The 57671-nt window shown below is 45.1% G+C and carries 54 protein-coding genes, 1 pseudogene and 1 riboswitch (2 of these 56 cut by a window edge); of the genes and pseudogenes, 35 read left to right on the top strand and 20 right to left on the bottom strand.

The annotated features are described in order from the left end of the window. The 3 genes in view from LRR81_RS15700 to LRR81_RS15690 are tightly spaced (at most 21 nt apart) and all read left to right on the top strand, a layout consistent with a single transcriptional unit that may run on beyond the window. Nucleotides 1-1657, top strand: the 3' portion of a protein-coding gene (locus LRR81_RS15700) for a fructose-specific PTS transporter subunit EIIC (RefSeq protein WP_231790335.1). Its footprint begins 311 nt before the window's first position; only the last 1657 of its 1968 coding nucleotides appear in the window; the start codon falls outside the window, past its left edge; it ends in the stop codon at nt 1655-1657. Between the two features lie 21 nt (nt 1658-1678). Then, nucleotides 1679-4351 (top strand): glycoside hydrolase family 38 N-terminal domain-containing protein, encoded by a 2673-nt coding sequence (locus LRR81_RS15695; RefSeq protein WP_231790334.1) that lies wholly within the window; start codon nt 1679-1681, stop codon nt 4349-4351. Next, nucleotides 4348-6036, top strand: coding sequence for a sugar phosphorylase (locus tag LRR81_RS15690; RefSeq protein WP_231790333.1), 1689 nt, complete (start codon nt 4348-4350; stop codon nt 6034-6036). The genes LRR81_RS15695 and LRR81_RS15690 overlap by 4 nt, the downstream gene beginning before the upstream one ends. A 40-nt stretch (nt 6037-6076) precedes the next feature. Here the strand turns inward: LRR81_RS15690 and LRR81_RS15685 are convergent, their stop codons facing one another. Continuing rightward, a complete protein-coding gene (locus LRR81_RS15685) occupies nt 6077-6457 on the bottom strand; it encodes a ribosomal maturation YjgA family protein (RefSeq protein ID WP_231790332.1) in 381 nt (126 codons plus the stop codon). Nucleotides 6458-6531: 74 nt separating this feature from the next. Between LRR81_RS15685 and LRR81_RS15680 the strand changes: the two genes are divergently transcribed. Beyond that, nucleotides 6532-7113 carry a GrpB family protein gene (locus tag LRR81_RS15680; protein WP_231790331.1) on the top strand — a complete coding sequence of 194 codons (582 nt, stop codon included), beginning with the start codon at nt 6532-6534 and terminating at the stop codon, nt 7111-7113. After that, complete coding sequence (locus LRR81_RS15675; RefSeq protein WP_231790330.1) at nt 7095-7505, top strand: SRPBCC domain-containing protein; 411 nt, start codon at nt 7095-7097, stop codon at nt 7503-7505. Before LRR81_RS15680 ends, LRR81_RS15675 begins: the two co-directional genes overlap by 19 nt. A 115-nt stretch (nt 7506-7620) precedes the next feature. Here the strand turns inward: LRR81_RS15675 and LRR81_RS15670 are convergent, their stop codons facing one another. The 3 genes from LRR81_RS15670 to modA form a co-directional block, all read right to left on the bottom strand. Further along, nucleotides 7621-7743 (bottom strand): DUF4023 domain-containing protein, encoded by a 123-nt coding sequence (locus LRR81_RS15670; RefSeq protein ID WP_231790329.1) that lies wholly within the window; start codon nt 7741-7743, stop codon nt 7621-7623. A gap of 75 nt (nt 7744-7818) precedes the next feature. Then, nucleotides 7819-8475, bottom strand: coding sequence for a molybdate ABC transporter permease subunit (gene modB / locus LRR81_RS15665; protein ID WP_231790328.1), 657 nt, complete (start codon nt 8473-8475; stop codon nt 7819-7821). A 1-nt stretch (nt 8476) separates the two neighbouring features. Beyond that, nucleotides 8477-9226, bottom strand: a complete 750-nt coding sequence (modA, locus tag LRR81_RS15660; protein WP_231790327.1) for a molybdate ABC transporter substrate-binding protein — start codon at nt 9224-9226, stop codon at nt 8477-8479. 138 nt (nt 9227-9364) lie between these two features. Between modA and LRR81_RS15655 the strand changes: the two genes are divergently transcribed. From LRR81_RS15655 to LRR81_RS15625, 7 genes are all read left to right on the top strand, one after another. Continuing rightward, complete coding sequence (locus LRR81_RS15655) at nt 9365-10285, top strand: helix-turn-helix transcriptional regulator (protein WP_231790326.1); 921 nt, start codon at nt 9365-9367, stop codon at nt 10283-10285. 157 nt (nt 10286-10442) lie between these two features. Beyond that, nucleotides 10443-10829 carry a GntR family transcriptional regulator gene (locus LRR81_RS15650; RefSeq protein WP_231790325.1) on the top strand — a complete coding sequence of 129 codons (387 nt, stop codon included), beginning with the start codon at nt 10443-10445 and terminating at the stop codon, nt 10827-10829. Then, nucleotides 10826-11515: an ABC transporter ATP-binding protein gene (locus LRR81_RS15645; RefSeq protein ID WP_231790324.1), complete on the top strand. Its 690-nt coding sequence runs from the start codon at nt 10826-10828 to the stop codon at nt 11513-11515. Before LRR81_RS15650 ends, LRR81_RS15645 begins: the two co-directional genes overlap by 4 nt. Then, the gene (locus LRR81_RS15640; RefSeq protein ID WP_231790323.1) at nt 11512-12342 is read left to right on the top strand and encodes a hypothetical protein; all 831 of its coding nucleotides are present in this window, start codon (nt 11512-11514) and stop codon (nt 12340-12342) included. Before LRR81_RS15645 ends, LRR81_RS15640 begins: the two co-directional genes overlap by 4 nt. An 11-nt stretch (nt 12343-12353) precedes the next feature. Further along, a complete protein-coding gene (locus LRR81_RS15635) occupies nt 12354-13529 on the top strand; it encodes a hypothetical protein (RefSeq protein ID WP_231790322.1) in 1176 nt (391 codons plus the stop codon). Between the two features lie 167 nt (nt 13530-13696). Continuing rightward, entirely contained in the window at nt 13697-13957 is a 261-nt protein-coding gene (locus tag LRR81_RS15630) for a metal-sensitive transcriptional regulator (protein WP_231790376.1), read from the top strand. A gap of 137 nt (nt 13958-14094) precedes the next feature. Then, complete coding sequence (locus LRR81_RS15625) at nt 14095-14871, top strand: sulfite exporter TauE/SafE family protein (protein WP_231790321.1); 777 nt, start codon at nt 14095-14097, stop codon at nt 14869-14871. A 33-nt stretch (nt 14872-14904) separates the two neighbouring features. Here the strand turns inward: LRR81_RS15625 and LRR81_RS15620 are convergent, their stop codons facing one another. The 4 genes from LRR81_RS15620 to LRR81_RS15605 form a co-directional block, all read right to left on the bottom strand. After that, the gene (locus LRR81_RS15620; RefSeq protein WP_231790320.1) at nt 14905-15075 is read right to left on the bottom strand and encodes a hypothetical protein; all 171 of its coding nucleotides are present in this window, start codon (nt 15073-15075) and stop codon (nt 14905-14907) included. Between the two features lie 137 nt (nt 15076-15212). Continuing rightward, the gene (locus LRR81_RS15615; RefSeq protein ID WP_231790319.1) at nt 15213-16571 is read right to left on the bottom strand and encodes a HAMP domain-containing sensor histidine kinase; all 1359 of its coding nucleotides are present in this window, start codon (nt 16569-16571) and stop codon (nt 15213-15215) included. Further along, nucleotides 16568-17266: a response regulator transcription factor gene (locus LRR81_RS15610; RefSeq protein ID WP_231790318.1), complete on the bottom strand. Its 699-nt coding sequence runs from the start codon at nt 17264-17266 to the stop codon at nt 16568-16570. Before LRR81_RS15610 ends, LRR81_RS15615 begins: the two co-directional genes overlap by 4 nt. A 31-nt stretch (nt 17267-17297) precedes the next feature. After that, entirely contained in the window at nt 17298-18581 is a 1284-nt protein-coding gene (locus tag LRR81_RS15605; protein WP_231790317.1) for a DedA family protein, read from the bottom strand. 199 nt (nt 18582-18780) lie between these two features. Here LRR81_RS15605 and kynU point away from each other — a divergent pair, with 199 nt between their 5' ends. From kynU to kynA, 3 genes are read left to right on the top strand one after another with little or no spacing between them, the layout of a single operon-like run. Then, nucleotides 18781-20052 carry a kynureninase gene (kynU, locus tag LRR81_RS15600; protein WP_231790316.1) on the top strand — a complete coding sequence of 424 codons (1272 nt, stop codon included), beginning with the start codon at nt 18781-18783 and terminating at the stop codon, nt 20050-20052. Beyond that, complete coding sequence (gene kynB, locus LRR81_RS15595) at nt 20049-20696, top strand: arylformamidase (RefSeq protein WP_231790315.1); 648 nt, start codon at nt 20049-20051, stop codon at nt 20694-20696. The genes kynU and kynB overlap by 4 nt, the downstream gene beginning before the upstream one ends. Then, nucleotides 20690-21529, top strand: a complete 840-nt coding sequence (gene kynA / locus LRR81_RS15590; RefSeq protein WP_231790314.1) for a tryptophan 2,3-dioxygenase — start codon at nt 20690-20692, stop codon at nt 21527-21529. Before kynB ends, kynA begins: the two co-directional genes overlap by 7 nt. A gap of 32 nt (nt 21530-21561) precedes the next feature. Here the strand turns inward: kynA and LRR81_RS15585 are convergent, their stop codons facing one another. Then, entirely contained in the window at nt 21562-22794 is a 1233-nt protein-coding gene (locus tag LRR81_RS15585) for a DHH family phosphoesterase (RefSeq protein WP_231790313.1), read from the bottom strand. Nucleotides 22795-22940: 146 nt separating this feature from the next. On the opposite strand from LRR81_RS15585, the gene LRR81_RS15580 reads away from it, so the two are divergent. From LRR81_RS15580 to LRR81_RS15570, 3 genes are all read left to right on the top strand, one after another. After that, entirely contained in the window at nt 22941-23123 is a 183-nt protein-coding gene (locus LRR81_RS15580; RefSeq protein ID WP_231790312.1) for a YozQ family protein, read from the top strand. 94 nt (nt 23124-23217) lie between these two features. Beyond that, on the top strand, nt 23218-23832 hold the full coding sequence (locus tag LRR81_RS15575; protein ID WP_231790311.1) for a PH domain-containing protein: 615 nt from the start codon (nt 23218-23220) through the stop codon (nt 23830-23832). A gap of 77 nt (nt 23833-23909) precedes the next feature. Next, a complete protein-coding gene (locus LRR81_RS15570) occupies nt 23910-24518 on the top strand; it encodes a sterol desaturase family protein (RefSeq protein WP_231790310.1) in 609 nt (202 codons plus the stop codon). 43 nt (nt 24519-24561) lie between these two features. Here LRR81_RS15570 and LRR81_RS15565 read toward each other — a convergent pair whose 3' ends face one another. Both LRR81_RS15565 and ppc read right to left on the bottom strand, forming a co-directional pair. Beyond that, nucleotides 24562-26364 (bottom strand): DNA/RNA non-specific endonuclease, encoded by a 1803-nt coding sequence (locus LRR81_RS15565; protein ID WP_231790309.1) that lies wholly within the window; start codon nt 26362-26364, stop codon nt 24562-24564. Between the two features lie 474 nt (nt 26365-26838). Beyond that, complete coding sequence (ppc, locus tag LRR81_RS15560) at nt 26839-29604, bottom strand: phosphoenolpyruvate carboxylase (protein WP_231790308.1); 2766 nt, start codon at nt 29602-29604, stop codon at nt 26839-26841. Nucleotides 29605-29781: 177 nt separating this feature from the next. On the opposite strand from ppc, the pseudogene LRR81_RS15555 reads away from it, so the two are divergent. The 14 genes and pseudogenes from LRR81_RS15555 to mgrA all read left to right on the top strand — a co-directional run bounded on the left by LRR81_RS15555 (nt 29782) and on the right by mgrA (nt 46810). Next, nucleotides 29782-30450, top strand: a pseudogene (locus LRR81_RS15555) (SDR family NAD(P)-dependent oxidoreductase). Beyond that, complete coding sequence (locus tag LRR81_RS21440) at nt 30431-30502, top strand: hypothetical protein (protein ID WP_408631616.1); 72 nt, start codon at nt 30431-30433, stop codon at nt 30500-30502. Before LRR81_RS15555 ends, LRR81_RS21440 begins: the two are co-directional and overlap by 20 nt. 535 nt (nt 30503-31037) lie before the next feature. Next, nucleotides 31038-31499 (top strand): MarR family winged helix-turn-helix transcriptional regulator, encoded by a 462-nt coding sequence (locus tag LRR81_RS15545; RefSeq protein ID WP_231790306.1) that lies wholly within the window; start codon nt 31038-31040, stop codon nt 31497-31499. Nucleotides 31500-31511: 12 nt separating this feature from the next. Next, nucleotides 31512-33137, top strand: a complete 1626-nt coding sequence (locus LRR81_RS15540) for an MDR family MFS transporter (RefSeq protein WP_231790305.1) — start codon at nt 31512-31514, stop codon at nt 33135-33137. A gap of 109 nt (nt 33138-33246) precedes the next feature. After that, nucleotides 33247-33348: riboswitch (purine riboswitch) on the top strand. A 123-nt stretch (nt 33349-33471) separates the two neighbouring features. After that, nucleotides 33472-34665 (top strand): nucleoside transporter C-terminal domain-containing protein, encoded by a 1194-nt coding sequence (locus LRR81_RS15535; protein ID WP_231790304.1) that lies wholly within the window; start codon nt 33472-33474, stop codon nt 34663-34665. A gap of 120 nt (nt 34666-34785) precedes the next feature. Beyond that, nucleotides 34786-36165 carry an acyclic terpene utilization AtuA family protein gene (locus LRR81_RS15530; RefSeq protein ID WP_231790303.1) on the top strand — a complete coding sequence of 460 codons (1380 nt, stop codon included), beginning with the start codon at nt 34786-34788 and terminating at the stop codon, nt 36163-36165. Continuing rightward, entirely contained in the window at nt 36149-36463 is a 315-nt protein-coding gene (locus tag LRR81_RS15525; RefSeq protein ID WP_231790302.1) for a DUF4387 domain-containing protein, read from the top strand. The genes LRR81_RS15530 and LRR81_RS15525 overlap by 17 nt, the downstream gene beginning before the upstream one ends. Before the next feature lie 13 nt (nt 36464-36476). Further along, nucleotides 36477-37634: an ADP-ribosylglycohydrolase family protein gene (locus LRR81_RS15520; protein WP_231790301.1), complete on the top strand. Its 1158-nt coding sequence runs from the start codon at nt 36477-36479 to the stop codon at nt 37632-37634. Nucleotides 37635-37649: 15 nt separating this feature from the next. Next, on the top strand, nt 37650-39749 hold the full coding sequence (locus tag LRR81_RS15515; protein ID WP_231790300.1) for an ADP-ribosylglycohydrolase family protein: 2100 nt from the start codon (nt 37650-37652) through the stop codon (nt 39747-39749). A 147-nt stretch (nt 39750-39896) separates the two neighbouring features. Beyond that, a complete protein-coding gene (locus tag LRR81_RS15510; RefSeq protein ID WP_231790299.1) occupies nt 39897-41144 on the top strand; it encodes an alpha/beta fold hydrolase in 1248 nt (415 codons plus the stop codon). A 101-nt stretch (nt 41145-41245) separates the two neighbouring features. Then, nucleotides 41246-42817 (top strand): histidine kinase N-terminal 7TM domain-containing diguanylate cyclase, encoded by a 1572-nt coding sequence (locus LRR81_RS15505; RefSeq protein ID WP_231790298.1) that lies wholly within the window; start codon nt 41246-41248, stop codon nt 42815-42817. Nucleotides 42818-42960: 143 nt separating this feature from the next. Beyond that, nucleotides 42961-44346, top strand: a complete 1386-nt coding sequence (locus LRR81_RS15500; protein ID WP_231790297.1) for a glycoside hydrolase family 1 protein — start codon at nt 42961-42963, stop codon at nt 44344-44346. A 15-nt stretch (nt 44347-44361) separates the two neighbouring features. Continuing rightward, nucleotides 44362-45801: a glycoside hydrolase family 1 protein gene (locus LRR81_RS15495; RefSeq protein WP_231790296.1), complete on the top strand. Its 1440-nt coding sequence runs from the start codon at nt 44362-44364 to the stop codon at nt 45799-45801. A 16-nt stretch (nt 45802-45817) separates the two neighbouring features. Then, nucleotides 45818-46810, top strand: coding sequence for an L-glyceraldehyde 3-phosphate reductase (gene mgrA, locus LRR81_RS15490; protein ID WP_231790295.1), 993 nt, complete (start codon nt 45818-45820; stop codon nt 46808-46810). Between the two features lie 489 nt (nt 46811-47299). Here the strand turns inward: mgrA and LRR81_RS15485 are convergent, their stop codons facing one another. Next, a complete protein-coding gene (locus LRR81_RS15485; protein WP_231790294.1) occupies nt 47300-47734 on the bottom strand; it encodes a MarR family winged helix-turn-helix transcriptional regulator in 435 nt (144 codons plus the stop codon). A 160-nt stretch (nt 47735-47894) separates the two neighbouring features. Here LRR81_RS15485 and LRR81_RS15480 point away from each other — a divergent pair, with 160 nt between their 5' ends. Together LRR81_RS15480 and LRR81_RS15475 are read left to right on the top strand one after the other, a co-directional pair. After that, nucleotides 47895-48317, top strand: a complete 423-nt coding sequence (locus LRR81_RS15480) for an organic hydroperoxide resistance protein (RefSeq protein WP_231790293.1) — start codon at nt 47895-47897, stop codon at nt 48315-48317. Between the two features lie 71 nt (nt 48318-48388). Further along, nucleotides 48389-49225 carry an alpha/beta fold hydrolase gene (locus LRR81_RS15475; RefSeq protein ID WP_231790292.1) on the top strand — a complete coding sequence of 279 codons (837 nt, stop codon included), beginning with the start codon at nt 48389-48391 and terminating at the stop codon, nt 49223-49225. A gap of 49 nt (nt 49226-49274) precedes the next feature. On the opposite strand, the gene LRR81_RS15470 is transcribed toward LRR81_RS15475, so the two are convergent. From LRR81_RS15470 to LRR81_RS15450, 5 genes are all read right to left on the bottom strand, one after another. Next, a complete protein-coding gene (locus LRR81_RS15470; RefSeq protein ID WP_231790291.1) occupies nt 49275-49961 on the bottom strand; it encodes a hypothetical protein in 687 nt (228 codons plus the stop codon). Further along, a complete protein-coding gene (locus LRR81_RS15465; protein ID WP_231790375.1) occupies nt 49958-50860 on the bottom strand; it encodes an ABC transporter ATP-binding protein in 903 nt (300 codons plus the stop codon). The genes LRR81_RS15470 and LRR81_RS15465 overlap by 4 nt, the downstream gene beginning before the upstream one ends. Further along, the gene (locus LRR81_RS15460; RefSeq protein ID WP_231790290.1) at nt 50860-51246 is read right to left on the bottom strand and encodes a GntR family transcriptional regulator; all 387 of its coding nucleotides are present in this window, start codon (nt 51244-51246) and stop codon (nt 50860-50862) included. The genes LRR81_RS15465 and LRR81_RS15460 overlap by 1 nt, the downstream gene beginning before the upstream one ends. A gap of 119 nt (nt 51247-51365) precedes the next feature. Next, nucleotides 51366-52115, bottom strand: coding sequence for an SDR family NAD(P)-dependent oxidoreductase (locus LRR81_RS15455; protein WP_231790289.1), 750 nt, complete (start codon nt 52113-52115; stop codon nt 51366-51368). Nucleotides 52116-52204: 89 nt separating this feature from the next. Continuing rightward, complete coding sequence (locus LRR81_RS15450) at nt 52205-52885, bottom strand: phosphatase PAP2 family protein (protein ID WP_231790288.1); 681 nt, start codon at nt 52883-52885, stop codon at nt 52205-52207. 417 nt (nt 52886-53302) lie between these two features. Here LRR81_RS15450 and LRR81_RS15445 point away from each other — a divergent pair, with 417 nt between their 5' ends. Beyond that, nucleotides 53303-53692, top strand: coding sequence for a tautomerase family protein (locus tag LRR81_RS15445; RefSeq protein WP_231790287.1), 390 nt, complete (start codon nt 53303-53305; stop codon nt 53690-53692). A gap of 74 nt (nt 53693-53766) precedes the next feature. On the opposite strand, the gene LRR81_RS15440 is transcribed toward LRR81_RS15445, so the two are convergent. The 3 genes from LRR81_RS15440 to LRR81_RS15430 all read right to left on the bottom strand — a co-directional run. Further along, nucleotides 53767-54483: a 3-ketoacyl-ACP reductase gene (locus LRR81_RS15440; RefSeq protein WP_231790286.1), complete on the bottom strand. Its 717-nt coding sequence runs from the start codon at nt 54481-54483 to the stop codon at nt 53767-53769. Nucleotides 54484-54658: 175 nt separating this feature from the next. Further along, a complete protein-coding gene (locus LRR81_RS15435) occupies nt 54659-56758 on the bottom strand; it encodes a HelD family protein (RefSeq protein WP_231790285.1) in 2100 nt (699 codons plus the stop codon). A 137-nt stretch (nt 56759-56895) separates the two neighbouring features. Beyond that, nucleotides 56896-57671, bottom strand: the 3' portion of a protein-coding gene (locus LRR81_RS15430) for an MDR family MFS transporter (RefSeq protein WP_231790284.1). 631 nt of this gene lie beyond the right edge of the window; only the last 776 of its 1407 coding nucleotides appear in the window; the start codon falls outside the window, past its right edge; its stop codon occupies nt 56896-56898.

Genomic DNA, 57671 nt, shown 5'->3' with positions numbered 1-57671 from the left:
GCTGGCTATACCTGAAGGAGAAGCGGGATCGACCCATCTTGCCCTTCTGTCTGAGCTCAGCATGAGACTCATGGATGACGAATACAGAAAAAGCCTATTCGGAGCACGGAACTCAGAAGAATTTTTGAAAGCGTTAGACAAAACAGAGAAGAAGGAACCGCAGGAAAGCTTTGCTGGCAGTAAAAAGGTCCTTGCCATTACAGCGTGTGCGGCAGGAATTGCTCATACGTATATGGCAGCAGAAGCTCTGGAAAAAGCTGGCCGAAAGCTCGGCATTGAAGTCATTGTGGAAAAACAGGGGGCGAACGGCCTCGAGGATGAGCATACAAGAAAGCTGATCAAAGAAGCAGATGCCGTTATTTTTGCAACAGATATTTCCCCTAAAGGAATGGAACGCTTTAATGGGCTGCCTTTTGTCAAAACAAAAGTAGCAGAGCCTTTGAGACATGCTGAGGAAATGATCGATAGAGCTTTAAATAACCCTGACGGAACTGTTCAGGAAGGGTCTGGAGAAAGCAGCGCAACGGAAAACGGTGAAAAGAAAGGCTTTTTCAGCGAAATGTCTCAGGCGATCTTAACAGGAATCTCTTATATGATCCCTGTTATCGTATCTGCAGGACTTATGATCGGAATTGCGAAGCTCGGTTCCATGCCGTTTGGTCTTGTGAACGAAATTTCGGACCCGAAATATGCGGCAAATCCAAACCAGCTTTTTGTCATCCTCCATTATTTAGACGCGTTTGGAACCATGATTTTTAAATTTATGTATCCGATCTTTGCTGCCTTTACGGCCTATGCGATCGCCAACAGGCCGGGACTTGTCTCAGGCTTTATCGGAGGAGCGTTCGCAGCAGGGCTTCACTATACGTTCTGGGGTGTTGAAAACGGCATTCCATCAGGCTTTTTAGGTGCTTTATTCTTAGGGCTTGCAGCTGGATATGTATCAAAATTAGCCAATGACAAAATCAAGCTTCATAAAAATCTGCAGGCAATGAAGCCGATGCTGATCATTCCTGCCATAAGCGTGCTTACTGTTTTCTTCCTGAATTTTTACTTTGTTGATCCGGTATTCGGCGCCCTGAACCAGTGGCTGACCGAAGTCATCAAAGGAGCTTCCGGCTCAGGAAATGTTGTTCTTTCAACGATTATCGCAGCAGCAACAGCATTTGACCTTGGTGGTCCTGTCAATAAAGCAGCGGGTGCGATTGCGATTGGCCTTTCAGCTGACCACATTTTCCCGCTGACAGCAAGGGTGCTTGCAATTGTCATTCCGCCAATCGGACTTGGCCTTGCGACTGTAATTGACCGCTTTGTGGTGGGAAGAAGAGTTTTTGATCCTGATTTAAGAGTTGTCGGCAATACGTCACTATTGCTTGGTTTCATTGCCATCAGCGAAGGTGCTATTCCATTTATGCTGCGCAATCCGCTCCTGACCATTCCAATCAATATTATCGGAGCGATTTTAGGCGGCGTTACAGCTGTTCTTCTTGGAGCTGTTCAATGGTATCCCCTCCCGGCAGTATGGGGCTGGCCGCTCGTTGAGAACTTCTGGTCTTACCTGATTGGCCTGGCGGTCGGCGTCTTATTCATCGCCTTCGCCAACATCTTGATCAGATATGCCTTGATCCGCAGAAAAGAAAAACAAACAGCCAATTAACAGCCTGGGGAGGAAAGCATGATGAGTGAAAGAAAAAAAGTATACGTCGTCCCGCATTCTCACTGGGACCGGGAATGGTACTTTACCATTGAAGATTCAAACCTTTTATTAACCGAAAACATGGACTACCTGATCCAGCTTTTAGAAATTGATGAAAGCTTTCATGCTTATATGTTTGATGGGCAAATGTCCATTGTCGATGATTATTTGAAAATCCGCCCTGAAAATAGGGAACGTCTGAAAAAGCTCATCCAGGCCAAAAAGCTATTTGTTGGCCCCTGGTACACGCAGGCAGACTCCTTGCTCGTCAACAAGGAGTCCCTCATTCGAAACCTATTATACGGAACAAGAATGGCCAGCAGCTTCGGGCACAGCATGAGCATCGGCTATCTGCCTGATATTTTTGGGCAAAATGCCTATCTGCCATCCATTTTTAAAGATTTCGGTATAGAATACAGCATTTTGCAGCGCGGCATTTATCAGGATGAACTTGGGGATGACCTCAATTTTCAATGGCAATCACCTGATGGCACAAGGATCAAATCCAACTATATCTATCTCGGCTACGGCCCCGGAAAGTTTCTGTCTTCAGATGACGAATATGTCACGGAAAGACTGAAGCCTATGCTTGAAAAGCTTGGGAAGCTCAATAAAAGCACAGGGCACTTGCTTTTGCCGGCAGGCGGCGATCAGGTTCTGGCGAGAAGCCATTTTCCAGAAACCATTAAAGCATTAAATGAGATGGATGCAGACCATGAATATATTTTGTCAGATTATGAGACATACATGGAGGAAGCCTGGAAAGAGGAGTTTCCTGCAGTTCTTGAAGGAGAGCTGCTGGCGCCGCAAAAATCCAGGATTCACAATACCATCCGGTCTCAGCGGTATGACATCAAATATTTGAATAACGAGGCAGAGTCTAAAATACTTCATATATTGGAGCCGCTGGCAGCCATCGGATACAGCCTTGGCCTGAATTACCCGCAATCATGGCTTGATCATATGTGGAAGCAGCTGTTTGATGTGCATGCTCATGACAGCATCGGGGGCTGCAACTCTGATCAGACGAACAGCGATATTATCAGCAGGCTGCACAAAGTCATCAGGCTTGCGGACGGGCAGGCTAACCTCATTAAAAAGCAAATCACCCATGCGGTCAGCAGCAAGCTAGGGGAAAAGAACATTTTCGTTCTTTTCAATCTGCTGCCTAAGCAGAAGGAGCAAATGGGACAGGCTGTCCTGTTTACTAAAAAACCGGCGTTTACAATCACTAAAGCAGGCGAATCAGAAACGGCCTTTGAAATTCTTGAGCAGGAATACATCAGCGGCGGCAAGCAGGTCGTTGTTACAGCAGATGGCGACAAGGAGATCGAGCTTGAAGGCTACTATCGTTCAACTGTTTCGCTTCAAGCGGGCTCTCTTCCATCAATGGGCTATCAGACATTTATTGTTTCAGAAAAGGATGGGGAGTCTGAAGATAGACAAGAGACAAGCTCTCTCAGCTGCATAGAAAACAGTGCACTGAAGCTGTGCTTTGAAAATGGAAATGTCACACTCTTCAACAAGCTGACAAAGCAAACGGCAGAACAGCTCATCTCTTTTGAAAATACGGCAGATGACGGGGATTCCTATGATTACTCCCCGCTTGAAGGCGATCAGCCGATGTATCTTTCAAATGCGAAGCTTCTTTATGCAAAACCGGGCAAGTTTGTTCAGGAGCTTGCTGTAGAGCATGAAAGAGCTCTCCCGGCAAACCTTGATGAGAGAAAGAAGAAACAGGCAACCGGAAGCATGAAGATTGTGACTGTGTTTGAATTGCACCAGGGCGAAGACTTTTTGCGGGTAAAGCATGAGATTGAGAATACTTTGGAGGATCAGCGGACAAGGGTGCTGCTAAAGGCGCCTATGAAGGATCTCAGCAAATCCTATGCAGATCAGGGCTTTACACTGCTTGAAAGGTCTTCTGAAAACCCAAGGATGGAAAATTGGCGCGAAGAAGGCTATGCAGAAGCACCAGTTCCGATTTATCCGCTGGAAACAGCTGCAGCTTTAAAAGAAGGGCAAAACGTTTTTGCCGTTTCGTGCAAAGGAATGAAAGAATACGAAGTGCTGACTGAAACAAAAGAGCTGGCGCTGACTCTTTTTAGAAGTGTGGGCTTGCTCGGGAAAGATAATCTTGCCTGGAGGCCTGGGCGCGCATCAGGGATTAACAATAAAATAGTTGAAACACCGGATGCCCAAATGAAGCAGAAGATGGTGTTCGAATATGCTGTTCAGCTAAAGCAGACAGAGCAATTGGAAGATGCCATTTTTGCTTTTTCCGAAAGCTTTCAAAACCATCAAACAGCTTATCAGCTGCAGTCTCTCAATACTTTTGAGGAAAGGTTGGACAGGTTTGAAATTCCTTATCCAGTAAAGGAAGCACCTCAAGTCTATTCTTTGTTCAGCATAGATGATGGAGTTTATTTCAGCATGTGCAAGCTTGCCTGGGAGCAGGATGGACTTATCCTAAGGGTTTGCAATCCTTCTGAAGAGGAAGCGGAAACTGTCATTTCCTCTGACCGAAATCTTTCTTTCAAAGAAGCCAATTTGTATGAAAAAGAGGGCGGAGAAATATCCGGCAGGACAGCTGTTACTTCAAGAGGATATAAAACAATCAAAATCAGCATGAAGAAGGGGGATGACATTCTATGACAAAAGAAAAGCTCCTTCAGGATCTCAAAGGAAAATTGCAGGTTATCTACGGTGAAGACTATGAGGAAGATTGCCATCAGGCTTTTGAAGCCCTTGTGGACAAATGGGCGGAGAAAGACTGGCGTCCTGCGAATCGGATTACAGAAAAGAACACGTACTTGATTGCATACGGTGACAGCATTTATGAGGATGGAAAGCCAGCGCTTTCCGTTCTTCACCGCTTTTTAAAAGAGCAGGCAGGAGGCGCCATTACTGATGTTCATCTGCTTCCTATGTTTCCATACACCTCAGATGACGGTTTTTCGGTAACAGATTACAGGCAAATAGACCCGGCGCTTGGCGGCTGGCAGGAAATCGAAGCCTTTTCCAAGGATTACAGACTGATGTTTGACTTTGTCGCGAATCACATATCAAAGTCCAGCAGCTGGTTTCAGCAATACTTAAACGATGAAGGAGAGTACCAGAACTTTTTTATTCCAAAAGAGAACGATTTTGATGATTCCCAGGTGGTCAGACCAAGGACATCTCTTCTTTTTCATGAATATGAAGGGAAAAACGGAAAGAAAACAGCCTGGACAACCTTCAGTGAAGACCAGGTGGATGTAAATGTGAAGCACTGGCCTGTGCTGATTGAGCTGACCGATATCCTTTTAACCTACGCGCATAAAGGCGGAACGAGCATCAGGCTTGATGCCATCGGCTTTCTTTGGAAAGAGTCCGGAACAAGCTGCATCCATTTGCCGCGAACCCATGAGATTATCAAGCTATGGAGAAGTATGCTGGACTATTTTAGGCCGAACGCCCAGCTTATTACCGAAACGAATGTCCCGCATAAAGAGAACATCAGCTATTTGGGAAGCGGCACAGATGAAGCCAATATGGTATACCAATTCTCACTGCCGCCGCTAGTTCTTTACGCGTTATCAAAGCACGACGGAAGTAAGCTGTCCCAATGGGCTTCAGGCATTCAGAAAATCTCTGAAAATGCTACCTTCTTTAACTTTCTGGCAAGCCATGACGGCATCGGCATGAGGCCGACAGAAGGCATCCTGACGGAAGAAGAAAGGCAGCTTTTAGTAGAGAAAACAGAAAGCAATGGCGGCCGAGTCTCCTACAAAGCCAATCCTGATGGATCAAAGACGGTTTACGAGCTGAACATTAACTATTCAGAGGCGTTGGTGAACAAAGAAGAAGATGTCTCTCTAGAGCTTCAGATTCAAAAAACACTAGCTGCCCACAGTATTCTGTTATCTGTTGTCGGTGTACCGGCCATTTATTATCATTCCCTGCTCGGATCGAAAAACGACCTGGAGGGACTGGCGGAAACAGGCATCAACCGCCGAATCAACCGCGAAAAACTGGCCTATTCACTCATCACAGAAGAGCTTGAGGAAAACAGCAGGCGGAAGAACATTTTTGGATCTCTAAAAGAAATGATCGCTCTGCGCCAAACCCAGCCTGCCTTTTCGCCTTATGGGGAACAAGAGGTTTTGCAGCTTGGAAAAAGTGTGTTCGCGCTCAAACGCGGCGGATCAGAAAAGCCGGTTTACTTTGCTGTAAACCTTGATGTTAATGAAACACAGGTGGATTTTGGCATAGAAGGATACGACCTTATTCAAAAGAAATCAATCAGCGGACCAGTTACACTTGGGCCTTACCAATTTATCTGGGCAGTTGAAGAGTAAAACAACAAGGCAGGAAAACGATAGGTTTTCCTGCCTTTTCCTATTCTTTAAGGAGCATGTAGCGGTCAATTAACCCAGCCATCACAATGCCGGCTGTATAGCGAAAGAGGTCTGCTATAAGAAAGCCTCTTCCAAATACAAGGCCGCCAATCACTGTGCTGCGGAGATTATTGGCCCAGTCCGTCTGGTATAACTGGCTGAATTCAATTCCAAAGCTGAAAAGCAGGCTGGCCCAGAGGCAAAAGGAAATTTTCTTTTTCACCAGCAGAAACCGGAAGATGAAGTACACCATCATGGCCCAGAAAACATCACCAGCATTTTCAGCCAGAAAGCCTGGAAGCGCAGAACTGAATTTTCTTGAGGAGAGGCCGAGGAGTATGGTTAGAAAAATGGCGGCAGCATAATGGATTCGTTTGTTCATGCTTTTTATTTTCCTTTATAGTTAAGGTATGGCTTACATCTAATATATCATTTTATTCAATAGAGGAGGCTGTGATGAGAAAAGTAACCGTTGTTCCCTATGAAGAGAGCTGGAAACAAAGATACGAAGAGGAAGCAGATCAATTAAAGAAAATTTTCGGGTCAGAACTCGCAGGTTTACACCATATTGGCAGTACATCTGTGAAAGGGTTAAAGGCAAAGCCAGTCATCGACATTATGCTGGAGGCTAAAAATATAAGAAATATAGACCGCTATAATGGTGAAATGGCAAAACTGGGCTATGAGCCGATGGGCGAATTCGGCATACCTGGGAGAAGGTACTTTCGAAAAGGCGGTGATGAACGCACTCGTCATGTGCACGTCTTTGAAGAGAAAAGCAGCCATGCTACACGGCACTTAGCATTTCGGAACTATTTAAGAGCTCATCCAGATGCAATGGAGCAATATGGCGCACTGAAGGAAAAGCTTGCTGCCCAGTTTCCTGATAATATGGATGCCTATATAGAAGGCAAGGCGAAATGGGTGCTGGATACAGAAGCGAAAGCAGTAGAATGGTTTAAAAACAGAAAGGAATTTCTTAAATCATCCCGTAATCTAATAGAAAAAGGAGGGATGGTATGGACACGCAAAACATAACAGGCAAAACAAAGACTGCGGGTTTTCAAATCGGTGTCAGAAGAACCTTTCCTATTTCCCAGCAAGAAGCTTGGGGTCTCGTCACTTCAAAGGAATGCCTAAGTCTGTGGCTTGGCAATCATGAGGAGCTGAGGCTGCAGCAGGGGGAAGGATATTCAGCTGAAACAGGTTCAGGTGAAATACGGGTAGTGAAAATGCAGGAGCAGCTTCGCCTGACATGGAAAAAAGACGGTTGGGAAAAAGCCTCTACTGTACAATTTCGCATCCTGCCTAAAGAAAACGGAAAAACGGTGATCAGCTTTCATCAGGAAAACTTGGCGGATGAAAGGGCTAGGGAAGAGATGAAAGAATTATGGGAGAGTGTGGCAGAGTGGATTGGATCACAAGGATAGCAGAGACTGAAGCCTGCGAAAGCAGGTTTTTTTATGCATCTGAAGGTTTACAGGCTGAAATAAATCATCCTCTCTGCATCTTGTCGAGTTCTCGCAGAGAGGATTTGTTTTACCGTTATTTGTGCGTCTTATTCGGAAGCTTTTTTCCAGGATTGCCATTTCCTTGATGCTCTTTATTTTTCTCATCTTTCTTTTGGTTGTCCTTCAATTTTTCTACAAATTCATTCGTATGATCCACAAAGCACACCTCCATTAATAACAATCTTTTTTACTGTTGCCATTTTGCTATGTAAATATTACACCGATTCAACTTCTAATCCCTTACCCAGCCAATAACCAGAAGCATCAAAAACGAAATCCCCACCATACACCCGACCCAGGCCCAGGCAAGCTGCATATTGCCTGAATCAATGGCGAGATAAATGGCGGTAGGGGCAGTTTGCGTTTTTCCCGGAATGTTGCCGGCAAACATTAAGGTAGCGCCGAATTCGCCAAGTGCCCTCGCAAAACTTAAAATCGCCCCGGAAATAATGGCTTTCTGGGCAAGCGGGATTGAGATAAACCAGAGCAGTTTGGCGTTTCCTGCTCCGTCTACAAGAGCTGCGCCCTCGATGTCTGTGTCAATTCCCTCAAAACCGGTTTTTGCTGATTGATACATAAGTGGAAAGGCAACAACAGCAGAGGCGATCACGGCTGCCCACCAGGTGAACATCACCGGCTGCCTGAAAATCCATTCAATCCACTGGCCGGCTGGGCTGTTTCTTCCAAAAACAACAATCAGCAAAAAACCAACAACAGTAGGAGGAAGGACGAGCGGCAAAAGCAGAATGGTCTCAATGATGACCTTTCCTTTAAATCTAGTTCTCGACATGAGACGGCCGATCAATATTCCTAAAGAGATGACAAAAATGCTCGATACAGCAGCTATTTCAAGTGACAGGCTGACGGGTGACCAAAAATCAGGCGGCATCTCAGCTCGCTAAGTCCTTAAAACCGTATTTTTTAAAGATTTTCATGGCCTGCTCCTTTTGAAGGTAGCTATAAAAAAGCTCTGCTTCTTCTTTATGCTTGGTGTTTTTTAGAACGCCTGCCGGGTAAATGATCGGGCTGTGCGTTTTTTCATCTGCCGCGGCAATGATTTTTATCTTGTCTGAGGACAGGGCATCTGTGCGGTAGACAAGACCTGCGTCTGCATTACCAGTTTCAATATAAGAGAGCACCTGTCTGACATCTTTTCCGAACACAGTCTTCCCTTCTAGCGGCTTCCAAAGCTTCATCTTTTCCAAGGATTCCTTGGCGTATTTTCCAGCCGGGACAGATTCCGGCGTGCCAAGAGCAATCCTTTTTGCTTTTGTTATTTCCGGAAAAGAGGAGATCCCTTCTGCAGCATTTTTAGGAACAGCCAGGACAAGGTCATTGCCGAGAAGCTCTGTCCCTTTTTGAATGAGCCCTTTTTTTGCAAGAACGTCATATTTATCCTGTGCGGCGGAAAAAAAAAGGTCAGCAGGTGCGCCTTGTGAAATCTGCTGCTGAAGGGTTCCGGAGCCGCCAAAGTTATAGTTTACCTTTATATCTGGATGCTCTTTTTCAAAAGCTGGTTTGATTTCATTCAAAGCATCCTGAAGGCTTGCTGCGGCGGAAATGGTCAGTTCAGTCTGTTTAGTGGCAGCTGAATTCTTGCTGCCTGCAGAACATCCAGCAAGTACAAATAGCATAGCCATTATAATTAGTCCTATTTTCCTCAAAAGCTCTCATCCTCTCATACGGATTATAACTAGATATAACTAATTATAACGAAAAAGGATTAAGTTGTCGGTAATTTGCGAATTGGGATAAAATAAGAGAAGGAGGGGTGCAGAATGCCAGAAGAGCTTTCATATACCATTGAAGAGGTCGCGAAACTGCTGAAAGTGTCAAAATTAACGATCTATGACCTTGTGAAAAAGGGAGATCTTCCTGTTTTTCGCGTAGGGAGGCAGATGCGTGTTCATGCTGACGATTTGAATCAATACATTAACTCTACTAGAGAAGCACCTTCTGCGCCAAAGCCTGAGCCTCCAAGACTTCTTAAGAAAGATTCAAACATCGTCATCAGCGGACAGGATCTTGTTTTGGATATTCTCGGAAAGCATATCGAGAAGCAATCCAGCTATAAGCCGCTCCGTTCCTATACCGGAAGCTTGAACAGCCTAGTGGCCATGTATAATGGTGATTGCGATATTGTGAGCCTGCATTTATTTGACGGGGAAACAGGGGAATACAACCTGCCTTATCTGAAAAAAATATTGGCTGGCTATCCATACATTCTTTTGAATGTAGTGACGAGAAAAGCGGGTATGTATGTTCAAAATGGGAATCCCCATCAGCTTTCCTCTTGGCCTGATTTAGAAAAGCACGATATTAGGATAATCAATAGAGAAAAAGGCTCCGGGGCAAGAATCCTCCTGGATGAACAGCTTTCCATTCATGGAATCTCTTCAGAAGCCTTGAAGGGCTATCAAAACGAAGAGACAAGCCATTTAAGCGTAGCGTCAGCTGTGTTTGCTGGAAAAGCTGATGCCGGCATCGGGATCGAGAAGGCAGCGAAGATTGTCGGGGTTGATTTTATTCCGCTGATAACAGAGCAGTATGATATTGTGATTTTAAAAACCACTGAAAACAGGGAATTGATTGATTTGGTGAAAGGAATATTATCATCAAAGACTTTTCAATCAGAGATTGATTCGTTTGGTGGTTATGATACATCCAGTATGGGAGAAACAATATATGAAACGTTTTAAAAGGGAAGAATCAGCTAAGGCTGGTCTTCCCTTTTATTTTGCATCGTTCCCATAATTGTAAAAAAATAGTTGACCCACTTCGTGTACTGCGTGTATAGTACAGATAGAAAGTGTATGAACTAAATAGTACACACACTTTTCAGCAGGAGGTGCTCTAGTGAAAGCGTTATTTAATAACCGCGATCCTGTTTATTTGCAGGTTGTGCGCCATTTCAAAGAACAAATTGCAACAGGGATTCTTGCCGCAGGGCAGGAGGTGCCATCCAGAAGAGAAATCGCAGGGATGCTGAATATTAATCCTAATACAGCCCAGAAGGCTTATAAGGAAATGGAGGATCAGGGTTTGATTCATACAGAAAAGAACGTTCCAAGCCGAATTACGGGCAATCAGAAAATATTGGACGGCGTGCGCAGCGAGCTCATTCTGGAAGCGGTCGGAGTTTTTATTGAAGCTGTCAGGCCGATCCAGGTGCCTGTCGACGAACTGGTTGACATTATTAAGGAGCAGTACACACCAGAGGGCAAGGGAGAAGGAACGGCATGATTGAGGTAAAAAATATTTCAAAGAAGTATGGGAGACGAAAGATTCTGGACGGTGCCACGTTCACAGCAAATAAAGGGGAAATTACGTGTCTCATCGGCATCAATGGGGTCGGGAAAACAACCACGCTGAAGGCCATTATGGGGCTGACACCGATCAGCAGCGGGGAGATTTTGATAGATGGCAATAAGATCAGCAAAGCCTTTTATGAAAAAGTATCCTACATACCGGATCAGCCGATCATGCAATCATGGATGAAAATTCAGGATGCGATGGAATTTATGAAAGACTTTTATCCAAACTGGAACAGCGGAAGAGCAGAGGAGCTGCTGAAATTTTTCCGGCTCGACCCAACAAGCAAAATCTCCTCACTTTCAAAAGGAAACACTGCCAAAACCAATCTGCTGCTTGGCCTCTCCCTTGATACAGATTACCTTTTGATGGATGAACCTTTCTCAGGCATTGATATTTTCAGCAGAGAACAAATTGCCGAAGTTTTTACAAGCCATCTGATCGAAAACAGAGGCGTGATCATCACAACCCATGAAATCAATGATATTGAGCACTTAATCGATAAGGCTGTCCTGCTTGATAACGGCAAAGTCCTGAAAAGCTTTGCGACAGAAGATATGAGAATGGAAGAAGGCAAATCAGTCATCGATGTGATGAGGGAGGTGTACCACGGGTGAGTTTTTTAAAATTAGTAAACTTTGAGATTCGGAGATTTGCAAAGATTTATGGTGTGCTTGTGCTGCTGGCCGTGGGGCTGCAGTTGATTGGGACTGTTGTGGTGTCGAAGATGTATGCAGCTGGTGCGTTTGCCGAAATGAGAGTATTAAATCAGTCAATTGAAGAATTTTCTAAAGGCATGAAATTTAAGATGGACTTTACATATATTTTAAGCTCAATGTGGACTCTTGCACCAATCGCCCTATGTATTTGTGCATTGCTGTTTTATATCTTTTTCATTTGGTACAGGGACTGGTTTGCAGCCAATGCTTTTATCTACCGGCTGCTTATGCTGCCGTCTGCACGGATGAACCTGTTCTTGTCCAAGGCAGCGGCCATCTTTTTAATGACTGTTACCCTGGTTGGAATTGAAGCACTTTTATTGCCAGTGGAAAATTCCCTTTTTCAATCCATCGTCCCTTACCAAATTAGAAACAATTTCCCGCTGAGTGATAGTATAGATCGAAGCATGATTTTTACAATACTTTTACCAAAATCACTAACCGAATTTATTGTGTACTATGGTGTTGGATTGGCAGCTGTACTAGTCATTTTTACGGCAATTCTTTTTGAGAGAAGCTTTAAAATGCAAGGCATAATATTGGGAATTATTTATTGCTGTCTGATCCTCGCCTTTTTATTGATTCCAGTTATATTACTGAGTGATTTGATCGGCTATCTTTATCCCAGTGAAATCATATTAGTGGAACTTGGGTTAATTGTCGTGTCAGCGGCAGTTTCTGTTTTGACCAGCAGATATCTCATTAATAAAAAAATCACAGTATAAAGGTGGTAGCCATGATCAAGAAAATTGCCATTTCTATTAGTCTAGCAATTATAGCTTTAGCTGGTCTCAGTACGTATTATATTCAATCTGCCGTTACAGTCAGCCAATTTCCAGACTATTATTTAAAGAAGGAATCTGGGGACGAAAATGCTGTTAAAAATTTGGTGTTAAACGGAACTTATTACGGCAGGCATTCCGCTGAAGAGGTCAAAATCAATTCAGAAGGAGCGACTTATAAAAGAAGGCTAAACCCTTTACAGCAGTTAGATACACAAATGGGAAGACCGCGTCTTGAAGAGCTGACAAACAAATACAGAAATTTCATGAGGGGAAAAGATATTAATGCCGATATTTTTGAAGATAATAAGTGGATTGTTATCGCTCAAGTAGAACCCTTTCGAGATGTACTAACTCAGAAGCCGATCACGATGACAATTTCCGTATACAGCAAAAATGATAATAGCTCCATGTCTTTCAAAACAGATATTCCAACAGATAATAAAGATCCTTACTTAAATATCTACATTCAGGACGTTCAAAGGTTTCAGAACGAGATTAAAGTACGTACACAAAATGTCAGAGACACATCAGAAAGCTATCATTTATACAGCTTTTCAATTGCAGATAAAAAGCTCGTTAAAGATGTAAGGTTAGCCAGCAGAGAGAAAGCCAATATTTCCTACTCTTTCTCAAGAGAAACCAATCCGTTTGGACTTGGCAGGTACACCGTTTTGTCTGCTGAAGTAAAAGATAAAGGACCAGGAAAAAATGAAGAAAAGGCGCCAAAAGTTGTGTCCAGAGAATTTTATGCAGTTGATTTGTACTCAGGAACGTCAAGAAAAATATCTCTGCCAAAAGACATGAACATGGATGATGTGAGTCTTTTCTCTGAAGATTCTCTCCTTTATCTTTGCCAACCAAAAGGAAAAACTATGAGAATTCTAGTTTTCAATTTGGAAGATAACACTGTGCTGGCAGATCATATATTCCCTCATTTGAATCTTTTAACGATTAATAAAAATAAACTGTATATTGCCAACGATGGGTTGGAAGATCACAAACCAATTCAGCTGTCTGTATACGACCTATTTACAGGGGGAAATATTTATAAAGGAACCTATACTCCAAAACACCATCCAGTCCAACAAGGGAAATACCTCTATGCTTCTGATTTAACCGTGCTATAAGCGAAGAGCAAGGTCCACTGAAGGGACCATGTTCTTTTTTCTTAGCCCTCACAAACTCACCCTCCCGCTTCACAATTGATTCCGGAGAACAAGGAAGTTGTCTTTATACTGGAGCGGGTATATTATGATGTCATAGCTTGGACAGAAATGGAGGTGCCTTTTACATGATTGAATATGATAAAAAGGTCATTAACCGCCTGAAGCGGATCGAAGGGCAGATTAAAGGTGTGATCGGCATGATGGAGCAGGGAAAGGATTGCCGGGAGGTCATTACACAATTATCCGCTTCAAGAAACGCCATTGACCGGACAATGGGTGTGATTGTGAGTTCAAACCTGGAACAATGCGTGAGAGAAAACATTGAAAAAGGCGAAGGCACAGAACACCTTGTGAAAGAAGCGGTTGAGTTATTAATAAAAAGCAGATAAGCAGAAGAGCATGAAAAAGAAGGTTCCTTTCATGCTCTTTTATTTTGTTTTGGATTAGCTATTTAAATTCTGGACCAAAAAGGCTTAAAATAGATGGGGAGCTTTTTATGGTTCCTTTCCTTAAGGAGGCAGTCCAGATGAGCATGGCACTCATGATTACTTTATTTCTAATCGGCCTGGCCGGGTCCTTTATTTCAGGTATGCTCGGCATTGGCGGAGCAATCATCAACTATCCAATGCTTCTTTATATTCCTGCGCTTCTTGGGCTTGCAAGCTTTACCCCTCATGATGTGTCAGGCATCAGTACAGTTCAGGCGCTGTTCGCTTCAATCAGCGGAGTGCTCATTTACCGAAAAGGCGGATATTTAAATAAAAGGCTGATTCTGTATATGGGAGTCAGTGTACTTGCTGGAAGCTTCCTCGGAGGCTTTGGATCAAGGCTGATGAGTGAGGCAGGAGTCAATATTGTGTACGGCATTCTGGCGCTGCTTGCCGTCGTGATGATGCTGATACCGAAAAAAGGGCTTGATGAACAGGATCTCACAGCAGTGGTGTTTAATAAATGGCTAGCATCAGCTTTAGCATTCGCCGTGGGAATTGCTGCAGGAATCGTTGGAGCGGGCGGTGCTTTTTTAATGGTTCCGATCATGCTGCTGATTTTGAAAATCCCTACCCGGATGACGATTGCATCCTCACTGGCTATTACGTTTCTCTCTTCTATTGGCTCAACAGCCGGCAAGCTTGCAACAGGCCAGGTTCTTTTTCTTCCTGCACTTGTTGTCGTTATAGCAAGCCTGATTGCTTCGCCGCTCGGCGCGATGACAGGGAGACGGGCCAATACGAAAGTGCTTCAGGTCATTTTATCAGTGCTGATTTTCATTACAGCTGTGAAAATCTGGCTGGATATCTTATAAAGGCAAATTCCCCTAATCGGAAATTTGCCTTTTTTATTTTTCGATTTCGATAAACGATTCAAGGGCAGGGTGATACACCTTTTCATAATGGTTTTCAGGGCACACCTTTACAACCATTGAATAGCTTTGCTTATTTGTGTCGAGCACCAGCTTTTGCTGGCATTTTGGGCACTTTTCAGTAAAAAGCCGGCTAAACAGACTCATGGTGCAGCCCTCCAGTTTTCAAATCCCTATAGGTATAGTATGAATTATACACGCGAGAAGAGTTTCGTCAAGCAATATATGCTAAAAATTCAGAATGTTTAAGGATAAAAAAACAGCTGATATAAAAACCAGCTGTTTTACCGAAGCGGCAGGGAGATTCTAACCTCAGTCCCTTTACCCGCTTCACTGTTTATTTCAATTTTTCCGCTGTGGAGGGAGACGATGTTCTTGGCGATAGAAAGTCCGAGGCCAGTACCTCCTGTCTCCCTGCTTCTTGCTTTATCAACACGGTAAAAGCGTTCAAATACTTTCCGCGCTTCTTCCTTTGGAATGCCAATGCCATAATCCTGAATCCTGATAATAACTTTATTGCCATTACTTTCAATAAAGACATCAATCTTCTCCTTGCTGTATTTCATCGCATTATCAAGGACAATAATCAGCACTTGTTCAAGCTTGAGTTTATCTGCGGGAAGAAGGATGCTTTCGGCACTGCTGTGAAGAATCAGCCTTCGTTTATAGGCTTGGCGCAGGTGCTTCAGCAAGCTTTCACACAGCAGGACAAGATCGGTTTCTTCAATGTTTAAGGTGTTTTCTTTTTCTGCGTCAGCTAAATCAAGCAAGTATTCAGCCATTTTTTGAATGCGGGAGGCTTCTGCATAAATCGTATTCGCAGCATCTAGCGTCATTTCTTTGTCTTCCGTTCCCCGTCTTCTCAATAGGTCTGAATAGCTTTTAATCACAGTAAGGGGGGTTTTTAGTTCATGGGAAGCATCTGACACAAATTGCTTTTGCCGCTCGCTGTTTTCTTGCAGTCGTAGAATCATGCGGTTGAATGTGGCCGCCATCTTTTCGAGCTCATCGTTAGCTGAGCCGGTCCTAACGATCGGTTTAAGCACACCGCTTTTTTCAATATCCTCCATCGTGCCGATCATTCTTGAAACCGGCTTGATAATCAGGCCTGCCAGCCATTTCCCTCCAAGAAGGGATAAGGCGGCAGCAATGAGGGTGCAAGCAATCAGAATAGCCTTCAGCCAGTCCTTCCTTGTCTCAAAACCGGCCATCCGTTCGCCGATTTCAAGGGTTCCGATAATCCGGCCATCCTTTTTGATGGGGGTTCGAGTGATCAGCCCTTCTTCTTCTCTGTTGTTTTCAAACGTTTTAATTCTAAAGGCTTCATCTTTTCGGGTAAATTCAGGCTCTCTTTTAGAAAGCTCAGGGTCATTGGACAGCTGTTTTCGGATCGTATTATCGGGGTTGATCAGACGGATAAAAGAATGGTCAACAAGATAAGCTGACAGGATCATATTCTCATTGCCCTTACTGTCCTCTTCTGAAAGCTTCTTAAGAATCATCTCAGCTTTTTTGGAGACCGCTTCTTTCTCCAGACTGACCGTCATTTCCAAAAACGAAACGTAAACGACAATATTGATGATTGACAGAATGATTAAAAGCCAGGCAGTTGTCAGCAGATTGATTTTTGTCGTGATTTTCATTTTTTATCCTTTATCATATATCCGACACCCCTGACCGTTGTAATTAGAGGCTCCTCGCCTTCCTGGTCAATTTTTTTGCGCAAATAGCGGATATACACATCGATGATATTGGTTTCGCCTTCATATTCATAGCCCCATACGTTTGTGAGAATGCCTTCCCGTGTCACAATTTTGTTTTTGTTAATGAGCAAGTAAACCAGCAGTTCAAATTCGGTTGGGGTCAGGGTAAGAGTGCGCTCTCCTCTAATAACCTCCCTTGTTTCCGTGTTGACTGATAGATCCGAGGCTCCCAGAATAGTACGCGCATCCTGTGCTTTTGTTCCGGCAGCTCCGATTTGTCTCATCGCTGCCCTGATTCTTGCCAGCAGCTCTTCAATTTCGAATGGCTTTGTTATATAGTCGTTCGCCCCGTGATCAAGACCATGCACCTTATCTAAAGTGGAAGTTCTTGCTGTCAGCAGGATAACCGGGGTTACTGCATCTTCCTGCCTTAATTTCTTCAGCACGTCAATTCCGCTCATTTCAGGGAGCATCACATCTAAAAGAATACAGTCAGGCTGAAGGCTAAAAGCCGACTGCAGACCAGACTTCCCGTTGTAAGCAGTAAAAACTTCATAGCCTTCAAAACTGAGCTCAATTTTTAAAACTTTTGCGATTTTTTCTTCATCTTCTATAATTAAAATCCGTTTCTTCAACGTATATCACACTTCCCAATTTTCTATCATCTTATCTTACGCCTACCCTGATCAGTTCAAAAAGCAGAAAGTTGAAAACGATCCAAACTGTGCCAAACACATATCCGCCTGCAAGATCACCGGGCAGAATCGAATATTTGGCAATCTCAGCCGCAGCAAGTGAGAGCAGGAGAAAGACACATAAGACCGGCGCAAATAGCTGGACTCGCTTGCTGTATGAATGCCTTAGCAGAACAAATAAGCAAGTGCCGTAAACAATGATGGCAGTCATGCTGTATTCATATGGAAATGAGGGAGACAGTGGCAGATTTGCTGTAACGAGAGAATGAACAAGTCCAAGCGCTTTTTTCACAAGGTAAAAATAGAGAGGCCCGCCGCCTAGAATGACCGCTGTCATAACCGTTTCAAGCCTTCGCTCTGGCTCTCTCTTCCAAATGATCAGCATGGAACAGAAAACGGCTGCTCCCAATACATAAGTCGATTGGAAAAATAGAATAACATTCTCAGTGCCCTGAATTCCCGGCAGAGCAAACAGTCTATGGCCTATGATTCCCGCAACCTCATTAAACCTTGTGAATTCATTATTCAAATAGTCCTGAGCAATGCCAATCATCAAAGCCATCATGCCGATAAAAGCGGCAAAAAGGAAGATCAGAAAAATCCCCGTTGCCCTGATGGTATGAAAATGAGTCAGGAGCTTGGCGAAATACTGGCTGAAAAAATGTCTTATAGGCTTTCTGTACAGCCTGTAAGCGGTGAGAACAGCCAAAAACAAGCCGACAATCACAACCAGGACAAGAAGATATCTTCCGGCAAATTGATGGAAAGTCTCCCATTTAGGGCCAAGCAGAACCCCAAGTGAGATAAAGCAGAATGCCCACAAGCTTGCCCCAATATAAGAAAGAAGCATATATGTCCGAAATGGCATTTTTGAGATGCCGGCAAAGTAGCCTGTCAAATGCCGCACTCCTGGGAGAAAGTAAGCAAAGAGCAGCAACCCCTTACCAGACTTATCAAACCAGGCTGCTGTTTTTTCGTACTGCTTCGGCCCGAAGTGAAAATAACGGCCATACCTTTCCACTAATCTGTACCCTCCAAGCCGGCCAATCCAGTAGGTAATGGTAACTGCCAGTCCAGCAGCAGCAAATGCAGCTAAAACAGTTAATATATAATTCATTTTTCCCTGAAACACAAAATAGCCCGCATAGCTCATGAAAAATTCGCTTGATACAGGCAAAGCAATCAGCTCAAGAGCTGTAACGGCAAACAAAATAAGATAGCTGTGATGCTCAAATAATGAAAAAAAGTGGCTCATCGTCTGCCCTCCATAGATCATCCCTTAACAGCTTTTCACCTAAGTGAAGGGATTTAAAACAATATAGCATGTAATTTTTAAATAACGATTATTCTCATCGTATTTTAATGAAAAATAATAAAAACTTTCCTTTGTCAGCCTTTATCTGCAGTATAATTTTAGTGCAGGCCGCAAATGGGAAAGGGATGAGTATATGCAAATGAGAAAAAACACACCGGAATATGCCGGCATGCTCGACGAGAAGGATGAGCTGAAGCATTTTCGCAAGGAATTTTACATAAAGGAAGGCAGCATTTATTTAGATGGCAATTCCCTCGGCCTGCTTTCGAAGCGGTCGGAGCAAGCTGTGCTGGAACTGCTGCAATCATGGAAATCATATGGCATAGACGGCTGGACAGAAGGAAAGCATCCGTGGTATTACCTGGCTGAATCATTGGGAGAAGCCTTGGCGCCGATCATTGGAGCTAAAAGCAATGAAACAATTGTAACCGGTTCCACGACTTCTAATCTTCACCAGCTCGCAGCCACCTTTTATCAGCCGGAAGGAAAACGCACAAAAATTGTGACGGACGAAATCTCCTTTCCAACTGATATATACGCGCTGCAAAGCCAGCTGAAACTGAAAGGATATGACCCGGAAGAGCACTTAGTCAAAGTAAAGAGCAAAGACGGGCATCTTCTTGCAGAAGAAGATCTGCTTGCTGCCATGACAGAGGAAACGGCGCTTGTTGTCCTATCAGGTGTGCAATATCGAAGCGGACAAATCCTTGATATGAAAAAGCTGACAGAAGCAGCACATGAAAAAGGCATTTTGATTGGATTTGATTTGTGCCATTCGATCGGTTCTGTCCCGCACTCCTTATCAGAATGGGGAACAGACTTTGCTTTTTGGTGCACCTACAAGCATTTAAACGGCGGCCCTGGCGCTGTGGCAGGGCTTTATGTCAACAGCCGCCATTTCGGCAAAACGCCGGGTCTTGCTGGATGGTTCAGCTCTGATAAAGAAAAGCAGTTTGACATGGAACATGAGCTGACGCCTGCCGGTCATGCCGGCGCCTATCAAATGGGCACCCCGCATGTGCTGAGCATGGCGCCGCTGATCGGCTCACTCGCCATGTTCAAAGAAGCGGGAATAGGCTCCATTAGAGAAAAATCCCTCAGGCTTACCGAGTACATGATGGAGCTCATTGAAGAGGAGCTTTCAGAATTCGGGTTTCTCATTCGCAATCCGAAAGACGAGACAAGGGGCGGGCATGTATTTCTGGAGCATCCGGAAGCAGCGAGAATTTGCCGGGCATTAAAGGAAAAGAGTATCATCCCTGATTTCCGCTCGCCAAACGGCATCCGTCTTGCACCTGTTGCTTTATACAACTCTTTTGAGGATGTTCGGCTTTCTATAGAAGCTCTAAAAACGATTATGAAGGAAGAGTCCTACAAAGCTTTTGAAAACAAGCGCGGGGTGATTGCATGACAGGAAAATGGATCGATATCTCGCAGCCGCTTTCAAAGGAGATTGCCCACTGGGCAGGGGATACACCGTTTTCTTATGAAACAGCATTTACGAAAGAAAAAACAGGATCGGTGAACATTGGTAAGATCACCACAAGTCTGCACACCGGAACTCATGTGGATGCCCCGTTTCATTTTTTAAATGAAGCCCTGACAATTGACGAACTTGATATCAGCCTGTTTATCGGACGGGCAAGGGTGATTGATGTTTCAGGTTTTCCGGAAATCAGCCGAAAAACACTTGAAGAATTTCAGCTCCAAGGAGCAGAGCGTCTGCTTTTAAAAACAGCCGTTCCGAATAAACCTGAAACTTTCCCTGACAGTCTTGTTCCCATCCAGGAGGATTGCGCCGCTTATTTAGAACAGCAGGGGATATTTCTGATCGGTGTTGATGTTCCTTCCGTCGACAATCCAGACAGCAAAGATATGACGGCGCACCACGCGCTGCATGCGCATGGTGTTCATATTCTGGAAAACATTATGCTGGATCATGTGGAAGAAGGGGACTATGAATTGATTGCTCTGCCGCTTCGCATTAAAGGGGCAGACGGCAGCCCAGTGCGCGCGGTGCTTAGAAAAATACAAGGAGGAGAGAGAGAATGGTGAAAAAGCAGCCGGCAGATACAGAAAAATCCATACACACAGATTTTCGGGAAAATATGACCTATGGGGAATACCTGCAGCTGGATCAAATTTTATCCAGCCAAAACAGGCTTTCTGACCACCATGATGAAATGCTGTTTATTATCATCCACCAGGTGAGCGAGCTCTGGATGAAGCTGATCCTTCATGAACTCCATTCAGCTATTGATGCGCTAAAAAAAGAAGAGCTGCAAACAGCCTTTAAACAGCTGGCAAGGGTATCTAAAACCCAGTCACAGATTATCCAGGCATGGGATGTCCTTTCAACCCTTACACCGTCCGAGTACATGGAATTCCGTGATAAGCTCGGCCAGGCATCAGGTTTTCAATCCTTTCAGTACCGGATGATTGAATTTGCCCTTGGCTATAAAACCCCGCACGTATTGAAAATCTATGAAAAAGATCCTGAGCTTCAGGCAGAGCTGAAGAAGGCTTATACATCTGAAGGATTGTATGACGTCGCAATTCAGGCTCTCGTTAAGGCCGGTTTTGTGATTGACGAAGAAATAGTAAATCGGGACTGGACAAAGCCTTATGTGAAAAATGAATCCGTCAAGGCAGCATGGCTCGCTGTTTACCGTGATAACCGCCGCTACTGGGATTTGTACCAGCTTGCAGAAAAGCTCGTCGATATTGAAGACTGGCTCCAGCAATGGCGTTTCCGCCATATGAAAACCGTTGAGCGGATTATCGGCTTTAAACAGGGAACAGGCGGCTCATCAGGCGTTCATTATTTAAGAAAAGTGCTCGATCAGCAATTCTTCCCCGAACTGTGGGATTTGCGCACTGAAATATAAAAATGCTGGCCCTGTGGGGGCCAGCATTCTGTTTATCCATTAAAGGCCTGTTTTACAGCCTTTTCATAATTTGCTTTTACTTCCTCAGCCGGGATCCGCAGGGCTGTGGAGAGATGAAGAACGCATGCGTCATCAAACCTGAGCCATGAACCATAGTGACGTTTAATATGCCTCTCGGCTTCTTCATAAGAAGAAAAACTGCCGGCATTTTCGCCGTTTTGCAGCACTTCAAAGCATTGGTCAGACACAGGCATGATAAAAGAAATGTCTCCTAGCCTGTTTTCATAATAAGTCCCGTAAGGAGCATTCTTCACATTAAGTTCATTCCGCTCAGGATCAGGCTTCAGCGGCTGGAGAGGGAAAGCCTTCAGAACAAAGTGATCAAACGCCTCTTCTGTCAGCTCGCAGCCTGAAGCCTTCGGATGGCCGCCACCGCCGAAACGCGAAGCGAACTCAGACACATTCACATCCTCATGAATGGTGCGGAAGCCGGCTTTTTTGCCGCCGACATTCAGCAGCACAATCATATCAAGATGCGGATTGAGCTTATTCAGCGCGTTTCCAAGCTCTGATAAATACTGCTCTGCATGCACAAGCCCAACGCAAAATTCATCCACAAAGGTTTGAATGATCTGCCTGTTTTTCGCATTTATGTAGCGGCTGATTTTGTTTTCCTCAATATCCATCAGCATGGTTTCCGTTTCTGTCAGGTCAAACGCATCCTTGTTTTCCCGAAGCCTTCTTAAAATATCCTCTTCAAACTTGCCTCTTTCAAACAAATAAAACAAGTCATTGAGCCGTTTCGCTTTGACATTTTCATTCTTTTCCCATTCCCACGTATCATACTGGCGGACAAGATCAGTAAATTCATCCAAAGCGCCCGTTTGCTCAAGCAGCCCATGCTCCATTAAATACTCATAATACAGAGAAGTCGCACATGACTTCCGGCCGTCCTCATACTCCGGCTTAACAAAACCCCACTTCCTGTCATTTAAACGCATCGCTGTTACATGATGATCAATCAGCTGGACAAACTGTCCCTTTTTAAAACGTTCCTCAAGCCTTGCTTCAATTTCTTCATTCACAGACAAATCCGTAATCGTCATGTCGATTTTGCTATTATCAGGCTGATCAAGAAAATATTCCACCCGCTGATTCAAATTCCGCGGCGAGCAATAATAAACATCCGCTTTATCTCCATAGGCAAGCTTCGCCAAGGCGCTGCATCCCAAACCATCTAAATCGCTATCTGTAAAAAGCTTCATTTTTTTAACCCCACCATTTCTCGCATTTCCTGAAATTTATTTTTCAGCTGGATCCAAAATGTTATGCATATCAGGCTCCAATAGATTCTCATAAATGAATCTTCTATAGACCATAATACAGGTAGAAGGCAAAGGAGGACAAATAAATGAAAAAACAAAATGACCAGCTGGCAGGAAGAATATTCGAAAATCAGGATTACGAGAAAAAGGACGAGCTATCCTCAGGTCTCGCGGTGACACATGAGCAGGTAAGCGACAGCATGGCAGAGGGAACGATTGACGGAGTGATTGAACGGGAAGACGGGACAGCGGATCACCTGGGAAAATAAAAGATCGTGTGCTGCTATCAGAAATAAATCTACTCATCCTTTATTGTTATTGTTAAAATAAGGGAGGGAAGTTTACTCTGAAAGGAATGGTAGCATGTTCAAAAAACTAGCTTCTGACGCACTCGGCCTCTCTGATATCGGAACGATTATTTCACCTGCTGACTTTGATAAAACAGATGCAGACGATTATGTGATGCACGAAGACAATGAGAAAATTTATTTTTTAATCAAAACAAAAGCGGATGAATACTGCTTTACGAACCTGGCCATCATTCATGTTGATGGGGAAAGTGCTGTTTCCTCCAAAAGGACGCTGAAACGCTATACTTATTCCCGCCATAAAATTTCAGACGTTCTGCTGGAAACAGCGGGCAAGGTCGACATGGACGTGGAAATCAAGTTCACCCTTGGAAAAGAAAAATTCAGCATTGATGTACGCAAAGACCAGATCGACCAGCTGAAGGATTTATACAAATCCCTGCTCAAAATCGAAGAAATCACCCACGAAAACCGCATCCATATGGACATGGCTAACCAAAGCCTGGAAAAAGCGGTCACGATCATGCAGAATACAAGAAACGAAGATAATAAAATGCCGATTACATACAGAGAGCTGACTGATTTCGGTTTTACATGGCTGACATCTGTCAGGGAGCAGTACCATGAGAAGGATTTTGGGGCTGTGTACGAAAAATATATCAACAATTAAGTAAGGAAGACCTGCCTTGAGGCAGGTCTTTTTTGCGGAAAAATGGAATATAAAGGATAAAAAAGGGAGGGGAGTACATGAAGCACTTTTATCGAAATTTTATCCTGCATACAGACTTTCTCATTATGGCTGTACTTGCACTATTCCTGGCCGTCTATCTATTTCTGGCATCATTCCATCTTTCATCCCTTGTTTGCTGGATCATCGGCCTTGTGGTGTTTATGTTCAGCGAATACTTTACACACCGCTTCTTTTTTCATCTGAAAGCACCAAGCAATCCTTACTTTCTTAAATTATTAAAGCGATTACATTATGATCATCACACAGATCCGCAGGACTTAAAGCTATTGTTTCTCCCGGTTTGGTACAGCCTTCCGAATTTTACTGTTCTTGTTTCTCTCTTTTTTCTTTTCAGCCAGTCACTGCAAGCAGCACTTGCTTTCGGACTCGGACTCATTTGCATGCTCCTTTTTTACGAATGGAAGCACTATGTCGCTCACAGACCGGCTAAACCAAAAACACGGTTTGGCAAATGGCTGAAAAAGTCACACCTTCTGCATCACTACAAAAATGAAAAGTACTGGTTCGGCGTATCAACGCCATTTGTAGATGCTCTCTTTGGAACACTGAAGGATGAAAAGAAAGTGAGCATGAGCGAGACAGCCAAAGACCTGGAAGGCAGATGACCGAAAAAAGGAGCTGATCCAGAATGGACAGCTCCTTTTTCTATTAAAGCTTGATATCAGCAGAGCCCTGGATTTCATAACCGGCGGAAGCTTCAATATTGCCGATCGGATCATATTTCTTAAGATCTTTAAAATTCAGTCCAGTCAGCGTTTCTACCTTTGCGACAGGAATTTGATAGGTTTTATAGGGACCATAGGCAAATTCCAAATTGCCGATCAGGTTTTTCTGTGACTGAAGGTAGGCGGTAGCCGACAAACTGCCGTCGCTTTTCACCATAACCGCGACCTTCCAAAATTCTGCGGGAATCTTCACTCCGCGGTAAACCAGGTCATCCTCCCGGAAAACAGGACCTGTAAAAACAGTAGCCTTCATTTTTTCATTTTCCGCATTCGATAAAAGATAGTCCTCAAGTTCAAGCCATGTTTTTTGATTTAGATTGCTGTGCTGCGGAGAGCAGTTCGTAAAATGGAAGGTATCCTGATTCGCTTTCTCTGCCTCAGGCCCCCAGTCAGGATCTCTCCGGCGCACAAGATGCCCCCGGTCAAGCGGATTGTTTTTATACAGCTCAGGCCCGCACTGAAGACTTTGGTCAATCCTTGGATCGAAATACCACTTATCCCCTTTTCTGGGAACATCTTTGATCTTGCTGCCATCAATGTTCACCGCTGTATAAAAGGCAATGCGGCGGGACTTGCTCATGACAATGGAGAAATGAGTATAATCAAGAACCTTGCCTCCGCCTTCCACAGGGGTAATATCACTCTCTAAATCAGCTTTAAAATCGGGATGGGGAACAGCGTTCTTTTTCCCGAGAAAATCCGGATCATATCCCTTCGCATCCTTGTAATGATCTTTGTTCAGAACCTCTGTAACCAGAATCTCTTCCTTAGCCTTTTCTGCTTCAGGCTCCATATCCTTTAGTAGAAAATCAGCTAGCTTTTTCATTTCCTCCGGCAAGTTCCCATGTGCTGCAGATAAGGCTTTTACAAGGCTGCTGATCCTTACACCCTCATTGGCAATGAACTTTGAACTGTCATCAGGATCAGGTACCCCTGAATGATGCAGTGCGATCACATTCCACTCATCATTCATCACAGGCGACCCTGATGAGCCTTCTTTTGTATCAGAGGAATAATGGATAAAATCATCGAACACATCCGTAATTTGATTATCCCTGAGCGCTACAGATTTCGGTGCCCCTGATGGATGCTGAATAATGGAAGCACATTCGCCGACAAGCGCTTTCCCTGATTTTGCATACAGCGGCAAATAGCCGAAATGGGAAACAGGAGTCCCATTAGAGGAAGTCTCCTCAATTGCGACCAGCGTATAATCCAGCTTCTCATCTGTCAGGAAAAACCGCTTTGGATCAATGCGGAAGTTCTCTATTTTCTTCTCTTTCAGCTCAAGATCAAGTTCATAGTTAAATTGCGCAAGACTGAACTCTGCAGCTGCCGCATCATTCAGCACATGATTATTTGTCAAAAGAAGAGAAGGCGAAACTAAGAAACCTGTCCCATAACCGAGTATGCGGCCGATATTGTCACGGACTTCAATCCGGCACACTGACTTGCCTGCCCGCAAACCGGCTTCCAAATAACTGATTGGAAACAAATCATCCCTATTAATGATCCTCTCAAGCGCAAACCCGTCCCTCGGATGAATAAGAGAGGCGCGAAACGCAGCCCTGTCAGGCGAATCAACCTCAAACGGATTTTTCGTCTCCAGCTGTGCCGCCATTTTGTTCCTTTCCTTTGACCGTTTCTCAAAGCGCTTCATTGCCTCCTGCTGCTGCTTTTCCCGAAGCTCTTCCTGAACATTCCGCCACTCTGCCAATCTAGCCATGAATAGGATCCTCCTTGAAATAGAGTAAGATTTTTTTCCTCCATCCAGAACAGCTGATCTCTTTTATCGAACTAATGTTCGGTAAAGTAATTATAATAAATTGTTCGAAAATTGACAACGGGCTAATTGACTAGTTGGCAGGTGGGGTGGAGTGCCTGTCCCCGTTTGCATAAGGGGACCTGGCCCTCACTGCGTTAAAGGAATACGGGACAGGTGCATACTGCTCGTAACCCTTTATTTACAAGGAATTCAGAACAAGGGACAGGTCTTTCGTGCACTAATGAAAAAAGGGCCAGGTACCAATTGTGCGGTACCTGGCCCTCAATACGTTAAAGCGTAAGGGGACAGCGATACAATGATTCGACACCAAGGAGGACAAAGGATTTTGCCTCTTGTGCCAGGCCTTTATTCCTGCAGTGCAGCAGGGGACAGGTCACCCCTTGATTGGGGGGACAGAGACCCCAAACCCATAAATCAGCCTGTATTCCGCAGCCCTGCCGCAATTCCGTTAATCGTGAGCAGAACTTCTCTCAGCAGATCATCCTTAAGGGAAGCATCCTCTTCTTTCCGCAGCTTTCTAATCACTTCTACCTGCAGGAAGCTGAGCGGATCGACGTACGGGTTTCTGAGACGGATGGAATCCTTGATGTTTGGAATATTGTCCATCAGGTTTTCCATTTTCGTCATGCTTAAAATGACTTGTTTTGTTGTGTTGTACTCTTCTTCAATCGTTGAGAAAATCCTGGTTGCGATGGTTTGGTCATCTACAATGGCTGTATATTCTTTTGCTGCAGTTAAGTCTGCCTTCATTAGGGCCATCTGCAGATTATCGATGGTGGATCTGAAGAAGGACCATTTTTCATACATTTCCTGCAGAATGGCGAGATTTTCTTCATTTTTAGCAAAAGCGGCAAGTCCTGTGCCTGCTGCGTACCAGGCTGGGATGAGCTGGCGGCTTTGCGTCCATGCGAAGACCCATGGGATGGCGCGCAGGTCTTCGAATTTGGCGCTGCCTTTTCGGCTCATCGGCCGCGAGCCGATGTTGAGAGAGCCGAGCTCAGGCAATGGTGTCGCCTGGTTAAAGTAAGTCAGGAAGTCCTTGTCGCCAAAGACGAGCTGCTGATATTTCCGCAGAGAATCAGCTGAAATGCTGTCCATAATTTCTTCCCATTCTTTGTTTTGCCCGCTTTCATGAGCTTGGCCGCTTGCCGCTTCTGCAGCAGAGATGAGCAGTGTTGATGCAGCCTGCTCAAGGCTGCGATAGGCGATATCATACACAAGGTAGCGGGAGGATAAAATTTCTCCCTGCTCAGTAATTTTAAAGCCGTCACCAAGCGTTTCAGGAGGCTGGGAGAGAATGCTCCGGTGCAGCGGACCGCCTCCGCGGCCAAGAGAGCCGCCTCTGCCATGGAAAAATTTCAGTCTGACGTCATATTCTTTTGCCATGGAGTGAATTTCCTGCTGTGCTTTGTACAGCTTCCAGTTGGCTGTAAGCGTGCCGCCGTCCTTGGAGCCGTCAGAGTAACCGAGCATCACTTCCTGAACACGGTTCAGCTTCGACAAATGCTTTTGATAAAAATCCATTTTAAAGAGCTTTTCCATGATTTTCGGTCCTGCTGTCAGATCATCGATCGTCTCAAGAAGCGGAGCCACGTTTAGCTTGCTCTCAATGCTGCCGTCTTTTGCGACTTTATAAATACCTGCTTCTTTGGCAAGCACCAGCACTTCAAGCAAATCGCTTGCTGACTCTGTCATGCTAATAAGGTAAACCTGAATCGCGCGCTCGCCAAATTCCTCGTGCGCTTTTTTGATCATGTGGAACACATTGACAATCTCATTTGTTTCTTTTGTATAGGTTTCCGTAGGCGAAATAAGCGGCCGCGGATCCTGCAATACTTTTTCAAGCAGGGTTAGCTTTTCTTCTTCGCTCAAAGAGGCATAATCCTCTGCGAGATTTACAGCAGAAAGAATCTCCGCAATGGCTGCTTCATGCTCGCCGCTGTGGTTACGGACATCAAGCGAAGCAAGGTGAAAGCCGAACAGCTCTGTCTGACGGATCAAATGATCAAGATTTTTCTGCTTAAAGCCCTTTGGATAGTGCAGTTCAAGGCTTCTTTTAATGAGCTTTAAGTCTGCTAAAAATTCTTCGGAGCTTTGATAGCCATGATCGGACTGACCGGCAAGCTGCAATTTTTTAGCCATAATGGAAATCTTGCGCCTGTAGGCTTCATGCTCAACCGCCCAAATCTCGTGATCTTCTAGAATGCTTTCTTCTCTAAGAGAGTCGAGCAGCTCTTCATCCATACGAACCTGATGAGAGGACTGGCTGAGCTGGCGTTTAACGGTTATAAGAGACTGGCCGTATTTTTTCAATGCGAGCTGGCGATGTTTTTTCAGCGTTTGCCACGTGATATCAGCGGTTACATTCGGATTGCCATCACGGTCGCCGCCAATCCACGATCCAAAACGGAGAAAGTTCGGAACCTCCCAATCTTCATCTGGATAAGCCTCTCTAAGGCTTCCTTCAAGATCCTCATGAATTCTCGGAAGCACCTCAAAAAGCGTTTCATCAAAATAATAGAGGCCGTTTGCCACTTCATCCATCACAGTAGGCTTTCTGTCGCGCAGCTCTTCTGTCTGCCATAAAACGGTTACTTCATTAAAAAGTTCGCTATGAAGCTCATTTCGCTCGCGCGTGCTTAGCACCTGCTGATCCAGCTGGTCAAGAAGCAGGGCAAGCCGCTTATGTATTTCCAAAACGCTTCTTCTTGTTGCCTCTGTAGGGTGAGCGGTGATGATCAATTCCATTGAAAGACTTTCCAGTGTATTTCTGATTAAGTCAGGTGAAAAGTTCCGTTGTTTCAGCACTCCTGCCACATGTTCAAGAGAGCCTGGCTGTGCCGGTCCGCCTTCAAGCTGATACTGGCGGCGCCTTCTGACTCTATGATTTTGCTCGGCAATGTTCACAAGGTGAAAATAAACCGCAAAGGCCCTAATTACCTGCTGCCTCATCGGCTGCTTGAGCTGAGCAATTTCGTTTTTTAATTCATCATAATAAGTCTTTTCTGAAGTGTTTCTAAGAGATTTAGTAGTTTCCCGGATTTTTTCCACCGTATCAAGCAAAGACTGTCCGCCCTGCTGAACAAGAATCTGCCCCAGCAAATTTCCTAGCATTTTTACGTCGCGGCGAAGCGGAGAACTGTTATCTTCTTCTTTAATAATTTGTGGGATCGATGTCATAGAATCACCTTCTTCCTATCTATTTTGAGAATTTTATGATTATTTGCATTGTAACACAAACCATTCAACAATTGAGAAATCAAGCTTCTGGAAATTAATGAAACAAGGAAAAGGCCTAAGAACAAAGCAGGATGGGTATAGATTATTCGTATAGAAAGATAAAAGGAGGAAGAAAAAATGGGAGCACTTGAAGGGAAAAAAGCCGTCATTATCGGAGGCACATCAGGCATAGGACTTTCAGCAGCGCAGGCATTTTTAATAGAATCCGCAGAAGTCATCATCGCGAGCCGATCGCAGTCAAAGCTGCAGGAAGCGAAGCGCACACTTGGAGAAACTGTAAAAACATTTGAAATCGACTTCCGCAGCGAAGAAAAAACAAAAGCGGTTTTTGAGGAAATCGGGGCAATCGACCACCTTGTTGTTACAGCTGGTGAGGGCACAATGGGCCATTTCAGCGAACTGAAAATCGAAGACGTAAAGGAAGCATTCGACAGCAAATATTGGGGGTAGTACATCACAGTGCTCTCAGCGCTTCCATACTTAAATAAAAAAAGCTCCATCACGCTGACTTCAGGCGTATACGGCATAAGACCGCCTGAAGGCGCATCAACCCTCGCCAGCATCAACTCCGCAGTAGAAGGGCGGATGAGAGGACTGGCAAAAGACCTTGCGCCAATCCGCGTCAATGTCGTGTCCCCGGGCATAGTGGACACACCGCTGTATAATGGAATGCCTGAACAGGAGAGAAAAGGCATGTTCGAAGCAAATGGGGAAAGCTCTCCCTGCAGGCAGAGTGGCCCAGCCGGAGGACATTGCTTCTTCCTATGTGTACCTGGCAAAAAATGAATTTACAACCGGAACGGTCCTGCTGAACGATGGCGGGGCACAGCTGGGATGAGAGGGCAGCAGCGGCTTTTAGGAGCCGCTGCTTTTTATTTGGGAAAAGTGTTGGGCGCGGTGAAAAGTCTCTGACCCCTCTATTAGCAGGGACCTGGCCCTTGTTCCGTTAACGCAGCGGGGGACAGTGGGACATCCTTTTATAACCTAATAGACAGGCATTTAGCCTTTAGGGGGACAGGCCTTTCATACGTTACAGAGCTGGGGGACAGGAGCATGTTAGTGATAACCTGTCCCCGCTTGCTTTACCGCAGCAGGCGACATAGACATGTTCTTGAAAACCTTACTGCCCCAGGTCATTTGACTAGCAGTGCCAGGTCTTTAGTTTGTTAGTGCACTGGGGGACAGGCACCCCTTTAGGATGGGGACAGGTCCGAAATGACCCAACTTCCAGCAACAACCCCCCCAAAAAAAATCAATTTCTTTATATTGACATTTAATTAAATCGGATATATATTTAATTAGGATTAAATATTATAAATGAAAATTATTATAACTTTTAATATTTAAAGGGGAAGAAATAAGGTGGACATCAAATGAGTGCTAAGAAACAATCCATTGATCGGATACAGGCGGGACTTCATACGGCTTTGCATAACATTCAGCCTGAGATGCTGGAAAATTTTCAGCAGCAGGGTGTGACGCCTACGCAGCTGATGGTGTTAGGGTTTATTAAGAAAAGCGGCAAGTGCAAGGTTTCGCAGCTTGTGGATTTGATGGAAGTGAAGCCGAGTGCTGTGACATTTATGGTGGACCGGCTCGAGCAGAATGGGTTTGTTCAGCGGGAGCATGATACGAAGGATCGCAGGGTTGTGAACATTTCCCTGACGGATTGCGGTGAGGATAAGCTGCGGTCTGTGATGGACGGCCGGAAGGCAATCATGGAGAGGTATTTAACGTGCCTTTCAGATGAAGAGTTAGAGAGTTTTGCAGGGATTGCGGAAAAGCTGGCATCTGTTGCGCCGGCGGGAAAAGAAACAGCGGAGAATTGCCGCTAAAGGAGAATAAGAATGACAGCGAGTATAGAAAATCAAAAAAGTAGAACGCTGCTGCTGATCGGCTTGATTATTGCGATGTTTTTCTCGGCGCTTGATGGGACGATTGTAGGAACGGCGATGCCGAGAATTGTTGGGGATCTTGGCGGTTTGAGCATGATGACGTGGCTGACGACAGCTTATTTATTAACGTCCACAACGGTTGTGCCGATTGCTGGTAAACTGGCTGATTTGCTTGGCCGGAGAGCTATTTATGTAACAGGACTTGTCATTTTTATGGCGGGTTCCGTGCTTTGCGGACTTGCTGATAATATGACGGAATTGATTATTTACCGCGGTGTTCAGGGAATCGGCGGCGGTATTATGATGCCGATGGCGATGATTGTTATCGGTGACTTGTTTACTGGAAAAGAGCGTGCGAAATTCCAGGGGGTTTTCGGAGGCATTTATGGTCTTGCTTCTGTGATCGGACCTCAGATTGGCGGCTGGATTGTTGATGCGCTGAACTGGAAATGGGTTTTCTACATTAATCTTCCTGTAGGAATTATTGCAACTGTATTCATTGCATTGGGGCTTCAGGGCCGCAAACAGACTGGAAAAATCAATTTCGATATTGCCGGCATGCTGACAATGATTGTCGGGGTTGTAAGTTTGCTCTTGGCACTAAGCTTTGGCGGCAAGGATTACGCGTGGACTTCATGGCAGATTATCGGCTTGTTTGCTCTTGCTGTAATCGGGCTTGTGAGCTTCGGTTTTGTGGAAACAAAAGCGAAAGAACCGATTCTTCCCATGTATTTGTTTAAGAACAGAACGTTTACGTCTTTGAATTTAATCGGCTTTTTTATGAGCATCGGAATGTTTGGTGCCATTACGTTTGTTCCTTTCTTTATGCAGGGAATTGTCGGGGTGAGTGCGACAGAATCAGGTACGATTATGACACCGATGATGATCGCTATGATCGTGTCCAGTATTATTGGCGGACAGATTGTTTATAAAATCGGGATGAAAACGCAGATTATTGCCGGAATGCTTGTGATGGCAGGCGGGTTTTTGCTGCTGACAACACTCAGCATGGATACAAGCGGGCTCGTGGCTACATCTTACATGGCTGTAATTGGTATTGGCATGGGACTTGTGATGCCGATTCTGACACTAGCTCTGCAGGAAAGCTTTTCGAAAAAAGAACTGGGTGTTGTGACGAGCTCAAGCCAGTTCTTCCGTTCCATCGGGGGTACGTTCGGAATTACAATTCTTGGGACGGTAATGAACAACAGAGCAGGTTCGCTTTTAACAGATAAATTTGTTCCGTTTCTTAATTCATTGCCTGCACAAGCAGGAACATTGGTTACAAGCTTTAAAAAGATGATTGACAGTAATCCTGAGGGGCTGTTCCAAATGCTGTTCAGTCCGGATGCGCTGAAGAAATTGCCTCCTGAGCTTCTTGATAAAATGGTGCCGATTTTGAAGACTTCTTTAATGAATTCTCTTCACAGCGTCTTTTTTATCGGGTTAATCTTCATTGTGGCCGGTGCGTTATGTACATTCCTGTTAAAGCCGATCCAGCTTTCTAAAAAGGATAAATCTCAAATGCAGCAGGAGCAGGAAGCTTCAGAGCTTAAGCCTGTAGGCGATCAGGCGTGATAAATAATACCCGGTTTCCGTCAGCGGAAACCGGGTATTATTTTTTTAGAGTATTTTCCCAATTTTTTAGGATTGTCAGAGACGCAGCAATACATTAAAATAAACCTTACTATCCACAAATTAGTATCCTTGTATAATATCAGTGAAAATGGTCTGATAGTTTCTACCTGGCAGCCGCAAGTGCCGGACTACAAGGAAGTATGACTTGGCACCCATTAATGGGCGAGCTCTTATTTATTCATGCTTCTTTGGCCTGCGGCGAAAAGAGAATAAAATAAGGGCTTTTTCTGTTGGAAATAAAAGGTGTATCAACACCAAAAAGGGAGCTGCTCAAGTGTTCTTTTTACTCAATCTGGCTGGAATCCTCGTCGTCTTAGGAATTGTATACCTCTGTTCTCCTGATAAACCGAAGGTAAGGTGGAGATCCATCGGCATATTGGTGGTTGTGGAGCTGCTGATTACATGGTTTATACTCGGAACTAAAATCGGTTCAAGTGTGATTAATGTGTTTGCGTCATTTTTTTCATGGCTGATTTCTTGTGCGAATGAAGGAATTGCCTTTGTTTTCCCTTCAGTTATGGCAAACAAAAATATTGATTTCTTTTTTAGTGCCCTACTGCCTATTATTTTTATTGTCACGTTTTTCGATATTCTTAATTATTTTAAAATTTTGCCATGGATTATTGATAAAGTAGGCTGGGTGATTTCTAAAATTTCCGGATTGCCTAAGCTGGAAAGCTTTTTCTCGATTCAAATGATGTTTCTCGGCAACACGGAAGCCTTGGCTGTCATCCGCCAGCAGCTGCTGGTTTTAAGAGACCACAGGCTTTTGACATTCGGCCTGATGAGCATGAGCAGCATCAGCGGATCCATCATTGGCGCCTATTTGACCATGATGCCTGCACAGTATATTTTCAGCGCGATTCCGCTGAACTGCTTAAATGCCCTGCTTCTTGCCAGCATCCTTCATCCTGTTCACGTTCCTAAAGAAGAAGATATCGTGTACACTCCTCCTAAAGAGGAACAGAAGGATTTCTTTTCTACGATTTCAAACAGTATGCTTGTCGGTATCCGGATGGTCATCGTGATTATGGCGATGGTGATCGGGTATGTAGCATTAACCGCAGCGCTGAACGGCATTCTTGGTTTCTTCCTTCACGGTCTTACAATACAAAAGATTTTCTCCATATTGTTCAGCCCGTTTGCCTTCCTGCTTGGGCTGCCGGCGAAAGATGCTATGTATGTGGCACAGCTGATGGGAATCAAGATTGCAACGAATGAGTTCGTGGCGATGCTTGATTTGAAAAATCAGCTGAACAATCTCTCTCCGCATACGGCAGCAGTTGCCGTTACGTTCCTCACATCATTTGCAAACTTCAGTACCGTCGGGATGATTTATGGCACTTATAACTCCATTCTTGGAGAACAAAAATCATCGATTATCGGACGGAATGTCTGGAAGCTGCTTGTCAGCGGAATGGCTGTTTCTTTGCTGAGTGCGATGTTTGTAGGTCTGTTTGTCTGGTAATTTTTCATATGCAAGAGTGCGCGCTTTTCAGAGCCGCACTCTTTTTTTATGGCTCAAAGCATAAATGGGAGCATTCTCACTTACATATGAAGTAAGAGCTTGTATGAAAAGGGGATGGAGATGACAAAGGAAATTCATATTCTTTCTCCATGCGGCATGCTTGGCTACGGTTTTCCGGAAAGCTCCTTGTTAAAAGGAATGGAGCAGAAGATTCATGCGATCGCTGTTGATGCAGGCTCAACAGATGCAGGGCCTCATAAGCTTGGCAAAGGAGTGCCGATTGTAAGCAAAAGAGCAGCCAAAAAGGATTTGCAGCTTCTTGTGCGCTATGGGCTTCCAAGGAAAATCCCTATCATTATTGGCTCAGCCGGAGGAGCAGGTGCCGCTGTTCATGTTGACTGGACCGTTCAGATTTTAGAAGAGATCTTGAAGGAAGAAAATCTTGAAGCAAAAACAGCTGTTATTTCATCCGATATCCCACAGGAAAAAGTCCTGAAAGCCATCAAAGAAGGGACAATCGCTCCTCTCAGCAAAAACATTCCAGCATTAACAGAGGCCGGTGTGCTTGAGACTTCTCCGATTGTAGCGCAAATGGGGCATGAGCCGATTCTTGAAGCACTGAAAAGCGGCTGTGACATTATTGTTTGCGGCAGAGCCTATGATCCGTCACCGTTTGCTGCAGTCGGCATCTTTTACGGCAAGGATCCCGGCCTGTCCTATCATCTTGGCAAAATACTGGAATGCGGCGCTCTCTGCGCTGAGCCCGGCAGTGCGAAGGATGCTATTTTGGGGAGCATTGGAGAGGACAGCTTTTCGGTCAGGCCGCTGAATCCAGAGAGAAAGTGCACAGCACTAAGCGTTGCAGCCCACACTTTTTATGAAAAAGAACATCCTTATTTGTTAAAAGGACCGGGATTTCTGCTGGATTTGAAGGATTGTATTTTCAAAGAAAAAGAGAACGGTGAGGTAGAGGTGTCGGGAAGCAGGTATCTGCCGGATTCTGTTTTTAAGGTAAAGCTTGAAGGGGCAAGAAAAACAGCCTATCGAAGCTTTGCGATCGCTGGCATCCGGGATCCTGTTCTGCTCAGCAGGCTTGAAGAAACAGAGGAGCAGGTGAAAAAGCTGACAGCTGAGTATTACGCTGAAATCAAAGAAGAGGACTACAATATCCGTTTTTATAATTACGGCAAGAACGGTGTGATGGGGGAGAAAGAGCAGGCGCCATTCAGCGGGCATGAAGCAGGCGTGCTGATGGAAACAACGGCTTCCACACAGGAACTGGCGTCAAGCATTCTCGCTACCGTCCGCTCGACGTTTCTTCATTACGGCTACCCTGACCGCAAATCAACGGCAGGAAACCTGGCTTTTCCGTTTGCACCGAGTGATGTGGAAGCTGGCCCTGTTTATGAATTTTCTATCTATCACGTAATGGAAACAGAGGAAAATCTCTTTTCTGTCAAATACAGTCTTATGGGAGGTTCTGATGGCGCTTCTTTATGACCTGGCCAGAATCATCCGCAGCAAAAATGCCGGCCCTTTCGAAATCACGTTTGATATCCTTTTTGACTGCCAAAAGACGTACAGCATGGTCAAGCAGTCAGGCATGATTACAAAAGAGAGGCTGTCAGAGCTGTTTTCTGTAAAGGAAGAGGATATTCATCAGCTGGTTTTCTATGATCAGGCACTTGGGTTGAAAATCACGCTTGCCCGGGAGCCTTCCTCAGGATCAGCTGGTGACAGAGATGTTTACGGCGCTCAGCAGCATGTCCCGCTTTACTTGCTTGACATACCGATTTAGAGGGGTTTTAGCTATGATTTCTTTTCAGGAAAGGGTAAGGGGTGCCATTCTTGGCGCAGCATACGGGGATGCGCTTGGAGCTGTTGCTGAAAAGCTGAGCTTTGGGGAAATCAAAGCAAAGTTCGGCAAAGTGGAAAGCCTGCATACGCATTGGTACAAGGATGATGTTCCGGAACAGAAAAACGGCAAGGAGCGGGGCGGCGGCATCGTCACAGATGACACCTTGATGATGCTTGCCCTTATGCGGGTGTATGAAAAAGAAAAAAGGCATTTGGATGCGTATGATTTCGGAAATGAATTCATGAAAGAGATCGCCTTCCGAAAAACATATATACCTGAATTCGGACGAGAGGCTGTCCTGCTTGAGAGGCTTTTCTATCCTGAAAAATATGCTTATACAAGGCACGTTTTGGCAAACTGCGAGCCGAGGGAAGGCGGCATTGGGAATATGGTGAACTGCGGTGCTGCCATGTACATGGCTCCAGTTGGAATCGTCAATGCGGGAAATCCGAAAGGGGCTTATGACGAAGGGATCCTGTTTGCAATGGGGCATCAGCACAGCTACGGATTGGAAGCAGCAGGTGTGATGGCTGCCTGTACAGCTAAGGCGATGGAAACAGGGACAACAGCAGAAGACCTTGTGGAAACGGCCCTGATTTTTGCTAAGGATGGAACAAAGCTTGCCATCGAAGCACTTGCGGAAGAAGCTTTTGCGCTAAAAGCAAAGCACGCAGAAATGGATGAGCTCACAGCATGCCTTCATCGCAGAGTGAAGGAATTTTCTCCAATGGAGGATGATGTGGCAAGAAAGGAAGAGAAGCTGGGGATTCCTTCCGCTCACTATGCTCCCGGAAGACTCCGTTCCATCGAGGAGCTTCCTGTGGCGCTCGCCTTTTTGCTGATCAACGATGGCAGCTTCTATCCTTCCGTCAGGAGCGGGGTGAATTCCGGAAGAGATACGGACTCGATTGGAGCGATGATCGGTGCTCTGGCAGGTGCGATGGATGGGATGAAGGCGGCAGAAGAGGAAGATATCCGTGTTCTTGAATCAGCAAACAGGCTCCAGATGGTAAAAGCGGCTGATTCTTTTAGCGATACAGCGCTTTTCATAATAAAAAATGATTTAATGAGCAGCAAAAAAAGAGAGAGGCTGCTGAATCTGAATGTATAGCGGGGGGGGACCCAGTTGCTGACAGAAGACTATGTGCAAAAGGTTTATGCCGGGTTTTTGGGGATGAATATAGGGATTCGGCTCGGGGCGCCGCTTGAGCCGCCAGAATGGACGTATGAAAAAATTCAGGAAGTGTTCGGAAGCATTGCCTCTTATGTGAAGGACTATAAAAATTTTTCAGCTGATGATGATGTGAACGGTCCTGTGTTCTTTATTCGCGCATTGATTGATGAGGGAAGGAATAAGGAGTTTACGGCAGAGGATGCCGGAAAGGCCTGGCTGAATTATATCAGGGAAGGCATCGGGATGATTTGGTGGGGCGGGGAAGGCATCAGCACGGAGCATACAGCCTACAAGAATATGACGAATGGGATTTTACCCCCAGCTTCAGGCTCTGCCGATGTGAATGGAATGGCTCTGGCAGAGCAGATTGGCGGACAGATTTTTGCTGATTGCTGGGGCCTGCTTTTTCCTGACGACCCTGCCGCTGCTGCCAGGTATGCCGGAATTGCGGCAAGTGTTTCCCATGACCATAACGGTATATACGGGGCTCGGTTTATTGCGGCCTGCATTTCAAGTGCCTTTTCAGCAGAGAGTATGGAAGAGGTCATTTCAGACGGCCTTTACGTGATCCCGGCCGATTCTCTATACTATAAAGCTGTTTTGTCTGTAAAGGAATATTACGAAAAGAACAGCGAAGACTTCAGAGCATGCCATCGCTATGTGATGGAAAATTGGGGGTATGACAGGTATCCTGGTGTGTGCCACATTATACCGAATGCATGCGTCTGCATGATTGCTCTTCTTTACGGAAAAGGGGATTTTTCGAAAACGGTCGAAATCGCTGTGATGTGCGGCTGGGATACAGACTGCAATGCAGGCAGCACAGGCACCATTGCCGGTGTTTTTCAAGGGATTGCAGGCATTCCTGAAAAGTACAGAAAGCCTGTCAATGACACCGTTATTACTTCGAGTGTATCAGGTTATTTGAACAATATCGACATTCCGACCTTTGTGAAAGAGCTGGCAGAGCTGAGTCTGACAAGAAGGGACATAAAACTTCCCCGGGAAATAATTTCGGCAAAAGGCGAGCTCTTTTTTGATTTTAACCTCCCTGGGTCAACACATGGCTTTCGGACGGACAATTCCTTTCGCCTATTGCTGAAGCATACGGATGAGAAAGGCTGGAATTCCCCAGGCGCACTCGAAATTGTTCTGGACAGGATGACCGTATCTGACAGCGGGAAAGTTTATTATAAGCCGTTCTACAGGCGGGCTGATTTTAGCGATGAAAAATATAAGCCGGTCTTTTTCCCGACCATTTCAAGCGGGCAGACGGTATCGTGCAAGCTTTATTTTGACCAATGGAGCGGGGAGCAGGTCTATGTTATTCCATATGTGAGAAACACCTATACTGGGGAAGACTTGCAGCTTCAGCAGATGGACCTTGTCGGGAAAATATGGAACACCATTGAGTTTACTGTGCCTGACAGTGAAGGCGCATGTCTTGACGAAGCGGGCTTCCTGATTGTAACGGAGTCTCCTTTATCAAACAGAGCCTTCGGCAGGATTTTGCTTGATGAATTTCATGTTTTCGGAAATGCCTCCTACTGCATTGATTTTGCAAAACAGGTGACTGAATTTCAGTCTGTAACGCCTTTTTCCCATCATAAAGGAAGCTGGCGGCTGAGCAGAGGCCGTCTTCTTGCTGAAAGCTTAGAAGGCTGCGCGTCTTTTGCGGGAAATTATTATGGCAAAGATTTGCTGCTCAAGGCTGCCATTACTCCTCTGTCAGGAGAATCGCACTGTCTGATTGCGAGGGCAGAAGGGATTATGCGGCACTATCTTGCCGGTTTCGATGGAAAAGGAAGGGTGTCCATTTTGCTCAATGACTTTGGAGTGGAAAGGCTTGCCTCTGTTCCATTTGACTGGGAGCATGGTAGAGAGTATCTCTTGGGGCTTGCGTGCAGGGGAAATACGATCTCACTTACCATAGACGGAACTTTCATTTTGGAGCATCAGAATGACAGGTATGCTTATGGCATGTACGGCCTCGGAATGCTTGATAAAGGGAGCTTTACAGCAGGCATAATGAAAATAACAGAAGTAAATTGACCCGAAGAGCTCCTTCGGGTCGATTTTTACTTTACTGGAAGTTCATGCTGCGCCTCCTTCATAAAAGCTGTCCAAATATCTTAATGTCTTATATTCTATAAGAAAAGAAGTCTTCCTTTTAATTCTTTCTATAAGGAGGAGAGGTAAATGAAACGCCGTCCTGCCCTAGTCTTTCTCCTGTTATGGCTGCTTGCCTCTTTTATCGGTGCCGCCGGATTTTTTGGAACAGCTGCCATCGACTCCCGCCCTGCTGTTTTCGTCTCAGCAGGCAGTATTCTTTATCTTTCCGTTTTTGTTCTTTTGTCTTTCCTTGTTTATAGAAAAAACAGGCTGCTGTGGAAGCTGACGATTACAGCGATTGCGCTTTTGGCGGCGGCGCTAGTGGTTTTGCTTCTTCCATTGCGAGATCAAGCACCTCAATTATCCATGCTGCAGGGCGAAAAATTTTGGCATATGAAAGATGGGACAGCAATTGCTTATCTGCATGCTGCGCCTCCAAAAAGGCCGGGGAAATATCCTGTCCTTTTTGTCCATGGCGGTCCTGGTACGCCAAACATGAAAGGGGATGCCTCCTTTTTTGGAAAGCTTGCAAGAGATGGATATGATGTCTACCTCTATGATCAGGCGGGCTCAGGCCTTTCCTCGAGGCTTGATAATCCTCTCCAATATACAACTCAGAGAGCAGTGGACGAACTGGAGGAAATCAGAACAAAAATACGTGCCGAGAAGCTCATTCTGATCGGGCATTCCAATGGTGGGAAGATAGCAGCGGCCTATATGAAGGCTTATCCGGAGCATGCAGAAAAAGCAGTCTTGATTTCGCCAGGCCCGCTGTCTGCTGAAGACAAAAGCGGCGGCAATCTAAAAAGCCGCCTGAACAGGGCGGAAAGCTTGGCCCTTTATCAAGAGCTGCTGCATCCTAGGGTCATGGCAGCTTATCTTTTGCTCCAAGTAAACCCAGCAGCTGCAAAGAATTTTGCTGGAGATCATGAAATGGATGCCCGGTTTATTAATGTATACGAGAAAACAGAAAAAACCCTTCATTGCAATGCCAAAACAGGCAAAAAGCTGCAGGGAACAGGGTTTTACGCCAACCAGGCACCGCAGTCTGCTGCTTTTCCCGCTGAGACTGACATAAAGGGAGAGATTGCACCGCGTGTCCCTGTTCTTATTTTTAAAGGATCATGCGACTATTTGTCCTGGAGTTCTGCTGTGCAATATAAAAAGCAGATGCCGCGGGCAGAACTCGTTTATTTCCCGCATGCCGGCCATAATTTATATGAAGACAGTCCGGCGGCTGCATTGGAAGAAATCAGGGCCTTTCTTTCAGGGAAAAAACTCCCTGCTGCACCGCTTCAGTCAGTGAGCAGGCCGAAAGGATATGAAGGTGCCTGAGAAACAGGGGCATATTTACCTATTTTCCTCCGCTCCTCTATGGTAAAATTAGAAGGCAGATATAGTAAACTTCTGCAATTTTATGTAAATCGGAGCCGAAGATGGGAACAGACTACTTTACCTATATTGTCGTGATATCTATTGCAGGAGTTTTTAATATATTGCTTGGTTTTTATGCCTATCAAAGCAAAGATCAGTTTTCCGGCAGCAAAACATATACCTGGATTTCTTTCTTTTCAGCCATTTATGCATTTGGACATGCCTGCGAGCTTGCCGGAAAAACCTTGGCTGATATTTGGCCCTGGATTGCCTTTCAATATACTGGTCTGCCGTTTATTGCCCCTGTCACACTCATTCTGATGCTTCAGTATTGCGGACATGACAGGCATGTAACAGGGAAAAATGTTGTTTTCTTGTTATTGATTCCAATCCTTTCACTGTTGTTTGTTTTAACCAATCCTCATTTGCACTTTTTCTATCAGTCAATCGAACTGCAGCGGGCAGGAGTCTTTTATATTGCCGATTTCACGATCGCTCCCTGGTACATTATTCACGGCAGCTACACCTCCGGCTGTTTAATCGCTTCATCTTGGATTTTAATATCCTACTGGAAAAGAGCGGGTTCAGCTTATTGGAAGCAGCTGCTGACTTTATTGATCAGCGTCCTTCTTCCTATGCTGTCATCACTGCTTTACCTCCTCGGCGCTGTGCCGTTCGGCATTGACCCGGTTCCGGTTGTGATGTGCTTTACTTCAGGACTCACATTGTGGGCTATACTGGCCAACCGTCTGCTGATTGTAACGCCGATTGCCCGTGACAAGGTTTTTGAGAGCATGCGGGACGGGGTTATCATTCTGGATTTAAGAGGCGTTATTATTGATTTTAATCTTGCGGCATGGCGGATGATCCCAGGCCTCGAAAAAAATGCGATTGGGGAAAACGCCGAAGAAGTGTTAAGCTCTAGCCTGAAAAATTTCCGCGTCAATCAAACCGGCACTGCGCCTGTGACCTATCAATTGGAACGGAACAGCAGGCATTCTTACTATCAGGTCCAGTCAGCCCCCATTTTTAAAGGCAATGGCAAACCGTCTGGAAGAACCATTATTATCAGTGATATTACTGAAGAGACGCTGCTCAAGGAAAAGCTGGAGGAGCTTGCTTATAAAGACGGCATGACCGGAATCTTTAACAGAACTTACTTTATCGGAACCTTTGCAAAGCTTATAAAAGAAGCAGCAAAAGAGGGATCGCCGCTTTCCCTCATGATTATGGATATTGATCATTTTAAATCGATTAATGATACATTCGGCCATTTAACAGGTGATGAGGCAATCGGCCATGTTGTGCAGCTGGCAAAAGAAATTCTCGAAGGATCTTCTTTGTTTGCGAGATATGGGGGCGAAGAGTTTGTCGCCGCGCTCCCAGGAAGGGAGCTTGATGAAGCAGCAAGTATAGCGGAAGACATCCGCATGAGCATTGCAGCTTCCCCGCTTCGTACAAATGCAGGCAAGATTGCGATTACTGCGAGTTTTGGAGCCGCAGCCCTGACGGGAGAAAAATCAATTGAAGACCTTCTGAGTGAAGCCGATCATGCTTTGTATGAAGCCAAAAGAAGCGGAAGAAACAGAGTATGTGTATCAGAAAACGGTAAAATGCTGTCTCATATAAAATGAGGCAGTTTTTTTAACCTCACAACAAATGACTAGTCTTTTAAATTAAAAGACTAGTCATTTGTTGTTTTAACGGTATAATAGAAATGAAAGCGTTTATAAATAGCGGGTTATTCATACATTCATAAAAAAGGAGAATCAGTCAAATGCAGCATGGAAGCGGAAAGATCATACCGGAAGGATTTTTATGGGGAGGCGCTGTCACATCCTTTCAAACAGAAGGCGCATGGAATGAAGGCGGCAAAGGGCCATCCATTGTGGATGCCAGGCCTGTAAAGGAAGGTTCTTCTGACTGGAAAACGGCTGTTGATTTTTATCATCGCTATAAGGAAGACATTGCTCTGTTTAAAGAAATGGGCTTCAATGCTTACCGAACGAGCATTTCCTGGGCAAGGATCTTCCCTGATGGGGAAGGAGAGGCAAACGAGGAAGGGCTGCAATTTTATGACCATCTGTTCGATGAAATGCTGGCAAACGGCATTCAGCCCGTGATTACCCTATATCACTTTGATCTCCCGCTTGCACTTGCTGAAAAATACAATGGCTTCTCCTCGAGAAAAACAGTTGATTCTTTTGAAAAGTATGCCAGGACGGTGTTCAAGCGCTATCAGCATAAAGTGAAATATTGGCTGACGTTTAATGAGCAGAATCTGGTGCTGACGAATCCTGAATTCTGGGGTGTCAGCCTTGAGGGAGCAGAGAGCGAAGAAGCGCTTAGATATCAGACCGCCCACAACGTGTTCATTGCGCATGCTAAAGCGGTAAAAGCTCTCCATGAAATTGTTCCGGGAGGGAAAATGGCCGGAATGGTCACGTATACAACCATTTATCCTCATACAACCAATCCTCGGGATGTGCTTGCGGCGATGAAGGCAAAGGAGCTATTGTGCGATTTTTTCTTTGATGTATTCGCGTTTGGGGAATATCCCTCTTATGTAAAAAGCGATCTTGCGAAAAAAGGGATCATGCCTGTGATGGAGGAAGGGGACGCCGGCCTTCTGAAGGAAAACACAGCAGATTATTTGAGTATCAGCTATTATCAGAGCCAGACAGCAAGTGCGGAAAAAGCAGAACAGTTAACAGCCAATCCATGCCTTCAAACAAATGAGTGGGGATGGGCCATAGATCCGGTTGGATTAAGGATATGCCTGAAGGACATGTATGCGCGCTACAGGCTGCCGATTTTCATTACGGAAAACGGGATCGGTTTAAGAGAACAGCTGAATGAAAACGGGACTGTTGAAGATGATGCAAGAATTGACTATTTAAGAGAGCACATACAGCAGATGAAGCTTGCCATGGAAGAAGGCGTTGATGTATTCGGCTACCTAACATGGGGCTCAACTGACCTGATCAGTTCCGGAGGCAGTTTTGAAAAGCGCTACGGCTTTATTTACGTTAACAGAGGGGAAAGCGATCTGAGAGATTTAAAGCGATACAAAAAGAAAAGCTTCGATTGGTATAAGCAAGTGATTGCCTCAAACGGCGAGAAGCTGGATCTTCAGCCGGCAGTAAGCAGCCAGCAGAAATAAGAAGGGGGAAGCAGCATGATTCACAAAACATTAAAGGCTTTTCCGCCGCAGTTTCTTTGGGGGGCGGCATCCGCAGCCTACCAGGTGGAAGGCGCCTATCAGGAGGACGGCAAGGGATTATCCGTATGGGATGAATTTGTCCGGATTCCGGGAAAAACCTTCAAGGGAACAACAGGGGATACCGCCGTTGACCATTATCACCGCTATAAAGAAGATGTTAGGCTGATGGCTGAGCTTGGTCTTAAAGCGTATCGCTTTTCTGTAGCTTGGTCGCGGATCTTTCCGGATGGAAAAGGAAAAGTGAATGAAAAGGGAGCTGCTTTTTACAGCGATTTGATTGATGAATTAAAGGCAAACGGGATTGAACCAATTTTAACCCTCTATCACTGGGATTTGCCGCTTGCCCTGCAGAAGGAATACGGCGGGTTTGAATCCAGAGAAATAATCAAAGATTTTACCGCTTACAGCACAGAGCTTTTTAAACGGTACGGCGACAGGGTGAAATACTGGGTCAGCCTGAATGAGCAGAACATTTTCACTATGTTCGGCTATAAAACAGCTGTCCACCCGCCGGGAATTAAAAATGAAAAGCTCTTTTACCAAATCAACCACCATGCGAGCCTTGCCAATGCCAGCGCCATTCAGGCGTTTCGAAAGCTTGTGCCGGATGGGAGAATCGGTCCGAGCTTTGCCTATTCCCCAGCCTATCCGCTTACTTCAAAGCCTGAAGATCTTCTGGCAGCTGAAAATGCGGAAGAGCTGAACAGCCATTGGTGGATGGACATCTATGCCTGGGGGAAATATCCGAAAGCAGCCTTGCAACATCTTGCTGAAAAAGGCGCTGCACCGGTCATGGAAGAAGGCGACGAAGAGCTTCTGAAAGCAGGAAGGCCGGATTTTATGGGCCTGAACTATTACCAGTCTTCAACCTATGAAAGCAATCCGCTTGAAGGCGGCACGTCTGAAGGTGAAATGAACACATCAGGAAAAAAAGGAACAAGCAAGGACACGGGCATACCTGGGTTATTCAAAACAGCAGGCAACCCTTTTCTGGAAAAAACAAACTGGGACTGGAACATTGATTCAGAAGGACTGCGGATCGCTTTGCGGAGAATATCAAGCCGTTACCGCCTCCCGGTGCTTATCAGTGAAAACGGTTTAGGGGAGTATGATAGACTGGAAGAAGACGGAACAATCCGGGACGATTACCGGATCGGCTATCTTCAAAATCATGTGAATGCGATGCAGCAGGCGATCACAGACGGAGCGGACATTCTCGGATATTGCGTCTGGTCGTTTACGGATTTATTGAGCTGGCTGAACGGTTTTCAAAAGCGATACGGACTTGTGTACGTCGATCAGCATGAAGAAGGGCAGCACAGCCTTCGCCGCATCAAGAAGAAAAGCTTTGACTGGTATAAAGGCATCATCCAAAGCAATGGGGAAAACCCATAACAAAGGGGAGAAGGAATTGGTATACACAGCAGCAGAAGACCGATATGAAAAAATGAAGTACAGCAGATGCGGAAATTCAGGACTCTTGCTGCCGGCCATCTCGCTCGGACTGTGGCATAACTTCGGCGGCGTGGACACGGTTGAAAATGGCCGTGCCATGCTGAGAAGAGCGTTCGATTTAGGGATTACTCACTTTGACCTTGCCAATAACTACGGACCGCCGGCCGGCTCTGCTGAAAACATGTTCGGTGAAATCATGAATACAGATTTCGCACCATACAGGGATGAAATGATCATTTCCACAAAAGCCGGCTACTATATGTGGCCAGGACCATACGGGGAATGGGGTTCAAAGAAATACTTAACCGCAAGCATTGACCAAAGCCTGAAACGGATGGGCCTTGACTATGTGGATATTTTCTACTCTCACCGCCCAGATCCAAATACACCGCTTGAAGAAACAATGGGCGCGCTTGACTCTATCGTAAAGCAGGGAAAAGCCCTTTACGCAGGCATTTCAAGCTACAGTGCAGAGCAGACAGAAGAAGCTGTGAAGATCATGAACAAGCTCGGTACACCGATCCTGATCCATCAGCCGAACTACTCAATGCTGAACAGATGGATTGAAGACGGCCTTCAGGATGTGCTGCAAGACAATGGCGTCGGCTCCATCGCTTTCTGCCCTCTTGCTCAGGGACTGCTTACGAAAAAGTACCTGGAAGGCGTACCAGAAGACTCAAGAGCCGCAAAGCCGACAGGAGCGCTTGGAGAAGAGCAGGTCACAGATGAAGTACTCGCACAGGTAAAAGAACTGAATGCCATTGCAGCAGAACGCGGCCAAAGCCTTGCACAAATGTCTCTTGCATGGGTGCTGCGAAACGGGCGGGTCACCTCAGCTCTGATCGGAGCAAGCAAAGTAAGCCAGATTGAAGAAAACGCGGCAGCTTTGAATAATTTGGAATTCACGGATGGTGAATTGGAGAAAATTGAACAGATTCTTGGGAAATGAGAAAACTGGCCTTGAGGGCCAGCTTTTTCTTTGTGGGACGGCAAGGAAAGAAGGGAAGCCGCACATAAACGGTGAAAGCTGCAAGAATTGTAAGGAAGCCGCACATAAACTAAAAAACCCGCAAGCATCAGGCTCAACCAATAAATCTTTGAAACCCGCATATAAAGGGCTGTTTTTTCATTGGAAAGAAGGTAAAAATGAATCACAGGGCTATATATGAGGCTCTTTTTGAACATTTCAGCAGAAACTCAGAAAAAAATCACAATATAATGACGATCTGCTGTTCAAGCAGTTTAAAACCGGCTCTTCTATTAACTAAGATCCGGTTTTCGGTCTGTTCTTGTATAAAGAGCAGCTGTTATCAGCTTTTATCGAAGCAGTAACTGTTTCAGGGACCTTATATCGGCGGATGATGAAGCCATATCGGCGAATTGGTCCAGGATACCGGCGGATTCCCGCTGCAGGCCGTTTTACACCAAACCGCCCTGCTTATTCCTCCAGCTTCTCCAGCAGCTTTTTAATAGAGGCATTCAAATCCCGCAGTTCGTCCTCCGGCAAGCCTGTTGAAGTGAAAAGTGAGGTTGGAATGCAGCCGGTTTTTTTCTGAACAGCCTGGCCTTCTTCAGTTAAGCTTACAGTTACCACACGCTCATCCTGCTTGCTTCTGCTTCGTTTTACGAGATTTGCTGCTTCCATTCTTTTCAGCATCGGCGTCAGAGTTCCTGAATCAAGGTCCAGCAGCTCTCCGATTTCTTTGACGGAGCGGCTGTTTTTTTCAGCCAGCACCAATAGGACAAGGTATTGAGGATAGGTTAAATTCAGCTCTTCCAAATAAGGGCGGTAAAGCCGCATAACGGCCCTGGAACCGGCATAAAGGGAAAAGCAGAGATGGTCCTCCAGTTTTAAAAAATCTTCTGTATCCATATAAAAACTCCCATTCTAATTTGATCAAATCATACATCAGGCTAAGTAGACCGTCAAATTAAATTGTGTGAAATTAAATTGTTGACAATTTTAATTTAGCTTGTAAGATAAAGAGGTAAAGGTTGTGCAAAATTAAATTTCAAAAAAGGGAGTTGTTAGTATGTCAAATACATTATTCACAGCGGAAGTTACTGCATTAGGAGGAAGAGAAGGACGGGTTCAGTCACCAAATGGTGCCATTAACCTTGAAACGGCTATGCCAGGAACACCAAGAGCGAGCAAGCTTCCTGAATCAACAAACCCTGAGCAGCTTTTCGCAGCAGGCTATGCAGCATGCTTTGACAGTGCTCTGCAGTTTATTGCCAGAAAAGAAAGGGTAAAAATTGAATCAGAAGTAACAGCACATGTCAGCCTTCTGAAAGATGAAGCGGACGAAGGCTTTAAGCTTGCTGTCAAGCTGACTGTTAAAGCAGCAGGTGCAGAAAAAGAAGTGGTGGAGAATCTAGTTCATCAAGCGCACCAATTTTGCCCTTATTCAAAGGCGACCCGTGGAAACATTGACGTGACGCTCGAGATGGCATAATTAAAAATTAGTGCACCTTCTTTCACGCATTCTAATCATCTTTCAATTAAACACTTTTTGGAGGGATAGCAATGGGAACAGTAAATGTGGGAACAGAGAATGGTGCACCGGTTGAACTGTACTATGAGGATCAAGGCAATGGGAAGCCGGTTGTCCTCATTCATGGGTGGCCGCTGAGCGGAAGATCATGGGAAGCTCAAGTTCCGGCTTTGATTGAGGCAGGCTATCGTGTCATAACGTATGACAGAAGAGGATTCGGCCAGTCATCACAGCCTTACTCAGGCTATGATTATGATACTCTTGCGGCTGATTTGAATCAGCTGATGGAGCATCTGGATTTGAAGGAAGCAGCCCTTGTCGGGTTTTCAATGGGAGGCGGGGAAGTCGTCCGCTACTTAAGCAAATATGGTTCTTCAAGAATCGGGAAGGCCGTGCTTGCCGGTGCTGTTCCGCCTTATCTTTATAAAGCAGATGATAACCCAGAAGGCGGACTGGACGATGCCGCTATTGCCGAGTTCGAAAAAGGGGTCAAGAGTGACCGGATTGCTTTTCTTGATACGTTTACCCAAAACTTTTTTGCTGCAGGGGATCGAAGCGACTTCGTCAGTGAGCCGTTCCGTCTTTACAACAGGGACATTGCAGCCTTCGCTTCTCCAAAAGGGACGCTTGACTGCATTGCAGCCTTTGCCCGTACGGATTTCAGGGAGGATCTGAAAAAGGTGGATGTTCCATCCTTGATCCTGCACGGAGATGCAGATGGCATTGTGCCGTTTGAAGTCAGCGGCAAAAGAGCTCATGAAATGATTGAAGACAGCAGCCTGACGCTGATTGAGGGTGCGCCACATGGATTTAATGCTACACATCCTGAAGAATTTAACAGGGCGTTGATTGATTTCCTTAATAGATAATGGAAAAAGAGCAGCGGATTGAAAAATCTGCTGCTCTTTTCTATGTGCGTTACACTGCTGCTCTGCGAAGAAGGAAGTAGGAAGAAGCAGCAAATAGGATGGCAAGAACAAGCATTGACCAAATGACAATCTCCAAATGGCCTCCAAGATACAGAAATACAGGCGCCCACAGGTTAAATTGAGTGAATAGCAATGCAAAAACTGTCAGTAAAAGGCCTATGATTGTGAAAAATGCATAGAGACCGGTTTTGCCCGCCCGCTGAAACAAACTGGATATGGCAAACCCGAACATCATCCCGCTGACCAGGATAGAAAAATAGCACCACAGCTGCCAGAATTTATTTGGATTGATATAGTCAAGAAGGCTGAAGAAATGAACGTTGTATCCCCATCCGCCTGTTACTTGGCTTTCCAGGAATGAGAACAGGGTCATTAAGGAAGAGGTTAAGATGCAGGCAATCAAAAAGGCCATAATGGTTCCTGTAAAATAGTCTTTTCTCCGTATGCTTAAATCAATCGAGAAAGGAAAGGTTTGAGCTGTATTCACAATGCCTGCAACAAGCATAAAGATAATGATGGAGAGGATACCTCCAGTGTTAAAGGCTTCCGTTCTATTAACCATAGCCGCAATAGAGACGTTGATCAGCAAGCTGAAAATGACAACCATCCATGGCATTGTAAACAGGGTGAAATGATATTTTAAATGAGTGTTCATAACCGCTTTTACAGAGTTCATAGCGCTTTTGCCTCCTTATGGCTTTCTTCAGATTCACTTGTTAAATGGACAATCAGCTGCTGAAGGGAAACAGGGGCGATTTCAAGTCCTCGTTCTTCTGCCTCTTTTCGCATAGCAGAGCTTAAGCTTCCGTATACAGTAGCTGAAACAAAGCCGCCGAGATTTTCCCTTTTTAACACTTTCATTCCTGTAAGAAATGACTCTGCTTTTAAGGAAGGGCCGACAACGGTAAACGCTTTTCCGCGAATTTCCTCCGCTTCTTCATTAATAATCAATTTCCCATTATCAATGACCAGAACATGCTCCAGAATCTTGCTGACTTCATCAATGAGGTGGGTAGAAAGAACAACGGTGCGGGGATGGTTTGTGTAGTCTTCCAGCAGGCGGTCGTAAAAGATATTTCTTGCAACAGCATCAAGACCAAGATAAGGCTCATCGAAAATCGTCAGTTCCGCTCTGCTTGCAAGCCCAATCACAATGCCGACTGAAGAGCGCATCCCGCGGGAGAGCTTTTTCATTCTTCGTTTAAGAGGCAGCCTGAAATCCTTCATCAAGGAATCGGCATAATCAGTATCCCAATTTGGAAACGTCTGGGATGAAATATCGAGAATGTCTTTTATTCTGAAGTGATCCGGATATTTTTGGGCTTCTTTAATAAAACAAACTTTGCTGAGGACGTTTTTGTTCTCATGAGGGTGTTCGCCGAATACGTTAACGGAGCCGCTCGTGGGAAAAAGCCTGGCAGTAATCATGTTCATAATCGTCGTTTTGCCTGCCCCGTTCCGGCCGAGAAGTCCGTAAATTTTGCCCTCTTCCAAAGAAAAACTGACATTTTCAACAGCTGTCTGGTCTCCTCTGTAGGTTTTCGTGAGCCCGCTTACTTCAATTATCGGTTTCATCATTTGCCCGCTCCTTTTTCAATCATTTGAGTAACTTCCGCTCTTGTCATTCCGATTTTTTCAGCTTCCTGAAGCATTGTGATCACATACTGCTCATAAAACTGCTCTCTTCGTTTTTCCATAAGCCGGTCCATTGCCCCTTTAGCTACAAACATGCCAACACCTCTTTTTTTGTAGAGAATTCCCTGGTCCACCAAAAGATTGACCCCCTTGCCCGCTGTTGCAGGATTGATTTTGTAAAAAGCAGCAAACTGGTTTGTTGACGGTACTTGGGTTTCTTCTGGCAGGCCGCCTTCAATGATGTCATTTTCGATTTTTTCAGCTATTTGCACGTAAATTGGACGGCTGTCGTCAATCAAGGGATAGCCCCTCCTTATTTGGTTCATTACTTATGTAATTAACTATATGACCAATGGAGTGAAAAGTCAATCGCATTTCTGCCTATTTTTAGAAAATAAAAAGCGTGCAGCAATAATTCATTGCTGCACGCTTAACAAACTGACTGTTACCTGGAGACATGCGGGAAAATAGGATCTTTTAAATGAAACTCATAGGTTTGGCCATCTACAATGCCGACGGTTTTCTCACTGTCGTAAAGTTCAAGCATAAATCCGGCCATTTCTTTAGCAGTATGGAATTTTGGAAGGGAGTTATACTGAAACTCGTCCACTTCCATTGAGCGGTTCACAAATTCCGTCTCCGTGGCTGCAGGGGCAAGTACCTTTGCCTGCATCGGGAGTCCTTTCGCTTTTAATTCATGGGAAAGGCCTTCAGTAAAGGAGCTGACGTAAAATTTGGAAGCACAATACGTGACAGCGTCTGCCACAATCGTGTAGCCTCCTCCTGAGGAAACATTGATCAGCTGTGTCCCTTCTTTATCAGCATAATCACGGACAAACAGGGAAGTCAAAATGGTGAGAGATTCAATGTTCAAGTGCAGCAATTGTTCAATTTTATCCAGATTTTGCTCGCCAATCGAAGCGAAATTGCCGAACCCGGCATTGTTAATCCAGGTTTCTATTTCGTAGTTTTTCAAGCTGTCATATAAAGCATAAGAATTTTTTGAAACGGATAAATCACTTGTTTGAATGATGACCTCAGCAGCTGGATTTACACGCTGTATTTCCTTTTTTAATTCCTCCAGCTTTTCTTTTCTGCGCGCTGAAATAATAAGATTTTTCCCTCTGGCCGCAAAAGCCAGGGCTGTTTCATAACCAATACCGGAGCTTGCTCCTGTAATAACGGTGTATATCATATGATGTCCTCCTCTAATATCAATCATCTATTAGTTTTAACCATTTCCGTTTTAAATTATATTGGTTAGAGTTTACTCTAAGTCAAGTTTTAACTCGTTTTTTCGATATCGTCTGCTAGTGTTTCGGCACCCCTTCTTTTTGCCCGTTTGTAATAGGCGATCGATAAAGCAAGCCAAAACGTACTGCATAAATATCCGCCAAGAACATCGCTCGGAAAGTGAACACCTAAGTATATCCGGCTGACTCCGATGCCGAGGATCATTGCTGAGCTGAAAATAATCAGCAAAATTCTTCCCCAAAGTACCGGTGTGTGACGCCATAGGATAAAAGCAAGGATCCCGTAAAAGGCAACGGCTTCCATGGAATGCCCGCTTGGAAAACTGAAGCCTGAAGCGTGGGCAATTCTGTGCAGGCTTGGTCTGGAACGGTGAAACAGGAGTTTTAAAATTTGATTCAAAACCGCTGAACCAAGCACCACCATAATGAACAGCACGGCCTCGCTTCGGTGCATCAAAATCTTTTTGAATAACAGGAAAGACAATATGGCCAGAACAAACACAACCCATGCTGAACCAATCCAGGAGAGAAATTTCATGATCACAGTAAGCTGAGTGTTTTCAAACCCCTGTACGAAGGAAATGATATGGTAATCAAAGGAATGCACAAGGCTCTCATGAACAAAAACCGCCATAGCGCCGAATAAAACAGCAAAAACTAAACTTATTAAAAAAGCTTTGCTTAAATGTTGCTCGACTTTTTCATGCTTCATCTCTCTAGCCCCTTACATCAATGGTTTAACTTACTTCATACCCTTGCAGCATTAAAATAGTCTTAAAAGTGTTTAAAAAACGCTCCAGTTTGCAATAGGGAGTTTTTAGCTTTTAAAATTGAGAATTTGATGTAAACGGAAGTGTAAGCGGCCTCTTGTGAAAGCGTTTACTGTCTGATTTAACGGTTTCACTTTCCAAATCAGGGTGTTTACTGTCCAATTTAAGATTTCCAATTTAACGACTTTACTGGGGTTTCCGCAAGTTAACTGTCCAGAATGCCTGCTTAATTGGCGAGCATCCAGACTTAGTCAAAATAGAATTAAGCTATTAAAAAATCAATTAACCACCTCATCCTTTGCCGCTTCCAAAGGACAAATGCTATAGTAAGCTTATTCCAATAGGAGAGGGGTTTCTGTATGCCGCTAGTTCGCTTTGACTTAATCGAAGGCAGATCAAAAGAAGAATTGAAGCAGCTGCTGGATGCTGCTCATGAGGCCATGGTAGAGGCCTTCCAGGTACCAGAAAGGGACCGCTACCAAATTGTGCATCAGCATCCGGAAAACGAGATGATCATTGAAGATACAGGACTTGGCTTTACGAGAACAAACAAGATGGTTATTGTTTCAATGACAAGCCGAAAGCGCACAGAAGAACAGAAGCAAAAGTTTTATCAGTTTCTGGTGCGGAACCTAAAGGAGAATTGCGGTGTTGCACAAGAGGATGTGATGGTTTCCATTACCGAAAACGGAGATGCGGACTGGAGCTTTGGCAGGGGACAGGCACAGTTTTTATCTGGTGATTTATAAGAAAGAGGGTCATTAATCGTGTCCTTCTCTTTGTAAAAAAGGCATCCTGACAAAAATCAGGATGCCTTACTTGTTTACGGATTCGTCGACCACATGCCTGCGGACTTGATAAAAATGCGCGGATTCAGCTTCAGCTGGGAAACAATGATTTCGGCAATGTCTTCCGGCTGCATGACTTTTTCAGGGTTGCCGTCAGTCAGATTCGCATCCTTTGCGAGATCTGTTGCGACAGTGCTTGGCGTAAGAGCTGTCACCCGGATGTTATGCTTCCGCACTTCCTGCATCAGGGATTCAGTCAGTCCCATGAGACCGAACTTAGAGGCACTGTAAGCACTTGACGCCGCTGAACCTCTTTCGCCTGATGTGGAGGAAATGTTGATAATGTCCCCTGATTTCTGCTGGATCATGCCTGGAAGAACAGCTCTCGTGACGTGGTAAACACCCATCAAGTTCACTTGGATGATGTTTTCCCATTCTTCAGGAGAGAGCTCGAGGAAGCCGCCGAACTTTCCAATGCCTGCGTTGTTAATTAAAATATCAATCGTTCCAAGCTCGCCTTTAATTTGTTCCACGGCTTGGGATACTGCTGCACCGTCTTTAACGTCAACGGCAGCGTATGTTACTTTCACACCGTAGCTGTTTAATTCTTCTGCCGCTTTTTCAAGGTTTGAAACAGTTGTGCTGATAAGGCCGATATTCACGCCTTCTTTTGCGAGTGCCACTGCTGCAGCACGGCCAATTCCCCGTGCACCGCCTGTAATTAAAGCTGATTTGCCTTTGATTGAAGTCAATTATTTCACTCCTTCGCCTTATGTAGTGAAAGGCTGCACAATAGATGCAGCCTTTCTTTTAAGCCTATTCTAAATTCGCATGCCTGCCAAACATTGTGCCTGAAAATAAGCAAAGAAAAGGAAAAGGGAATGCTGGCAAAAGGCGGCCAATCCGCCGCCTTTTGCATAAAGTTTCTTATAACGGAAGCAGTGGAGAAGGTTCCCCTGAGTAGTAGATTCTAAGAAAATGCAGGGCTCTTGTACACCCAACATAAAGAAGCTTCGCATCCCATGGTGTTTTCTCGTAATGTTCCTTATTGGCGTCACAGATTAAGACGGCATCAAATTCCAGTCCTTTGGCAAGATGAATCGGGATAACAGAAATACCGCCCCCATAATCTCTTTTACCGCCTGATAGAATGGAGGCATGCTGTCCCCGTTCGGCTAGCTCCCTATGGATTCTTTCGCAATGCTCTTCCGTTCTGCCGATGATGCCAATGGTATTGGCATTCTGCTCCGAAAGCTCTGACAGCGCCTCTATGAGCTTTTCGGTTTCTTCGCCTTCTGCTGTTTCTTCTACTCTCACATCATCAGCACTTCTGAAAACAGGGCTTGCGAGGACCGCAGGCTGGTAAGCAGAAGTAAGGACTCCGTTAGCAAATTCAATAATTTCCATTGTGGAACGGTAGCTTTTCTCCAGTTCAAAATAGGCCAGATGCTCTTTTTCAAAGATGGGGTGAAGCTCTTCCCAGCTTTCAAGCCCCTTATCATCATAAATGCCCTGGGAAAGGTCTCCCAGAATGGTAAATGATCCGCGTACAGACAGCTGGTTTAATAGGGCAATTTGATAAGGGGAGAAATCCTGTGCTTCATCAATCACGCAATGCTGGAATTTCGCATCCCTGTCCATCCCGCTGACCAGAAGCTGAATATGAAGCAGGGCTGCCAGATCTTCTTCAAGCACTGTTTTCTTTCCAGCGGCCTTCATCGTTGTCCGATAGAGCTCATCAGGAAGGTAGGCGCGCATTTCTTCCGCAGACAAAATTTCTTTATAAAGGGCCAGCGGATCAAGAGAAGGCCAGGAATTCATATAAGCTCTGAGACGCTGGTTCGCCTTCTTCTTCGTTTCTTTCTGCACCTTCTGTTCCCAGATCTTCGCAAGCTCATGATCCAGCCAGCGCTTTATTTTTTCCTGCACCCGCTCCCGCTTTCGGGAAGCTGTGCTCTTCGTATCACTGTGGTACCATTCCGCTATGGTTTCTTGTTTGAGAACCGTATTCTCCCAGGCCTCAAAGTCTTTGTCCGGAACACTTTTTGCGAGCAGATCTTCCATCAGCCTGCTGACAAGATTCATATAGGAGAGCGAGCCTTTCAGCCTTCCAGTCCGCAGGCGTTTCGCTCCGCTTCTCTGCGGGCCTGGAGCAAACCATTCTTCTGTTTTTACCGTTTCCTGAAGGATTTTCACCTTGCTTTCGAGCATTCTTTTTGCCCAGTCTGTGAAGGTTGTCTGCTGAATATTGCCAACCCCGAGCTCTGGAAGAACGTTCGAGATATAATCCAGAAACATGGCATTTGGTGCAAAAATAATCATCCGCTCTGCTTCCATGTTTTCGCGGTACTCGTATATCAAATATGCGAGCCTGTGAAGCGCAACAGTTGTTTTGCCGCTTCCGGCCACACCTTGTATAATAAGCGCCGCATCGCGTTTTGACCGGATAATGTCATTTTGTTCCGCCTGGATGGTTGATACGATGTCCCGGAGCTTGCTGTCTTTCCGCTCTCCAAGCCGGTAAAGGAGGAATTCATCTGCGGCACCGTGGTTTTCCTTGCCTTTTTCATACGTATCGACAACCCGCAAAAGCTCCTGGCTTCGCACAACTATGTTCCGTTTCAGATGGATATTTCCTTCAATCAGTCCTTCCGGGGAATCATAAAAGGCTGTTTCCTCTCCGCCGGTAAAGGAGTAAAAGAGACTGGCAACAGGTGCGCGCCAGTCGACAATCATCACATCCCTGCCTGATTCTTCACTCACGCCAGCCTTGCCGATGTAAAGCGGGAGGGGAGCATCCGTCCCGTCCTCCTGAAAATCAAGGCGCCCGAAATAAGGCTCGTGATTTGCGACTCTTAGGCTTTGCCGCCCTTTTTCGCGCACGTCTTCCAAGGACTGCTCCGTAATGTCGCTTCCTGTGTACTTTTCTGCTGCTTCAAGCCGTTCCAGCTGGCGATGAATCTCGGCAGCGTGTTTTTTGAGCTGCTGCTGCTCGTAATCAAAGGCACTTTGATCAAAACCTGCCATAAATCAGTTACCTCCCAGAATGAGATTTTCCGCCTGAATTTTCAGATAGGAACCGATTTTACCATATCCAGGGACATAGATGCCAGGGATTTTCAAAATAAAAAAGCCCGCTCAGAAAGCAGGCTATGGATGATCTATTATTCAGTATTTTCCTTATCTTCATGCAGCAGGAAGGCAAAAATGAGCCCGCATGCACAGATCACTCCTGTGACAATAAAGGAAATGTTTATACCGTGAATCATTCCCTGTCCGCCCTGTTGGCCAGTTGCCATTTGAGCGCTAGCGATTACGGTAAACAGGATTGCAGTTCCGATAGAGCCTGCGATCTGGCGCATGGTATTATTCATGGCAGTGCCATGAGAAATTAAATGCTTTGGCAGCTGATTAAGCCCTGCCGTTGTTACTGGCATCATGACCATTCCGACGCCAAACAGCCTGATTGCATTAATGGTTGCCAAATAAGCGAAAGATGTCTCAGAAGAAAGGTTGCTGAGCAGGAAGGTCGTAACGGTTGTGATCAATAAGCCTGGAATGGCAAGCTTTTTTGCACCGATCCGATCATACAGCCTTCCGGAAATGGGGGACATGGCCCCCATCACAATAGCTCCAGGGAGAAGCATCAAACCTGACTTTAAAGCAGAATAATTCAGCAGGTTCTGCATGTAAATCGGAAGAATGGTCGCGCTTGAGATCATCACGACGAAGACAATGGCTGCGATCATGGTCGTAAAAGTAAATGTTCTGTTTTGAAATACTTTAAATTCCAGAATCGGCTCCTTCAGATGAAATTGTCGGCGGATAAAGATAACCAGTGAAATCACACCAACTGCGAGCGGAATATACACTAATGGACTTCCCCAGCCGATATTTCCGGCGCTGCTGAATCCGAAAAGCAAGCCCCCGAATCCAAGGG

This window comes from Metabacillus kandeliae (assembly GCF_021166585.1).
GTDB lineage: Bacteria > Bacillota > Bacilli > Bacillales > Bacillaceae > Metabacillus_B > Metabacillus_B kandeliae.
Note: the sequence above shows the minus strand (reverse complement) of the source record. Positions and strands in the feature narration are given on the sequence as shown.

Coding starts and splice junctions, on each gene's coding strand:
- LRR81_RS15475 (WP_231790292.1), top strand. CDS start 48,389: ATGGGAACAGTAAATGTGGGAACAGAGAATGGTGCACCGGTTGAACTG.
- LRR81_RS15695 (WP_231790334.1), top strand. CDS start 1,679: ATGAGTGAAAGAAAAAAAGTATACGTCGTCCCGCATTCTCACTGGGAC.
- LRR81_RS15500 (WP_231790297.1), top strand. CDS start 42,961: ATGCAGCATGGAAGCGGAAAGATCATACCGGAAGGATTTTTATGGGGA.
- LRR81_RS15450 (WP_231790288.1), bottom strand. CDS start 52,885: ATGAAGCATGAAAAAGTCGAGCAACATTTAAGCAAAGCTTTTTTAATA.
- LRR81_RS15685 (WP_231790332.1), bottom strand. CDS start 6,457: ATGAACAAACGAATCCATTATGCTGCCGCCATTTTTCTAACCATACTC.
- LRR81_RS15480 (WP_231790293.1), top strand. CDS start 47,895: ATGTCAAATACATTATTCACAGCGGAAGTTACTGCATTAGGAGGAAGA.
- LRR81_RS15485 (WP_231790294.1), bottom strand. CDS start 47,734: ATGGATACAGAAGATTTTTTAAAACTGGAGGACCATCTCTGCTTTTCC.
- LRR81_RS15635 (WP_231790322.1), top strand. CDS start 12,354: ATGATCAAGAAAATTGCCATTTCTATTAGTCTAGCAATTATAGCTTTA.
- LRR81_RS15465 (WP_231790375.1), bottom strand. CDS start 50,860: ATGAAACCGATAATTGAAGTAAGCGGGCTCACGAAAACCTACAGAGGA.
- LRR81_RS15505 (WP_231790298.1), top strand. CDS start 41,246: ATGGGAACAGACTACTTTACCTATATTGTCGTGATATCTATTGCAGGA.
- LRR81_RS15680 (WP_231790331.1), top strand. CDS start 6,532: ATGAGAAAAGTAACCGTTGTTCCCTATGAAGAGAGCTGGAAACAAAGA.
- LRR81_RS15645 (WP_231790324.1), top strand. CDS start 10,826: ATGATTGAGGTAAAAAATATTTCAAAGAAGTATGGGAGACGAAAGATT.
- LRR81_RS15540 (WP_231790305.1), top strand. CDS start 31,512: ATGACAGCGAGTATAGAAAATCAAAAAAGTAGAACGCTGCTGCTGATC.
- LRR81_RS15520 (WP_231790301.1), top strand. CDS start 36,477: ATGATTTCTTTTCAGGAAAGGGTAAGGGGTGCCATTCTTGGCGCAGCA.
- LRR81_RS15605 (WP_231790317.1), bottom strand. CDS start 18,581: ATGAGCCACTTTTTTTCATTATTTGAGCATCACAGCTATCTTATTTTG.
- modB (WP_231790328.1), bottom strand. CDS start 8,475: ATGCCGCCTGATTTTTGGTCACCCGTCAGCCTGTCACTTGAAATAGCT.
- LRR81_RS15655 (WP_231790326.1), top strand. CDS start 9,365: ATGCCAGAAGAGCTTTCATATACCATTGAAGAGGTCGCGAAACTGCTG.
- LRR81_RS15530 (WP_231790303.1), top strand. CDS start 34,786: ATGACAAAGGAAATTCATATTCTTTCTCCATGCGGCATGCTTGGCTAC.
- LRR81_RS15545 (WP_231790306.1), top strand. CDS start 31,038: ATGAGTGCTAAGAAACAATCCATTGATCGGATACAGGCGGGACTTCAT.
- LRR81_RS15575 (WP_231790311.1), top strand. CDS start 23,218: ATGTTCAAAAAACTAGCTTCTGACGCACTCGGCCTCTCTGATATCGGA.
- kynU (WP_231790316.1), top strand. CDS start 18,781: ATGAGAAAAAACACACCGGAATATGCCGGCATGCTCGACGAGAAGGAT.
- LRR81_RS15570 (WP_231790310.1), top strand. CDS start 23,910: ATGAAGCACTTTTATCGAAATTTTATCCTGCATACAGACTTTCTCATT.
- LRR81_RS15675 (WP_231790330.1), top strand. CDS start 7,095: ATGGACACGCAAAACATAACAGGCAAAACAAAGACTGCGGGTTTTCAA.
- LRR81_RS15455 (WP_231790289.1), bottom strand. CDS start 52,115: ATGATATACACCGTTATTACAGGAGCAAGCTCCGGTATTGGTTATGAA.
- LRR81_RS15445 (WP_231790287.1), top strand. CDS start 53,303: ATGCCGCTAGTTCGCTTTGACTTAATCGAAGGCAGATCAAAAGAAGAA.
- LRR81_RS15525 (WP_231790302.1), top strand. CDS start 36,149: ATGGCGCTTCTTTATGACCTGGCCAGAATCATCCGCAGCAAAAATGCC.
- LRR81_RS15615 (WP_231790319.1), bottom strand. CDS start 16,571: ATGAAAATCACGACAAAAATCAATCTGCTGACAACTGCCTGGCTTTTA.
- LRR81_RS15625 (WP_231790321.1), top strand. CDS start 14,095: ATGAGCATGGCACTCATGATTACTTTATTTCTAATCGGCCTGGCCGGG.
- kynB (WP_231790315.1), top strand. CDS start 20,049: ATGACAGGAAAATGGATCGATATCTCGCAGCCGCTTTCAAAGGAGATT.
- LRR81_RS15585 (WP_231790313.1), bottom strand. CDS start 22,794: ATGAAGCTTTTTACAGATAGCGATTTAGATGGTTTGGGATGCAGCGCC.
- LRR81_RS15510 (WP_231790299.1), top strand. CDS start 39,897: ATGAAACGCCGTCCTGCCCTAGTCTTTCTCCTGTTATGGCTGCTTGCC.
- LRR81_RS15690 (WP_231790333.1), top strand. CDS start 4,348: ATGACAAAAGAAAAGCTCCTTCAGGATCTCAAAGGAAAATTGCAGGTT.
- LRR81_RS15565 (WP_231790309.1), bottom strand. CDS start 26,364: ATGGCTAGATTGGCAGAGTGGCGGAATGTTCAGGAAGAGCTTCGGGAA.
- modA (WP_231790327.1), bottom strand. CDS start 9,226: ATGGCTATGCTATTTGTACTTGCTGGATGTTCTGCAGGCAGCAAGAAT.
- LRR81_RS15495 (WP_231790296.1), top strand. CDS start 44,362: ATGATTCACAAAACATTAAAGGCTTTTCCGCCGCAGTTTCTTTGGGGG.
- ppc (WP_231790308.1), bottom strand. CDS start 29,604: ATGACATCGATCCCACAAATTATTAAAGAAGAAGATAACAGTTCTCCG.
- kynA (WP_231790314.1), top strand. CDS start 20,690: ATGGTGAAAAAGCAGCCGGCAGATACAGAAAAATCCATACACACAGAT.
- LRR81_RS15460 (WP_231790290.1), bottom strand. CDS start 51,246: ATGAACCAAATAAGGAGGGGCTATCCCTTGATTGACGACAGCCGTCCA.
- LRR81_RS15435 (WP_231790285.1), bottom strand. CDS start 56,758: ATGGCAGGTTTTGATCAAAGTGCCTTTGATTACGAGCAGCAGCAGCTC.
- LRR81_RS15620 (WP_231790320.1), bottom strand. CDS start 15,075: ATGAGTCTGTTTAGCCGGCTTTTTACTGAAAAGTGCCCAAAATGCCAG.
- LRR81_RS15580 (WP_231790312.1), top strand. CDS start 22,941: ATGAAAAAACAAAATGACCAGCTGGCAGGAAGAATATTCGAAAATCAG.
- LRR81_RS15470 (WP_231790291.1), bottom strand. CDS start 49,961: ATGAACTCTGTAAAAGCGGTTATGAACACTCATTTAAAATATCATTTC.